Annotated in this window: 45 protein-coding genes, 2 tRNA genes and 1 pseudogene (1 of these 48 running past the window's edge); 23 read left to right on the top strand and 25 right to left on the bottom strand. The window is 61.4% G+C overall.

The features are described from left to right. Positions 1–4000: beta strand repeat-containing protein (locus PVZ78_RS30025; protein WP_273829677.1), on the top strand; the 4000-nt coding region annotated here is incomplete at its 5' end. A gap of 162 nt (positions 4001–4162) precedes the next feature. On the opposite strand, the gene PVZ78_RS30020 is transcribed toward PVZ78_RS30025, so the two are convergent. The 5 genes from PVZ78_RS30020 to dapA all read right to left on the bottom strand — a co-directional run bounded on the left by PVZ78_RS30020 (position 4163) and on the right by dapA (position 7847). After that, positions 4163–4252, bottom strand: a tRNA-Ser gene (locus PVZ78_RS30020). Positions 4253–4336: 84 nt separating this feature from the next. After that, the gene (gene purC / locus PVZ78_RS30015) at positions 4337–5047 is read right to left on the bottom strand and encodes a phosphoribosylaminoimidazolesuccinocarboxamide synthase (protein WP_007930242.1); all 711 of its coding nucleotides are present in this window, start codon (positions 5045–5047) and stop codon (positions 4337–4339) included. Between the two features lie 28 nt (positions 5048–5075). After that, on the bottom strand, positions 5076–5834 hold the full coding sequence (locus tag PVZ78_RS30010; protein WP_009042592.1) for an MBL fold metallo-hydrolase: 759 nt from the start codon (positions 5832–5834) through the stop codon (positions 5076–5078). Positions 5835–5838: 4 nt separating this feature from the next. Beyond that, a complete protein-coding gene (gene bamC, locus PVZ78_RS30005; protein WP_009047492.1) occupies positions 5839–6951 on the bottom strand; it encodes an outer membrane protein assembly factor BamC in 1113 nt (370 codons plus the stop codon). A 17-nt stretch (positions 6952–6968) separates the two neighbouring features. Continuing rightward, entirely contained in the window at positions 6969–7847 is an 879-nt protein-coding gene (gene dapA, locus PVZ78_RS30000) for a 4-hydroxy-tetrahydrodipicolinate synthase (protein WP_009047491.1), read from the bottom strand. A 326-nt stretch (positions 7848–8173) separates the two neighbouring features. Here dapA and PVZ78_RS29995 point away from each other — a divergent pair, with 326 nt between their 5' ends. Together PVZ78_RS29995 and PVZ78_RS29990 are read left to right on the top strand one after the other, a co-directional pair. Next, positions 8174–8734 carry a glycine cleavage system protein R gene (locus PVZ78_RS29995; protein ID WP_007930238.1) on the top strand — a complete coding sequence of 187 codons (561 nt, stop codon included), beginning with the start codon at positions 8174–8176 and terminating at the stop codon, positions 8732–8734. A 10-nt stretch (positions 8735–8744) separates the two neighbouring features. Further along, positions 8745–9218, top strand: a complete 474-nt coding sequence (locus tag PVZ78_RS29990; RefSeq protein ID WP_063428852.1) for a peroxiredoxin — start codon at positions 8745–8747, stop codon at positions 9216–9218. A gap of 71 nt (positions 9219–9289) precedes the next feature. On the opposite strand, the gene PVZ78_RS29985 is transcribed toward PVZ78_RS29990, so the two are convergent. After that, on the bottom strand, positions 9290–10360 hold the full coding sequence (locus tag PVZ78_RS29985; RefSeq protein ID WP_273829676.1) for an AI-2E family transporter: 1071 nt from the start codon (positions 10358–10360) through the stop codon (positions 9290–9292). A 41-nt stretch (positions 10361–10401) separates the two neighbouring features. Then, the gene (locus PVZ78_RS29980) at positions 10402–10641 is read right to left on the bottom strand and encodes a sulfurtransferase TusA family protein (protein WP_007930235.1); all 240 of its coding nucleotides are present in this window, start codon (positions 10639–10641) and stop codon (positions 10402–10404) included. 97 nt (positions 10642–10738) lie between these two features. Here PVZ78_RS29980 and PVZ78_RS29975 point away from each other — a divergent pair, with 97 nt between their 5' ends. Next, positions 10739–12172: a M48 family metalloprotease gene (locus PVZ78_RS29975; RefSeq protein ID WP_007930234.1), complete on the top strand. Its 1434-nt coding sequence runs from the start codon at positions 10739–10741 to the stop codon at positions 12170–12172. 76 nt (positions 12173–12248) lie between these two features. Here the strand turns inward: PVZ78_RS29975 and PVZ78_RS29970 are convergent, their stop codons facing one another. From PVZ78_RS29970 to rpoE, 4 genes are all read right to left on the bottom strand, one after another. Then, complete coding sequence (locus PVZ78_RS29970; RefSeq protein WP_009047488.1) at positions 12249–13676, bottom strand: DegQ family serine endoprotease; 1428 nt, start codon at positions 13674–13676, stop codon at positions 12249–12251. Between the two features lie 245 nt (positions 13677–13921). Then, positions 13922–14884 (bottom strand): MucB/RseB C-terminal domain-containing protein, encoded by a 963-nt coding sequence (locus tag PVZ78_RS29965; RefSeq protein ID WP_038630833.1) that lies wholly within the window; start codon positions 14882–14884, stop codon positions 13922–13924. An 8-nt stretch (positions 14885–14892) separates the two neighbouring features. Then, entirely contained in the window at positions 14893–15480 is a 588-nt protein-coding gene (locus tag PVZ78_RS29960; protein ID WP_009042586.1) for a sigma-E factor negative regulatory protein, read from the bottom strand. Between the two features lie 31 nt (positions 15481–15511). Next, the gene (gene rpoE / locus PVZ78_RS29955) at positions 15512–16093 is read right to left on the bottom strand and encodes an RNA polymerase sigma factor RpoE (RefSeq protein WP_007930230.1); all 582 of its coding nucleotides are present in this window, start codon (positions 16091–16093) and stop codon (positions 15512–15514) included. Positions 16094–16663: 570 nt separating this feature from the next. Here rpoE and nadB point away from each other — a divergent pair. Then, entirely contained in the window at positions 16664–18280 is a 1617-nt protein-coding gene (gene nadB, locus PVZ78_RS29950; RefSeq protein ID WP_110176181.1) for an L-aspartate oxidase, read from the top strand. Here nadB and PVZ78_RS29945 read toward each other — a convergent pair. Both PVZ78_RS29945 and PVZ78_RS29940 read right to left on the bottom strand, forming a co-directional pair. Next, positions 18249–18701, bottom strand: a complete 453-nt coding sequence (locus PVZ78_RS29945; RefSeq protein ID WP_110176180.1) for a protein YgfX — start codon at positions 18699–18701, stop codon at positions 18249–18251. The genes nadB and PVZ78_RS29945 overlap by 32 nt on opposite strands. Next, positions 18685–18939, bottom strand: a complete 255-nt coding sequence (locus PVZ78_RS29940) for an FAD assembly factor SdhE (protein WP_007930227.1) — start codon at positions 18937–18939, stop codon at positions 18685–18687. Before PVZ78_RS29940 ends, PVZ78_RS29945 begins: the two co-directional genes overlap by 17 nt. Positions 18940–19088: 149 nt before the next feature. On the opposite strand from PVZ78_RS29940, the gene ygfZ reads away from it, so the two are divergent. Together ygfZ and PVZ78_RS29930 are read left to right on the top strand one after the other, a co-directional pair. After that, positions 19089–20030, top strand: a complete 942-nt coding sequence (gene ygfZ / locus PVZ78_RS29935; protein WP_053268418.1) for a CAF17-like 4Fe-4S cluster assembly/insertion protein YgfZ — start codon at positions 19089–19091, stop codon at positions 20028–20030. A 37-nt stretch (positions 20031–20067) separates the two neighbouring features. Next, on the top strand, positions 20068–20889 hold the full coding sequence (locus tag PVZ78_RS29930; RefSeq protein ID WP_101281943.1) for an HDOD domain-containing protein: 822 nt from the start codon (positions 20068–20070) through the stop codon (positions 20887–20889). Between the two features lie 18 nt (positions 20890–20907). On the opposite strand, the gene PVZ78_RS29925 is transcribed toward PVZ78_RS29930, so the two are convergent. Both PVZ78_RS29925 and PVZ78_RS29920 read right to left on the bottom strand, forming a co-directional pair. Next, a complete protein-coding gene (locus tag PVZ78_RS29925) occupies positions 20908–22293 on the bottom strand; it encodes a sensor histidine kinase (protein WP_009047482.1) in 1386 nt (461 codons plus the stop codon). Continuing rightward, positions 22286–22957 carry a response regulator gene (locus tag PVZ78_RS29920; protein ID WP_009042580.1) on the bottom strand — a complete coding sequence of 224 codons (672 nt, stop codon included), beginning with the start codon at positions 22955–22957 and terminating at the stop codon, positions 22286–22288. The genes PVZ78_RS29925 and PVZ78_RS29920 overlap by 8 nt, the downstream gene beginning before the upstream one ends. 235 nt (positions 22958–23192) lie before the next feature. Here PVZ78_RS29920 and PVZ78_RS29915 point away from each other — a divergent pair, with 235 nt between their 5' ends. The 5 genes from PVZ78_RS29915 (at position 23193) to PVZ78_RS29895 (ending at position 28608) form a co-directional block, all read left to right on the top strand. Beyond that, a complete protein-coding gene (locus PVZ78_RS29915) occupies positions 23193–24485 on the top strand; it encodes an OprD family porin (RefSeq protein ID WP_273829675.1) in 1293 nt (430 codons plus the stop codon). Positions 24486–24566: 81 nt separating this feature from the next. Beyond that, positions 24567–25553, top strand: a complete 987-nt coding sequence (locus tag PVZ78_RS29910) for a Bug family tripartite tricarboxylate transporter substrate binding protein (RefSeq protein WP_028681770.1) — start codon at positions 24567–24569, stop codon at positions 25551–25553. 56 nt (positions 25554–25609) lie between these two features. Further along, positions 25610–26068 (top strand): tripartite tricarboxylate transporter TctB family protein, encoded by a 459-nt coding sequence (locus PVZ78_RS29905; RefSeq protein WP_016702126.1) that lies wholly within the window; start codon positions 25610–25612, stop codon positions 26066–26068. Between the two features lies 1 nt (position 26069). Beyond that, entirely contained in the window at positions 26070–27584 is a 1515-nt protein-coding gene (locus PVZ78_RS29900; protein ID WP_007930213.1) for a tripartite tricarboxylate transporter permease, read from the top strand. Continuing rightward, a complete protein-coding gene (locus PVZ78_RS29895; RefSeq protein ID WP_009047479.1) occupies positions 27577–28608 on the top strand; it encodes an AbrB family transcriptional regulator in 1032 nt (343 codons plus the stop codon). The genes PVZ78_RS29900 and PVZ78_RS29895 overlap by 8 nt, the downstream gene beginning before the upstream one ends. Positions 28609–28780: 172 nt before the next feature. Here PVZ78_RS29895 and ung read toward each other — a convergent pair whose 3' ends face one another. Beyond that, positions 28781–29473 (bottom strand): uracil-DNA glycosylase, encoded by a 693-nt coding sequence (gene ung / locus PVZ78_RS29890; RefSeq protein ID WP_009047478.1) that lies wholly within the window; start codon positions 29471–29473, stop codon positions 28781–28783. Positions 29474–29604: 131 nt separating this feature from the next. On the opposite strand from ung, the gene PVZ78_RS29885 reads away from it, so the two are divergent. Continuing rightward, positions 29605–30717, top strand: coding sequence for an enoyl-CoA hydratase/isomerase family protein (locus PVZ78_RS29885; RefSeq protein WP_038630829.1), 1113 nt, complete (start codon positions 29605–29607; stop codon positions 30715–30717). 57 nt (positions 30718–30774) lie between these two features. Here PVZ78_RS29885 and PVZ78_RS29880 read toward each other — a convergent pair whose 3' ends face one another. Continuing rightward, positions 30775–31221, bottom strand: coding sequence for a hypothetical protein (locus PVZ78_RS29880; protein WP_009047476.1), 447 nt, complete (start codon positions 31219–31221; stop codon positions 30775–30777). A gap of 272 nt (positions 31222–31493) precedes the next feature. Here PVZ78_RS29880 and PVZ78_RS29875 point away from each other — a divergent pair, with 272 nt between their 5' ends. The 6 genes from PVZ78_RS29875 to PVZ78_RS29850 all read left to right on the top strand — a co-directional run bounded on the left by PVZ78_RS29875 (position 31494) and on the right by PVZ78_RS29850 (position 37443). Further along, a complete protein-coding gene (locus PVZ78_RS29875) occupies positions 31494–32981 on the top strand; it encodes a sensor domain-containing diguanylate cyclase (RefSeq protein ID WP_273829674.1) in 1488 nt (495 codons plus the stop codon). A gap of 7 nt (positions 32982–32988) precedes the next feature. Beyond that, complete coding sequence (locus tag PVZ78_RS29870) at positions 32989–33207, top strand: cysteine-rich CWC family protein (RefSeq protein ID WP_273829684.1); 219 nt, start codon at positions 32989–32991, stop codon at positions 33205–33207. 33 nt (positions 33208–33240) lie between these two features. Continuing rightward, on the top strand, positions 33241–33933 hold the full coding sequence (locus tag PVZ78_RS29865; protein WP_009047473.1) for a pseudouridine synthase: 693 nt from the start codon (positions 33241–33243) through the stop codon (positions 33931–33933). Between the two features lie 353 nt (positions 33934–34286). Further along, the gene (locus PVZ78_RS29860) at positions 34287–35171 is read left to right on the top strand and encodes an alpha/beta fold hydrolase (protein WP_009047472.1); all 885 of its coding nucleotides are present in this window, start codon (positions 34287–34289) and stop codon (positions 35169–35171) included. A gap of 202 nt (positions 35172–35373) precedes the next feature. Continuing rightward, positions 35374–35447, top strand: a tRNA-Gly gene (locus tag PVZ78_RS29855). 529 nt (positions 35448–35976) lie between these two features. Further along, positions 35977–37443 carry a hypothetical protein gene (locus tag PVZ78_RS29850; protein ID WP_124339698.1) on the top strand — a complete coding sequence of 489 codons (1467 nt, stop codon included), beginning with the start codon at positions 35977–35979 and terminating at the stop codon, positions 37441–37443. 520 nt (positions 37444–37963) lie between these two features. On the opposite strand, the gene PVZ78_RS29845 is transcribed toward PVZ78_RS29850, so the two are convergent. Together PVZ78_RS29845 and PVZ78_RS29840 are read right to left on the bottom strand one after the other, a co-directional pair. Beyond that, complete coding sequence (locus tag PVZ78_RS29845) at positions 37964–38392, bottom strand: type II toxin-antitoxin system HicB family antitoxin (protein WP_124339697.1); 429 nt, start codon at positions 38390–38392, stop codon at positions 37964–37966. Positions 38393–38585: 193 nt separating this feature from the next. After that, positions 38586–38768: a type II toxin-antitoxin system HicA family toxin gene (locus PVZ78_RS29840; RefSeq protein ID WP_124339696.1), complete on the bottom strand. Its 183-nt coding sequence runs from the start codon at positions 38766–38768 to the stop codon at positions 38586–38588. Between the two features lie 225 nt (positions 38769–38993). On the opposite strand from PVZ78_RS29840, the gene PVZ78_RS29835 reads away from it, so the two are divergent. Further along, positions 38994–39635, top strand: coding sequence for a hypothetical protein (locus PVZ78_RS29835; RefSeq protein ID WP_124339695.1), 642 nt, complete (start codon positions 38994–38996; stop codon positions 39633–39635). Here the strand turns inward: PVZ78_RS29835 and PVZ78_RS29830 are convergent. Beyond that, positions 39632–40291, bottom strand: a pseudogene (locus tag PVZ78_RS29830) (hypothetical protein); the annotation flags it as partial. The gene PVZ78_RS29835 and the pseudogene PVZ78_RS29830 sit on opposite strands and share 4 nt — an antisense overlap. A gap of 582 nt (positions 40292–40873) precedes the next feature. Between PVZ78_RS29830 and PVZ78_RS29825 the strand changes: the two are divergent. Then, positions 40874–44161 (top strand): autotransporter outer membrane beta-barrel domain-containing protein, encoded by a 3288-nt coding sequence (locus tag PVZ78_RS29825; protein WP_029526100.1) that lies wholly within the window; start codon positions 40874–40876, stop codon positions 44159–44161. Between the two features lie 249 nt (positions 44162–44410). Continuing rightward, entirely contained in the window at positions 44411–45325 is a 915-nt protein-coding gene (locus tag PVZ78_RS29820) for an SGNH/GDSL hydrolase family protein (RefSeq protein ID WP_101281938.1), read from the top strand. A gap of 33 nt (positions 45326–45358) precedes the next feature. Here the strand turns inward: PVZ78_RS29820 and PVZ78_RS29815 are convergent, their stop codons facing one another. Both PVZ78_RS29815 and PVZ78_RS29810 read right to left on the bottom strand, forming a co-directional pair. Next, a complete protein-coding gene (locus PVZ78_RS29815; RefSeq protein ID WP_273829673.1) occupies positions 45359–47137 on the bottom strand; it encodes a putative bifunctional diguanylate cyclase/phosphodiesterase in 1779 nt (592 codons plus the stop codon). A gap of 234 nt (positions 47138–47371) precedes the next feature. Further along, positions 47372–48262 carry a LysR family transcriptional regulator gene (locus PVZ78_RS29810; protein ID WP_273829683.1) on the bottom strand — a complete coding sequence of 297 codons (891 nt, stop codon included), beginning with the start codon at positions 48260–48262 and terminating at the stop codon, positions 47372–47374. A gap of 102 nt (positions 48263–48364) precedes the next feature. Between PVZ78_RS29810 and PVZ78_RS29805 the strand changes: the two genes are divergently transcribed. Next, positions 48365–49027 (top strand): NADPH-dependent F420 reductase, encoded by a 663-nt coding sequence (locus tag PVZ78_RS29805; protein WP_289942882.1) that lies wholly within the window; start codon positions 48365–48367, stop codon positions 49025–49027. Positions 49028–49204: 177 nt separating this feature from the next. On the opposite strand, the gene PVZ78_RS29800 is transcribed toward PVZ78_RS29805, so the two are convergent. The 3 genes from PVZ78_RS29800 to PVZ78_RS29790 form a co-directional block, all read right to left on the bottom strand. After that, positions 49205–49546, bottom strand: a complete 342-nt coding sequence (locus PVZ78_RS29800; RefSeq protein WP_009047466.1) for a YXWGXW repeat-containing protein — start codon at positions 49544–49546, stop codon at positions 49205–49207. A 182-nt stretch (positions 49547–49728) separates the two neighbouring features. Then, positions 49729–50259, bottom strand: coding sequence for a GNAT family N-acetyltransferase (locus PVZ78_RS29795; protein ID WP_337960408.1), 531 nt, complete (start codon positions 50257–50259; stop codon positions 49729–49731). Positions 50260–50488: 229 nt separating this feature from the next. After that, a protein-coding gene (locus tag PVZ78_RS29790; protein ID WP_273829671.1) for an Ldh family oxidoreductase crosses the window boundary here: on the bottom strand, positions 50489–50822 show its 3' portion. 680 nt of this gene lie beyond the right edge of the window; 334 of the gene's 1014 nt are visible here — the last part of the coding sequence; the start codon falls outside the window, past its right edge; its stop codon occupies positions 50489–50491.

Raw genomic sequence — 50822 nt, 5'->3', positions numbered from 1 at the left:
AGACACCACCCTCAGCGTCAGCGGTCAATTCAGCTCGGCCGACATCGATCACGATGCCTCCGCTATCTGGACCATCAATGGCTCGCCAACTGGTAGCTACGGTTCGATTGCCGTGGACGGCAGCGGCCAGTGGACCTACACCCTGGCCAACGGCACCGATGGCGTTGCCGGTGCGGTGCAATCGCTCAAGGCCGGCGAGAGTCATGATGAGGTGTTCAGCGTGCAGGTCAGCGATGGCCTGGGCGGTGTCGACACCCAGCTGGTGACGATCACTGTCACCGGTACCAACGACGCCGCCGTACTGTCCTCGGCCAGCGTCACGCTGAGCGAAACCAATGCTCCATTGACTACCGGCGGCAGCCTGACCGTCAGCGATATCGACAGCCCGGAAAGCTTCCAGGCGCAAATCGACACCGCCGGCAACTACGGCAAGTTCTCCATCGGCACCGGCGGTGCCTGGACCTACATCGCCGACTCCGCCCACAACGAGTTCGCCGCCGGCACCACCTACACCGACACCTTCGCCGTGAGCAGTGCCGACGGCACCCTCACTTCGGTCACCGTGCATATCCTCGGCACCAACGATGCCGCCGTGCTGTCCGCCGGCATCGCCAACCTGACCGAGACCAATGCCGCCGTCGACATCTCCACCGCCGGCACCCTGACCATCAGCGACGTCGACAGCGCCGCGACCTTCGTCGCGCAAACCGACACCGCTGGCAACCACGGCAAGTTCTCCATCGACACCAGCGGTGCCTGGACCTACGTCGCCGACTCCGCCCACAACGAGTTCGCCGCCGGCACCACCTACACCGACACCTTCGCGGTAAGCAGTGCCGATGGCACCCTCACTTCGGTCACGGTGCATATCCTCGGCACCAACGATGCCGCCGTGCTGTCCACTGGCATCGCCAACCTCACCGAGACCAATGCCGCCACCGACATCTCCACCGCCGGCACCCTGACCATCAGCGACGTCGACAGCGCCGCAACCTTCATTGCCCAAACCGACACCGCTGGCAACTACGGCAAATTCTCCATCGACACCGGCGGTGCCTGGACCTACGTCGCCGACTCCGCGCACAACGAGTTCGCCGCCGGCACCACCTACACCGACACCTTCGCTGTGAGCAGTGCCGACGGCACCCTCACCTCGGTTACCGTGCATATCGCCGGCAGCAATGACTTGCCGACCATCACCTCCAACGGTGGTGGTACGACGGCTTCGATCAACCTGGAGGAGAACACTGCAGCGGTCACGACCGTGGCGGCAACCGATGCCGATCTGCCGGCACAGATATTGAGCTACAGCATCGTCGGCGGAGCGGATGCCGCGAAGTTCTCAATCGTTACCAGCACAGGTGCATTGAGCTTTATCTCTGCCCCCAACTTTGAAGCACCGACCGATTCGGGAACGAACAATGTCTATGACGTGATTGTGCGGGCGTCGGACGGCACGCTGTTTGACGACCAGGCGATCGTGGTAACCGTGACGGGCGTCAACGACAACAGCCCGGTGATCACCTCCAACGGCGGGGGTGCGACGGCTTCGGTCAACGTGGCGGAGAACACTACGGCAGTCACGACGGTGGTGGCGAGCGATGCCGATCTACCCGCGCAGACACTGAGCTACTCGATCCTGAATACGGCCGGCACGGACTTCAGCAAATTCTCGATCAGTTCGAGCGGAGTGCTGACCTTCAATTCAGCCCCCGATTACGAAAATGCCCAGGATATCGGGGGTACCGACGGCGACAATGCCTACGTTGTGGGCATTCAGGTGGCCGACGACAATGGCGGAACCGACACGCAGACCCTTACGGTAAACGTGCAGAACGTTGTCGAGACGCCAGTCGATAGCGTACCGCCAACGGTGACAGTGACGGGAACGGCCTTGGGCAGCTCGATCGGCTCTACGTCGACGGTCACATTCCAGTTCAGTGAGGCAGTGAGCGGTTTCAGCCTCTCGGATGTCTCGGTGACTAAGACGAGCGGAGCGCCCCGCGGAACCTTCAGTAACTTTACCCAGGTCGATGGCGATACCTACACCGCGACGCTGACCAGAACGCTGGGCGGTAGCGTGAAAGTCGACGTTGCCGCGAACAGCTACACCGACCTGGCGGGTAATGCTGGGGCTGCCGGGAGCAGTGCAAACCTTCCGGCAGGCGTTGCCGGCGAGCCCATCAACCTGGCCCTCGACATTCCACCGGCCGAGATTGACGGCCCCGTAACGGTGGCCATCAGCGGCGTTCCTTCGGGGTGGGTGTTCAATGCAGGAACCGACAATGGCGACGGCACCTGGATCGTGCAGACCAACGATCCCGGTGCCTTGACCGTGACAACCCCAAGCGACTTCGCGGGTGCGTTGGTGCTTGAGGTCAACCTGTACTGGAGCAACAGTGACGGCAGCAGCGCAAGCGCCTACGTGTTCAACAACGTCGAAGTCTATGCCCCGGGCTCGCCGATCTTCGCCTTGTCCGCTGACGACAACCTGACCGGCTCATCCGGTGCCGACACGTTCGTCTTCGCCCAGCCGATCGGTAACAACCAGATCTACAATTTCGACGTCACGGCGGACAAGATCGACTTGATCGGCTTCACAGGCGTCACCGCCTTCGCTGATTTGAGCATCAGCAACGACGCAAACGGCAATGCCCTGGTCAGCATCGGCTCCGGCCAGACGGTCACCCTGAGAGGTGTCGATGCGACGGACCTGGGCGAAGCGAACTTCCGGTTCGATACGGACCCACTCACCCACAACAGCGGTACCCTCACCATCGCCGACAGCGCGATCATGCCGTTCGGTGGCGGCCTCCATAACAGCGGCACCATCGAACTCGGCTCCGCCGGCAACGAGACCAGCCTGGAGATTCTGTTCCGTGGCGCGACCTTGACCGGTGGCGGCCAGGTGCTGCTATCCGACAACGCGCAAAATGTGATTTTCGGCGGCAGCGCCGACACCGTGCTGACCAATGTCGACAACCGCATTTCCGGCGCCGGCCAGTTGGGTGCCGGGCAAATGATACTGGCCAATGCGGGGCTGATCCTGGCCAGCGGCATGAACAGCCTGGTGCTCGACACCGGCACCCACACCATCAGCAACAGCGGTGTACTGGAGTCCACCGGCACAGGCGGCATGACAGTGACCAGCGCGGTCGAAAACACCGGCCATCTGTGGGCCAACGGTGGCGACCTGCGCCTGCTGGCCGACGTGACCGGCAATGGCAGCGCGACCATCGACGGCGACGCCAGCCTGACCTTCGCCGGTGCCGCACACACCTCCGTCGCCTTTCACGGCGCAGGTGCCGGCTCGCTGGTGATCGCCCAGGCTGAAGCGGCGGGCTCGCTGGTCGGCATCCTCGGCCTCGAGAGCGATGACTTGCTAACGTTCGGCGATCTCGCTTTCGGTGCCAATACCCAGCTCAGCTACACCGCCAACGCCTCTGGCGCCGGCGGCCTGCTGACGGTGGACGACGGCGCACATCGAGCCGAGGTGAACCTGCTGGGACACTACTCGGCGGAAGACTTCCAGGTCACCGATGGCGGCGAAGCCGGCACCCAGGTCAGTTACCACGGCCAATCCAGCGGCACACTGGTGGGCAGCATGCTCGCGGACACGCTCAGCGGCAGCGACGGCAACGACATCATCGTGGGTCGTGGCGGCGAGGACAGCCTCAGCGGCGGCGCGGGAGCCGACATGTTCGCCTACCTCAACGCGAATGAAGGCGGCGACCATATCCTCGACTACAACTTCGCCGAAGGTGACACCCTCGACCTCTCCACGCTGCTCAACGCCAACTTCGTCAGCGGCACCAGCCAGGTGGCCGACTTTGTCCAACTGGCGCAGTCCGGCAGCGACATCACGGTGCAGGTGGATCCCGATGGCGCCAATAATGGCAAGCACTTCGTCGATGTCGCGGTGCTCGACCACATTGGCACACCCAATCCCGATCTGGTGCGCACCTGGTTCGGAGAGGCCGACCATACGCTGACCGCGTGATGCATTGGGCTGGAGCTGACTGGGAGGGTAAGTGTTCTCGATGTGGATCGAGCGCCCCCTCGAAATCCCAATAGGGGAACAAGCGGGGGAATAAAAAACAGCCAGAAACGACGAAGCCCCTGAAAACTTTAACGTTTTCAGGGGCTTCGGCTACTTCAATAATGGCGGAGAGATAGGGATTCGAACCCTAGGTACCCGCGAAGGTACAACGGATTTCGAATCCGTCCCATTCGGCCACTCTGGCATCTCTCCAACGGCGCGCATCATAACAGCACCTTTGCCCGAAGCGAAGCCCCTCGGGCAAATTTTTTCCGTGCTATCAGTCGGTTGCGTCGATTACAGCGGTACGCCCAGACGGTTTGCGACTTCTTCGTAGGCTTCGATCACATCACCGAGGCCCTGACGGAAGCGGTCCTTGTCCATCTTCTTACGGGTTTCCTTGTCCCACAGGCGGCAGCCATCCGGGCTGAATTCGTCGCCCAGGACGATCTGGCCGTGGAATACACCGAACTCCAGCTTGAAGTCCACCAGCAGCAGGCCAGCGTCGTCGAACAGCTTGCTCAGGACTTCGTTGACCTTGAGCGACAGTTCTTTCATGCGCGCCAGTTGCTCGGCGGTGCCCCAGCCGAACGCCACGACGTGGGATTCGTTGATGAACGGGTCGCCCTTGGCGTCGTCCTTCAGGAACAGTTCGAAGGTGTAAGGGTTGAGTTTCAGGCCCTCTTCCACACCCAGGCGCTTGACCAGGCTGCCGGCGGCGTAGTTACGCACGACGCATTCAACCGGGATCATGTCCAGCTTCTTCACCAGGCACTCGTTGTCGCCCAGCAGTTTGTCGAATTGGGTCGGCACGCCGGCCTCTTCGAGCTTCTGCATGATGAAGGCGTTGAACTTGTTGTTCACCATGCCTTTGCGATCGAGCTGCTCGATACGCTTGCCGTCGAACGCCGAGGTGTCGTTGCGAAACAGCAGGACCAGGCGGTCGGCGTCGTCGGTCTTGTAAACCGATTTGGCTTTGCCACGGTAGAGTTCTTCACGTTTTTCCATGATGGGCTCCGCTTGCTAAGTAGGTGGGCTAGGCGATGTGGCGCCAGTCGAGCCCTGAATCTTGATCGGCCAGTTGCAGCCAGTCCGGGTCGCACCCGAGGGTGTCGACAAAACATTGCCGGGCCAGCTGCGGCAGGTTGTTCTTGCTGCTGAGGTGGGCCAGTACCAGATGCTGCAGGTCCTGCCAGCCCAACTCGGCCACCAGGCTTGCGGCCTGATGGTTGTTCAAATGTCCCATTTCCCCACCGACCCGCTGCTTGAGGAAATACGGGTAGTAACCTCGGGCCAGCATGTCGCGGCAGTGATTGGCCTCGATCATCAAGGCATCCAGCCCGCGATAGCGGTCGATCACTGTGTCGCAGTAGGAACCCAGGTCGGTCAGCAGGCCGAAACGCCGCTGGCCGTCACTGAACACGTACTGCACAGGTTCCAGCGCATCGTGGGCGACGCGGGTCACGTCGATGCTCAAGGCACCGACCTGAAGCGTCTCGCCCCCGGCGAGAAAACCCGCGGCGTCCACCGGCTTGCGCATCCCGCGCAACGTGCCGCGACTGAGGTAGACCGGTAAATTGTAGCGCCGAGACAGCAAACCCACGCCATGCACGTGGTCGGCATGTTCGTGGGTTACCAGAATCGCGCTCAGCTGCGCGGGGGCTACCCCCAGGCGCAGCAGGCGCCGCTCGGTTTCGCGCAAGGAGAAACCACAATCCACCAGGACGTAGGTGTCGTCACTGGCTATCAGCGTGCCATTCCCTTGACTACCACTGCCGAGAACGGCGAAACGCATCGGATCAGCCCAGATTGTCCTGAATCACAGTCAACACTTTGCGCGCCACTTCAGGCGGGGCAACGGTGTTGATGTCTTTCTCGACGGTGACCTGGACGTTGTCGCCCACCTTGCTCAGGCGAACCTGATAACGCTCGGCGCGGGCTTCGATTTCTTCCTTGGCCGGTGCGCTGCCGAACAACTTGCCGAAGAAACCCGGCTCGTCGTTTTTCTTCTCGGCTTTTTCCGCCAGGTTGATGTAGTACAGACCCAGGCTGCGGTTGATGTCTTCAACGCGCCACTCACCCTGTTCCAGGGCGCGGCCGACGCTCGACCAGGCGCGGTCGAGGTCTTCGCCGAGGTTGAGCACCACGTTGCCGCTGCCGTCCTCGGTGAGGCTGACACGGCTCGGGGTATCGAAATCACGCGCGGCCAGCAGGGAGACCGAACCGCCCTTCTCGGCGCTGCGGCTCATGCTGGCAAGCATTTCGTCGACCAGCGCGGCATCCAGGCTGGTGTTGACCGAACGGTTGGTGAAATCGACGTTGGAGGTACTGCCGACAGGACGCTCGGCGCTGACCACGTAGACTTCACTGGTATTGCGCTGCACGCCGGGTTCGATACGCACCCGCACGCGGGTTTCGTTATCGGCCGAACCTACGCTGCCCAGGCGCTTGGCCATGGATGCGGAGAGCTCGTCGGAGCGCTGCCAGGCGGTGCTGAACTCGCCGGTTTGCGGACGTTGTTCGTCAATACGGAAACCGTTGTCCTGGAAGAACTGCATGGCCACCGGCCAGACTTCGGCCGGGGCGTGCTGGGCCATGACCCAACGTGCATCGCCGCTCTTCTGCAGGGTGTAGTCGCTGGCATCGGCCACCGAGCCCAGCGGCTGCGGACGCGGCACGATGTATTCGCCCTTGACGGTGTCGTCGGCCACGTTGCGCGGAATCGGCAACAGCGGATCAAGGCGTTTGGAGGTGCTGACATCCGACGGTAGTTGCATCGGTGCGGTCTGTTGCGCTTGCAGGTAATCGCTGCCGCGGTCACGGAAGTAGCCTTCCGGCCCCCAGATCCAACCGCAGCCACTGGTGCTGGAGATAATCAAGGCAAGTGCGGAAAGTCCGGCCAATCGCTTCATGCGTAGTACTTCCTCAATTAAACCAATACGCCGGACTGGCGCATGGCCTGCCGCAGCGGTTCGTGACAGGCAGCACTGAGCCAGGTGAGCGGCAGACGGATACCGTTCGCCATCAAGCCCATCTCGCACAGGGCCCATTTCACGGGAATAGGGTTGGATTCGATAAACAGCGTCTTGTTGAGCGGCATCAGCTTCTCGTGGATCGCCCGGGCGGTGGCGGCATCGCCACGCATCGCGGCGGCGCACATCTCGCTCATGGCTTTTGGCGCCACGTTGGCGGTCACCGAAATATTGCCCTTGCCGCCCAGCAGAATCAGTTCGACGGCGGTTGCGTCGTCACCGGAATACACCAGGAAGTCGCTGCTCACGCCGGCCAGGATGTCCTTGGCGCGCTGCAGGTCGCCGGTGGCTTCCTTGATGCCGATGATGTTCGGCACGGTCGACAGGCGGATCACGGTCTCGGCCTTCATGTCGCACGCGGTGCGACCCGGCACGTTATAGAGGATCTGCGGGATATCGACGGCTTCGGCGATGGCACGGAAATGCTGATACAGACCTTCTTGCGTCGGCTTGTTGTAATAAGGGGTCACCAGCAGGCACGCGTCGGCACCGGCGATCTTCGCGTTGGTGGTCAGTTCGATCGCTTCGCGCGTCGAGTTCGCGCCGGTACCAGCGATCACCGGGATGCGCCCTGCAACCTGAGCGACCACGCGACGAATCACTTCGATGTGTTCGTTCACATCGAGGGTAGCCGACTCACCTGTAGTGCCGACCGCCACAATGGCGTTGGTGCCCTCTTGCAGGTGGAAGTCCACCAGTTTGCTCAGGCTGTCCCAGTCGAGACGACCCTGTGCATCCATGGGTGTGACCAGTGCCACCATACTGCCCGCAATCATGCAACCGCTCCTGCCGGAAAAAGAGAGCGGTAATGGTACTGGCGCCAAGATGCTTGCACAAGCGAAGTACCGCGCTGCGAGCATTCCCCTGAGCGATGTATTTCGCTACCCTTCAGACTTTGATCGGTACTGCTAAGCTCGTACGCCGGGTTCCAGCCTCCCTTTTCGGCATCCGAAGCCCCAATCCCGCGTTGCCGCCCTTCGCTCTCGCCTTTATGGAGTTCGTTGCAACCGGGCGGTTCAGGGCTTCTGAAACCGCATCCGGACGTTTACCCAGTACTCGAGCCTGTAAAAGTATCGACCGCTCATCGCTTTAGGAATGCTGCATGTCCACCCCCACAGTCCGCGAACAATTCCTTGTCATCAGTGCCCTCGGCGCCAACCCCATGGAGCTGACCAACGTCCTGTGCCGCGCCAGCCATGAAAACCGCTGTGCCGTGGTGACCTCCCGCCTGACCCGCCACGGCGAGTGCAGCGCGCTGGTCCTGGAGGTTTCCGGCAGCTGGGATGCCCTGGCGCGCCTGGAGGCCGGCCTGCCGTCGCTGGCGAAGAAATACGCCTTCACCGTCAACGTGGTACGCAGCGCGGCCCTGGAAAACCGCCCGCAGGCCCTGCCTTATGTGGCTTACGTCAGCGCCGCCTACCGCCCGGACATCGTCAACGAACTGTGCCAGTTCTTCATCGACCACCATGTCGAGCTGGAAAACCTGACCTGCGACACCTATCAGGCCCCGCAGACCGGCGGCACCATGCTCAACGCCACCTTTACCGTGACCTTGCCGGCCGGCACTCAGATCAGCTGGCTGCGCGATCAGTTCCTGGACTTCGCCGACGCCATGAATCTCGATGCGTTGATCGAACCCTGGCGCCCACAGAACCCAATGTAAGGAAGCCCCAATGGCCGTTGCCATCGACCAACCTGTTGCCAACTTCGAAGCCCCGGCCACCAGCGGTCAGACCGTCAGCCTCGCCGCGCTCAAGGGCAAGCAGGTGGTGATCTACTTCTACCCCAAGGACAGCACCCCGGGCTGCACCACCGAAGGCCAGGGCTTTCGCGATCAATACGCCGCGTTCAAGGCCGCCAACACCGAGGTGTTCGGCATCTCCCGCGATGGCCTGAAGTCCCATGAGAACTTCAAGTGCAAGCAGGAATTCCCCTTCGAGCTGATCAGCGACAAGGACGAAGCCGTCTGCCAGCTGTTCGACGTGATCAAGCTGAAGAAGCTCTACGGCAAGGAATACATGGGCGTCGATCGCAGCACCTTCCTGATCGACAAGGATGGCGTGCTGCGCCAGGAATGGCGTGGCGTGAAAGTGCCAGGCCACGTGGATGCGGTACTGGCTGCCGCGCAGGCGCTGAACAAGGCCTGAGCGGGGTAAACGACTAAAAAAGGGGGCGGCTGAATCAGCCGCCCCCTTTTCATTTCCAGGACAGAGCCGTTCTAGAGCAAGGGCGCCACGACCGGCTCCTTGCGCGGCCAGGCATCCAGTACCGCCTTGAACAGGGTGGCCAGGGGAATCGCGAAAAATACGCCCCAGAAGCCCCACAACCCGCCAAACAGCAGCACCGCACAGATGATCGCCACTGGATGCAGGTTCACTGCCTCGGAGAACAGCAGCGGCACCAGCACGTTGCCGTCCAGGGTCTGAATGATCCCGTAGACCGCCATCAGATAGATAAACTGGTCGCTCCAGCCCCACTGGAACAAGGCGATCAGCGCTACCGGCACGGTCACCACCACCGCCCCGACGTAGGGCACCACTACCGAAATCCCCACCAGCAATGCCAGCAGGGCCGCGTAGTTCAGCCCCAAGGCCACGAAGGTGATGTAGGTCACTCCACCACAAATGACGATCTCGATCACCTTGCCACGAATGTAATTGGCGATCTGCCGGTTCATCTCCTGGGCCACCCGGGTGATCAGCGCCCGCTCGCGCGGCAGGTAACCGCGCACCCACTGGCTGATCATCGCCCGGTCCTTGAGGAAGAAAAACACCAGGATCGGCACCAGCACCAGATAGATCATGATGTTGACCAGCAGTGGCAGGCTGGACAGCGAGAAGGTCAGCGCCCACTGGCCGAACTTGCCGATCTCGCCACGCGCCACCTCGATCGCCTGCAACACCTGTTCGTCGGACACCAGGTGTGGGTAACGCTCCGGCAACAGCAGAAGCAGCGATTGCCACTTGGCGAGCATTCCCGGCAGCTCGTTGAACAAAGTGATCAACTGATGCCACAGCAGCGGCACGACGACCACGATGAACACCAGCAGCAGCCCCATGAACAAGGCAAACACCAGGCCCACCGCCGCCCCGCCAGGCAAACGCCAGCGTTCCAGCGTGAGCACCAGCCCCTGCATCAGGTAGGCCAGCACCATTCCCGCCAACACCGGCGCGAGCATGCCGCCCAGGGTCAGCACGGCGGTGAAGGCCAGGAACAACAGAACGGCCAGCACCACAGCCTCTTCGTCGGAGAAGTAGCGCTGAATCCAGTCGCGTAACACTTTGAACATCAATGATCCTTAGACAGAGGCGCGATGATTTCCAGGGCGGCTCAGGCCTTCTTCAGCCAATAACGATAGACCCCGGCTTCGTCTTCCTCGCGCAGCAGGGTATGACCGGCCAAACGGGCAAAGGTGCGAAAGTCGCGTTGGGAACCGGCATCCGTGGCGATCACCTTGAGCACCGCGCCGCTGGCCAGGCGATTGAGTTCCATCTTGGCCTTGAGCAGCGGCAGCGGGCAGTTCAGACCGCTGGCATCGAGCTCGGCGTCGTGGGCTACAGCATCAGTCATTGCGTCACTCCGGGAGGGTCGTCGAGGTGCCTAGAATATCTGGTCCAAGGCCTGGTGTCCGGCTACAGTAGACTCTTTGTCGACTAAGGCTTTGTGCATGACTTTTTTGCGCCCTACCCTGCTGACGCTCGCTTGCCTGCTCGCCTCACCAGGCTTCGCCGACGACCTGCCGTCACTCGGTGATGCCAGTTCTGCCATTGTCTCGCCCCAACAGGAACACCAACTGGGCCGCGCCTGGCTGGCGTTGCTGCGCAGCCAGGTTTCGCAACTCAACGACCCGCAACTCAAGGATTACGTCGAGACCAGCGTCTACAAGCTGGTCGAGACCAGCCAAGTCAACGACCGGCGTCTCGAGTTCATCCTGATCAACAGCCCGCAGCTCAACGCCTTCGCCGCTCCCGGCGGGATTGTCGGGGTCAACGGCGGGCTGTTCCTCAATGCCCAGACCGAAGGCGAATACGCCTCGGTGCTGGCGCACGAATTGGCGCACTTGTCGCAACGCCACTTCGCCCGTGGCGTCGAGGCCTCGCAACGCATGCAGGTGCCGATGATGGCCGCCCTGCTGGCCGGTATCGTGATCGCCGCGGCGGGTGGTGGCGACGCCGGGATCGCCGCCATTGCCGGCACCCAGGCCGCGGCCATCCAGGAACAACGGCGCTTCTCTCGGCAGAACGAGCAGGAAGCCGACCGTATCGGCATCCTCAACCTGGAAAAGGCCGGTTATGACCCGCGCTCCATGCCGACCATGTTCGAACGCCTGATGCGTCAGTACCGCTTCGACGCCAAGCCGCCGGAGTTCCTGCTGACTCACCCGGTCACCGAATCGCGGATCGCCGACACCCGCAACCGTGCCGAACAGGCCAAGGCTGGCGGCAAGGAAGACAGCCTGCGCTACCAGCTGATCCGCGCACGCGTGCAACTGATCTACGAAGAGTCTCCCGGCATGGGCGCCAAGCGTTTCCGTGCCCAGCTCGACGAAAACCCGAAAAACGACATCGCCCGCTACGGACTCGCCATCGCCCAGATCAAGGGCAGCCAGTTCAACGATGCCCGGGAAAACCTCAAGCAACTGCTGGCCAAGCAGCCTAACGACATCACTTACAACCTGGCCCAGATCGATCTGGATACCGCCACCAGCCGTTTTTCCGACGCTCAGGCCCGGGTGGATAAAATGCTTGCGCAGTACCCGGGCAACTATCCACTGAACCAGGTCAGGGTCGATCTGCTGCTCAAGCAGAATCGCCCGGCGGACGCCGAAAAGGCTCTGGAAAGCCTGCTCAAGACCCGCTCCGATGATCCGGACGTCTGGTACTCGGTGGCGGAAACCCGTGGCCTGTCCGGCAACATCATCGGCCTGCATCAGGCGCGGGCCGAATACTTTGCCCTGGTCGGCGACTATCGCCAGGCGATCCAGCAGCTGGATTTCGCCAAACGCCGCGCCGGCAGCAACTTTCCCCTGTCTTCGCGGATCGACGCACGTCAGCGTGAGTTGATGGACCAGGAGCAGATGGTCAAGGACATGATGCGCTGAGCCCGACCGGCGCCCACAAAAAAGCCCGCCTCTTCCGAGGCGGGCTTTTTATTGCGCGATCAACCCGCTAAGCGGATCACTCGGCCAGTTTGAAGGTAATGAAGCTGGCACGTCCCTGACGCAGGACTCGCATCGAGACCGAACGGTTCTTTGGCAGCGCCTGGGCGATTTCAGTGAAGTTCTTGGTTGAAGTGATCGCCTGATTGTTCAGGTGAGTGATCACATCGCCCGGCTGCAGGCCGATCAGCGCGGCTGGGCCATCCTGGACTTCCTTGATCACCACACCACCCTTGAGGTCGAAGGCTTTCTTCTGCTCATCGGTCAACTCGACCACCGCAACGCCCAGACGGTTGCTGCTGCGCTCGGCACCGGACTTGCTGATGACATCCAGGGTCTTGTCTTCGTCCGGAATCGCACCAACGGTCAATTCGACGTTCTTGCGCTTGCCGTCACGAATCACTTCAAGGTTGGCTTTCGCGCCTGCCTTGAGGGCACCGACCAGATGCGGCAGGTCCGCCGACATGATGATCGGTTGACCGTTCATGCTCAGGATCACATCGCCCACCTGCAGGCCGCCCTTCGCTGCCGGACCGTCGTCCTGGATCTGTGCCACCAGCGCACCGGCCGGTTTCTCCAGGCCGAAGGATTCCGCCAGGTCCTTGTTCACTTCCTGGATGACCACGCCCAGCCAGCCGCGGCTGACTTTGCCACCGGCTTTCAGCTGGTTGGAAACATCCATGGCGACATCGATCGGGATAGCGAAGGACACACCCATGAAGCCACCGGAACGGGTGTAGATCTGCGAGTTGATACCCACGACTTCACCGGCCAGGTTGAACAGCGGACCACCGGAGTTACCCGGGTTGATCGGCACGTCGGTCTGGATGAACGGCACATAGTTTTCGTTCGGCAGGCTACGACCGATGGCACTGACGATGCCCTGGGTCACGGTGTGGTCGAAACCAAATGGCGAACCGATGGCCACCACCCACTGGCCGGCCTTCAGGTCCTGGGATTTGCCCAGTTTCAGCACCGGCAGGTCCTTGCCATCGATTTTCAGCAATGCCACGTCGGAGCGTGGATCGGTGCCGATCAGCTTGGCTTTGAGTTCACTGCGGTCAGCCAGGCGGACAAGGATTTCATCCGCGTCGGCGATCACATGGTTGTTGGTCAGGATGTAACCGTCCGACGAAATGATGAAGCCAGAACCCAAGGACTGGGCTTCACGCTGGCGATCGCCCCGTGGCGAACGCGGCTGCGGCGGCATGCCACGCTCGAAAAACTCGCGCAGCATCGGCGGCAAGCCTTCGAGGTCTGGCATCTGGGCGGAAACCTTGCGGTCCGGGAGCTTCTGCGTGGTACTGATGTTGACCACTGCAGGCGATGCCTGCTCGACCAGTTGTGTGAAGTCAGGCAAGTCCGCCGCCTGCGCGGTAACGGCCTGACCGAGCACCAGCACAGTAGCGAAAATGGAGAGATAGGATTTCAAACGTGGTATCGACATACGGCTCCCATTACAACGAGCGTGGTTAAGCGATAGGGACAAGAAATACCAGGCGATTCGCGCAGTCCTTTTGTCCCGGAAACGACAAACAAGGCCAGAACCTAGTGGCTCTGACCTATAAGAAAAAACAGGGGGTTTTGCAAATGAAAATGTTCACCGAACATTTAGATATCTCGATTGCAGAGCTGGCATTGCAGACCTCTTACACAACCAACATTAACGCTCGATGAACACCTGGGCTGTACTCACTGCGTCTTGGGCGCAGCGGCGTCGGTACGCATCGACAAGGCGATCCGTTCGGCGGTGCCGATAGGGATCTCGCCCACCACCGTTACCATCATTTCGCCTTCAGGCGTGGTCAGGCGCCGGGATACCGCCACGGTCGGTCCCAGTTGAGTGCGAGTGTCGGTCACCGTCGCACCGTTGAGCGGCTCGAGGAACACCGAGAAGCGGGCCAGACCATCGTCATACATCAAGCTGTTGACCATGGCCTTGGTGTCGGGATCCTTGCGCGCACTGCTGCTGGTCAACTCGAAGCCTGGCGGTAACCAGTCGGAATGCCAGACCTGCGCAGCCTTCACCGCGGAAGCCTTGTCGCTGTCCAGGGCCACAGCCTTGCATTCGGCGCTGGCCTGCAACTCGCTGTCCTTCGGCACATCAGCCGTATCCAGGCGAGTGAACTGGAAGCGCTCGAGCAACTGCCCCTTATCGTTCAATAGCAACGATTTCAGCGGCAGGCCCGTCTCGCGGTCCAGATGCAATTCAAAACCATAACGGTGCTGGTCCCGTGGGGTCAGGGAAACAATGACCGCCGCACGCCCAGCCACACGCGACTTGCCGATGACGGCAAGGTCGTACCAATTCTTGAGCTTTTCTGGATCGAGTGAGTGGGCCGAAGCGTTGGGGGCATCCCCCAGTCCAGCCACCAGCGTACCGCTGACACATTGGGTACGCCCATCAACACGCACAACCTCTTGAGCGGAACCGTCGAGCTGAATCAACCGCTCGCGGACCTGGCCATCCTGGACGCGATGCCAGATGTTATGGGTAGAAAAACTACCGTTACGCTCGTAGACGAAAGTACCCTGGAAGCTTTGCTGCTGTTCGGCTTGCCCAAGACGTTTCAACCAATCCTGAGCTTCGTCGGCGTGGGCTGGAACGATGAACCAGCCACTGAGCAGAAGCGAGAGTAGAGGGATGGCGCGCATGATCCTCCTTAACGGTTTTCCAGGCTCGCCGCACGAGCATAAGGCAGAGCGCTTTCAGTGCCCTTCAGTGCAGCTTGTTGAGCATGCTGACGCAGGTAGCTTGGCAGACGCTGATCGTGCCAGCCTGGCTGACCTTGCAATACGCCGTTGGCCATAGGGCCAGTGGCTTCCGAACTCTCATTGTAGCCGGCCAATACAGCTGGGCCTTTTACTTGAGGAGCGGCCAGGGTTGGCTGGTTCGATTGCTGTGCCAGTTCGACACCAGCGATCTCGTCCTGGTTGTACAGGCGAACACCCGCCAGCACGGCAACGGTCACCGACGCGGCAACAGCCAGGCGACCCAGGCTGCGCCATGGACCACGAGTGGCCTTGGCCGGTACGGCTTCGTCAGCCAGCGCAGCAGAAACGGCCGCGGCGATGTCCAGACGCGGAAGCAGCAATTCCTTGTGCATGGCCGCCCGGGCGATCTGGTAACGAGCCCAGGTCTCACGGGTTTCCACTTCGTCGACGGCATTCAATACCCGACGTAATTCCAGTTCGTCCGCTTCGTTATCCATCACCGCGGACAGCGATTCCTGCAGGGCTTCACGACTCATGGCGGTTCCTCTCTTGGCTGTCGCCGCTGTCTCAGGTTTCCTGCAACAACGGCTGCAGGGCTTTATCGATGGCTTCCCGAGCGCGGAAAATCCGGGAGCGCACGGTACCCACCGGACATTGCATGACGCTGGCAATGTCCTCGTAACTCAGACCATCGAATTCACGTAAAGTTAAAGCCGTACGCAAATCTTCTGGCAGTTGCTGAATGGTTCGATGGACGGTGCCTTCGATCTCATCCCGCAGCAATGCGCGCTCTGGAGATTCGAGATCCTTGAGGCCATGATCGCCATCGTAGAACTCCGCATCCTCGGAACTGACATCGCTATCCGGCGGCCGGCGGCCGCGTGAAACCAGATAGTTTTTCGCCGTGTTGATGGCGATACGATACAGCCACGTATAAAACGCACTGTCACCGCGGAAATTACCAAGCGCACGGTAAGCCTTGATAAAGGCTTCTTGTGCAACATCCTGGGCTTCATGGGTGTCGTGCACGAAACGCACGATCAACCCGAGAATTTTGTGCTGGTATTTCAGCACTAGCAGATCGAAAGCTCGCTTGTCGCCGCGCTGAACGCGCTCGACCAGCTGCTGATCCTCTTCCTGGGTTAGCATGAACACTCCTCGATAAGCTCGGAGGAGGCTTGCATAACTAAACGATCAGGCTTGCAAACATAGACTCGGGCTTTTCGCAAAAGTTCTCCCCCTCCAAGCAAGTTTCCTGCGGGCTCTGATTTGGCACGCACGAAAAACGCAGCGCGGGCAAGGCCGGCTGCGCGAATAATCCTGTCGTCGAATTGAGTTGCATGACCACAACACAAGTCCTGCATAAAACCGACGCTGTCCCTTCTATCAGGCAACCTTCTATTGAGTTTGGGGCCGTGTCAAAAGTTCCCAATCTTTATAGCCGTGCAGGGCGAACATTGTGTAACCATGAAGAGAAAAAGGTTGCTACATCTTCGATACAGTCGCCAGCTCCCCGATTTGACGGAAAAATCGAGCCACCCATCACTGCCTCGCAAGACCGCCTTTTCCCGCGCCCATAATTTCATAATGCCACGAAGGCACCGCTATTGTGCCGATCCCCCCCTCTATATACTAGTGGGCTGCATGGCTGCTTTGACTCGCCGATCCAGGCGTCTTGCGCCAACCCCGACCCGGGTCGCTTTTGAGCGGAATCTTCCAATGAGCCAACAGTTTCAACACGATGTTCTGGTGATAGGCAGCGGCGCTGCCGGTTTGAGCCTTGCGCTGACCTTGCCCGGTCATCTGCGCATCGCCGTATTGAGCAAAGGCGATCTCGCCAATGGCTCGACCTATTGGGCTCAGGGTGGCGTCGCGGCAGTGCTGGACGACACCGATACCGTCGAATCCCACGTCGACGACACCCTCAATGCCGGTGGCGGCCTGTGCCACGAAGACGCGGTGCGGTTTACCGTCGAGCATAGCCGCGAGGCCATTCAGTGGCTGATCGATCAGGGCGTGCCCTTCACCCGTGACGAACAATCGGGCAATGAAGACGGTGGTTTCGAATTCCACCTAACCCGCGAAGGCGGCCACAGCCATCGCCGCATCATCCATGCCGCCGACGCCACCGGCGCGGCCATCTTCACCACATTGCTGGACCAGGCCCGGCAACGCCCGAATATCGAGTTGCTGGAACAGCGGGTCGCCGTCGATCTGATTACCGAAAAACGCCTGGGGCTGGAAGGCGATCGCTGCCTCGGTGCCTATGTACTCAACCGCGCCACCGGCGAAGTCGACACCTACGGTGCGCGTTTTGTCATCCTCGCTTCCGGCGGTGCCGCCAAGGTCTACCTCTATACCAGCAACCCCGATGGCGCCTGTGGCGATGGCATCGCCATGGCCTGGCGTTCGGGCTGCCGGGTGGCCAACCTGGAGTTCAACCAGTTCCACCCGACCTGCCTCTACCATCCGCTGGCCAAGAGTTTCCTGATCACCGAGGCCCTGCGCGGCGAAGGGGCACTCCTGAAGCTGCCCAACGGTGAACGCTTCATGCCGCGTTTCGACCCGCGTGCCGAACTGGCGCCGCGGGATATCGTCGCCCGGGCCATCGACCATGAAATGAAGCGCCTGGGTATCGACTGCGTGTACCTGGACATCAGCCACAAGCCGGAAGCCTTCATCAAAAGCCACTTCCCGACCGTGTACGAACGCTGCCTGGAATTCTCCATCGACATCACCAAGCAGCCGATCCCGGTGGTACCGGCCGCGCACTACACCTGCGGCGGGGTGATGGTCGACCAGCAGGGCCGCACCGACGTTCCGGGCCTGTATGCCATTGGCGAAACCAGCTTCACCGGCCTGCACGGCGCCAACCGCATGGCCAGCAACTCGCTGCTGGAATGCTTCGTCTATGCCCGTTCCGCGGCCGCCGACATTCTCGAGCAACTGCCACAGATCGCCATTCCGATCGCCCTGCCCGCCTGGGACGCCAGCCAGGTCACCGATTCCGACGAAGACGTGATCATTGCGCACAACTGGGACGAACTACGGCGATTCATGTGGGATTATGTCGGTATCGTGCGCACCAACAAGCGCCTGCAACGGGCTCAGCACCGGGTGCGCCTGCTGCTGGACGAAATCGATGAGTTCTACAGCAACTACAAGGTCAGTCGCGACCTGATCGAGCTGCGCAACCTGGCCCAGGTCGCCGAGCTGATGATTCGTTCAGCCATGGAGCGCAAGGAAAGCCGGGGCCTGCATTACACCCTCGACTACCCGAACCTGCTGCCCCAGGCACTGGACACTATTCTGGTGCCGCCCACCTACGGCGACTGAACTTGAGCCGCACGCGCAGGCGCCGATGCACATCGGCCGCCTGCGCATCCCGCGGCACACAGACCGACCTCACCCAGCGCTCGCCCGGCAAGCGAAAACGCAACACCACCAGCAACGGCAGCGCCAGGCTGTCAGGCCGCAGTTGCACCGGCCGCCAGCCCTGCCCCGCGCACCACAACTGCCAGCCATCGACATCGCGACGCAGACCGCTGAAAGCCGAGGGATGACTCAGCAGAATCCGCCGCGGCAACGTCCAGACTGCGTGGCCCAGGCACAGCAGAGCCCCGAACAGACCGGCCCAAAGCGGAATATCGAGCATCAGCAAGGCGCCCAGCGCGAACAGCTGGGCCAGGAGATAGGCCGCCAGCAATTGCCTGGAAGGCTGCCAGCGGCATTCGAAGGTGTTACTTGGGTTGGACACGATCCAAGATCATGCGGACCATGCGTTGCAGCTCGGGATCTTCGGATTCGGAGCGTTCCATGAACCAGCCGAACATGTCCTGATCTTCGCATTCGAGCAGCCTGACGTAGCAGGCACGGTCAACATCGTTCAGATGCGGATAGACTTCTTTCACGAATGGCACCAGCAACACGTCCAGTTCCAGCATGCCGCGGCGGCTGTGCCAGTAGAGGCGGTTCAGTTCAACATCTTCGACCATGGAGCGCTCCTCAAATAGAGCGCAAGTATACAGTCCGACGGACGCCAGAACAGTCGGCTTTGGTCGATCGCCACCCATCCTTTGTGAACTACCCATTTCAAGGGCACCACCTTATGATGTTCGCCAGACTTTTTACCCTGCGATGACCCATGGCTGATTCCGCTTTTTTCTGCTCCCTGTCCCACGAGGGCGTTCTCGCCGTCCGCGGCCCCGATGCCAGCAAGTTCCTTCAGGGCCAGCTGACCTGCAACCTCAATTACCTCAGCGATAGCCAATCCAGCCTGGGCGCCCGTTGCACCCAGAAAGGCCGCATGCAATCGAGCTTTCGCATCCTGCTCGAAGGCGATGGCTGCCTGCTGGCCATGGCCACCGAGTTGCTGGAGCCGCAACTGGCGGACCTGAAAAAATACGCGGTGTTTTCCAAGGCCAAGCTCAGCGATGAAAGCGCCCTGTGGGCGCGCTTCGGCCTGGGCAACGCCGATGCGCTGCTGGCCGGTCTCGGACTGCAGCTGCCGGCGGAAGACGGCGCGGTTGCCCGCAGCGACAGCCTGATCGCCATTCGTGTCTCAGCGGACCGGGCCGAGCTCTGGGCCCCGGCAGATAAAGCTGAAGGCCTGCGCGAAAAGCTGGCCGCGCAACTGCCCGAAGGCGATCTCAACCAATGGTTGCTGGGCCAGATCCGCGCCGGTATCGGCCAGGTCATGCCGGCCACCCGCGAGCTGTTCATCCCGCAAATGCTCAACCTGCAGGCCATCGGCGGCGTCAGTTTCAAGAAAGGCTGCTACACCGGCCAGGAAATCGTCGCGCGCATGCAGTACCTGGGCAAACTCAAGCGCCGCCTCTACCGCCTGGCCCTGAACGTCGAAGAGTTGCCGGAACCCGGTACCCCGCTGTTCTCCCCGACCCACGGCAGCTCCATCGGCGAAGTGGTGATCGCCGCGCGCGCCGAACAAAACATTGAACTCCTGGCCGTACTGCAAGCCGAAGCAGCAGAGGATGGCAATCTCCATCTCGGCGCGCTCGAAGGTCCCGGGCTGCAGTTGCTGGACCTGCCTTACCAGCTGGATCGCGATCGAGAAATCCAGCGCTGATCGCCGCAACTTCCTGCAATACCCCTAGAGAACAGAAATGAGTGAGCTGGCGGAAAAGGTCCAACAGGATTTGGTTGAGGCCATCGATAACGATGACCTGGTTCTGCCAACGTTACCGGAAGTGGCCCTGCAGATTCGCCGGGCCGCTGAAGATCCGGAAATCAGCGTCAGTACCCTGAGCAAAGTGATTGGCCGTGATACGGCGCTGTCGGCGCGCCTGATCAAAGTGGTCAACAGCCCCCTGCTGCGCGCCACCCAGGAAGTCACCGACCTGCACACCGCGATTACCCGGCTGGGGGTCAATTACAGCAGCAACCTGGCCATCGGCCTGGTCATGGAGCAGATTTTCCATGCTCGCTCGGAGGTGATCGCGCAGAAAATGCACGACGTCTGGCGCAAAAGCCTGGAAGTGGCCGGCGTCAGCTATGCCCTGTGCCGCAGCCATACCCAGTTGAAACCCGACCAGGCCGCCCTTGGCGGACTGGTGCATCAGATCGGCGTGCTGCCGATCCTGACCTATGCGGAAGATCACTATGAGCTGCTGTCCGACCCGGTCAGCCTCAACCACGTGATCGAACGCATCCACCCGTTACTGGGCGACAAGCTGCTACAGGTCTGGGAGTTTCCGGAACAGCTGGCCAAATTGCCGGGGCAGTACCTGGACTTCAAGCGTCAGTCCACACGTGTGGATTACGTCGACCTGGTGCAGGTCGCCAGCCTGTATTGCCACAAGGACACCAACCACCCGCTGGCGAAGATCGACCTCCTCAACGTACCGGCCTTCAAAAAGCTCGGAATCGACCCCGAGAACAAGGTGATGTGCAGCGACCTGGCCGAGTCGCAGTCAATGTTCTACTGAACCTGTACCGCAAAGCCCCTAGCCCGCGTTAAAACTCACCCGCACCTTCAGCCCCGCCTGAGCGCCATCGTGCAGGCTGATCTGCGCCAGATGGGCGCGACAGATTTCGCCGACGATCGCCAGGCCCAGGCCGGAACCGGCGACATGGGGGTTGCGCCGGTAGAAACGCTCGAATACCCGGTCGCGGTCTTCCAGCGGAATCCCCGGGCCGTCGTCCTCCACCTCCAGCACCGCCGGCGCGCTGACCCGCAGGATCACGTTTCCGCCCGGCCTGGTGTGGGCCAGGGCATTGTCCACCAGGTTGCTCAGCAGCTCGTTCAAGAGGGTCGGCTCGCCGCGTAGCCAGACCGGCTCGTCGGCTTCCAGGGCCAGGGCGATCCCCCGGGCGTGGGCCAAGGGCGCCATGGCCATGCCCAGTTCGCGGGCCAGCTGGCTGAGATCGAGCAATTGCGCGCCGCCCTCGGCAATCGCCCGGGCACCGTTTTCGATCCGCGCCAGGGACAGCAACTGATTGGCCAGGTGAGTCAGGCGATCGGTGCCCTGGGCGGCGCTTTCCAGGGTGCTGCGCCAAGTCTCGGGTTCCGACGCCCGCAGCCCCAGTTCCAGGCGTGCCTTGAGTGCCGCCAACGGGGTGCGCAATTCGTGTGCGGCATCGGCGATGAACTGCGCCTGGCGCTCGAACTGCCCACGCAGCCGCTCGGTGAAGTGATTCAGCGCCCGCACCAGTGGCCACAGCTCGCGCTGCACCTCGACCAGCGGCAAGGGGCGCAAATCATCGGGCTGGCGCTCTTCCACCGCGCTGCGCAAACGCTCCAGCGGACGCAACGCGGCGCTGACCGCGAACCACACCAGCAGCAAGGCCCCCATGGCCAGCATGCCCAGGCGCAACAGGGTATCGGCCATCAGGCTGCGCGCCATGCGGACCCGCGCCTCGTCGGTCTCCGCCACGCGAATCTCCGCCATGCCGTTCATGTTCGGCTCGCTGACCGCCTTGAGCAGGCTCACCACGCGGACGTTCTGCCCTTGATAGGTGGCATCGTAGAACCGCGCCAGCGCCGGGTAATCGTCGGTGCGCGGCGTGCCCGGCGGCGGACCGGGCAGGTTTTCGTAACCGGAAATCAGTTTTTGGTGGATGTCGTTGACCTGGTAATAGATCCGCCCGGCGCTGTCGTAGGCGAAGGTATCGAGGGCGACATAGGGCACATTGGCGCTCAGGCCGCCGTCGCGCTGGGACAGGCCGGCGGCGATGGTGCGGGCCGAGGCCAGCAGGGTCCGATCGTAGGCGGTGTCCGCCGCCTCGCGGCCGTTCCAGTAGGCACTCAGGCCGCTGGCCAGCATCAATACCACCAGCAGCAGCGCCAGGTTCCACAGCAGGCGCCAGCGCAGGCTGCTGGGCCTATGCATCGCGGCTTTCCAACAGGTAGCCGAGGCCACGGAAGGTGACGATGGCCACCGGCTGGCCGTCGAGTTTCTTGCGCAAGCGATGGACATAGATTTCGATGGCATCCGGGCTGGCCTCTTCATCCAGGCCGAAGACCTGGGAAGCCAGTTGCTCCTTGCTCATGACCCGCCCCGGCCGGGCGATCAGCGCCTCGAGCACCGCCTGCTCGCGAGAGGTCAACGTCAGCAGTTCCTCACCGAGGGTAAAGCGCCGGGTATCGAGGTCGTAGGCCAGTACTCCGCAGCGCTGCACCCGCTCGCCGCCGAGCACGCTGCGCCGCAGCAGGGCCTTGACCCGCGCTTCCAGCTCGGTCAGTTCGAAGGGTTTGGCCAGGTAGTCGTCCGCCCCCAGATTGAGGCCATGGACCCGGTCCTTCACATCGCTGCGCGCGGTCAGCATCAGCACCGGCAGGTTCTTGCCCCGTGCACGCAGGCGCGCCAGCACTTCGAAACCATCCAGGCGCGGCAGGCCCACATCGAGGATCGCCATGGCGTAATCCTCGCTGCCCAGGGCCAGGTCCGCGGCGACTCCATCGTGCAGCACATCCACGGTCAAACCCGTGCTCTTGAGCGCCTGGGCGACACTTTCAGCCAGCTGCAGGTGGTCTTCGACGAGAAGCACGCGCATGGATTTCCTACCTCGTTCAGGGGATCGACGGCACTTTTTATTGCCGCGGAGTTTACAGCCGGGACCGCTGCTGTGAAGCCCGAAAACCGTGAAAGTCTGCTGAAAGGTTAGCGAAAGGTTGGCCCTTTAGAGTCCTGTTACGGATTGTTTCGACTTCCGTGGCTACCTCCGGTGGCCTCCCGAAAAACGCCTCGAAGCGTTTTCGCCAATAAGAACAATAACGGAGTACAACACGATGCTGTCCATGCAGCCTCAGGCCTGCCAGCCTGTTCGTTTTTCCCGTCTCAGCCACACCGCCCTCGCCAGCGCCGCCGCCCTTGCCGGTTTCTCACCGATCAGCCAGGCCGCCTTCTTCGAAGACAGCAGCGCCACCCTCGAAACCCGCAACATGTACTTCAACCGCGATTTCCGCAGCGGCACCAGTGCCCAGCAATCCAAGCGCGACGAATGGGCCCAGGGCTTCATGCTCAACCTGCAATCGGGCTACACCGACGGCACCGTGGGCTTCGGCGTCGATGCGCTGGGCATGCTCGGCATCAAGCTCGACTCCAGCCCCGACCGCACCGGCACCGGCCTGCTGCCGACCCACGACGACGGGCGCGCCGCCGACGAGTACTCCAAGGTCGGCCTGACCGGCAAAGTGAAGATCTCCGCCACCGAACTGAAGATCGGCAGCCTGATTCCGGAACTGCCGACCATCAAGCCCAACGACGGACGCATCCTGCCGCAGACCTTCGAGGGCGGTCTGCTGACCTCCAGGGAAATCAAGAACCTGACCTTCACCGGCGGGCGCCTGGAGAAAGCCAAGGATCGCGACAGCACCGACTTCGAGGACATCGCCCTCAACAACAAGAACAGCCGCTTCGCCGGCACCGTCGCCGGCAAGCACTTCGACTTCGGCGGCCTGGACTACAAGTTCACCGACAAGATCACCGGCAGCTACCACTTCGCCCAGCTCGCCGAGGTCTACAACCAGCACTTCTTCGGCCTGCTCGCCTCGCAGCCGATGGGCCCGGGCACCTTCGCCACGGACCTGCGCTTCGCCGTCAGTGACGACCAGGGCCAGGCCCGCGGCGGCAAGATCGACAACAAGTCCCTCAACGGTTTGGTGAGCTATGCCCAGAACGGGCATAAACTCAGCGCCGGCTACCAGCACATGTCCGGCGACAGCGCCTTCCCCTACCTCGACGGGGCCGACCCGTACCTGGTCAACTTCGTGCAGATCAACGACTTCGCCGGCGCCGAAGAGCGCTCCTGGCAAGCCCGCTACGACTACGACTTCGGCAAGCTCGGCATCCCCGGCCTGACCTTCATGACCCGCTACCTGAGCGGTGACAACATCGCCCTGAAAAACGGCGACACCGGCAAGGAATGGGAACGCAACACCGAGATCAAGTACGTGGTGCAAAGCGGCACCTTCAAGGACGTCGCGGTGCGCCTGCGCAACGCCACCTACCGTTCCAACTATTCGGCCCGCGATGCGGATGAAGTGCGCCTGCTGGTGAGCTACAGCCTGGCGCTCTGGTAATCGACCGACCTTCGGCAAGTGCTGACACCTGCCGAAGCCCCTGGCATGCAATACACAACAACAACTCCTGTGGAGACAAGCATGAACCCATCACTGCGTAAATTGGCCCTCGCCGCCGGCTGTATGCTGTTCGCCGGTCAACTGCTCGCCGCCAGTGGCGAACCCAAGCGCCCGGAATGCATCGCCCCGGCCTCCCCCGGCGGCGGTTTCGACCTGACCTGCAAACTGGCGCAGAGCGCGCTGGTCAACGAAAAGCTGCTGACCAAACCAATGCGCGTGACCTACATGCCCGGCGGTGTCGGCGCGGTGGCCTACAACGCGGTGGTGGCCCAGCGTCCGGCCGACGCCGGCACGCTGGTAGCCTGGTCCAGCGGTTCGCTGCTGAACCTGGCCCAGGGCAAGTTCGGCCGCTTCGATGAAAGCGCAGTGCGCTGGCTGGCCGCGGTCGGCACCAGCTATGGCGCCATCGCCGTGAAGAGCGACTCGCCGTACAAGACCCTCGACGATCTGGTCAAGGCCCTGAAGAAAGACCCGAGCTCGGTGGTGATCGGCTCCGGCGGTACCGTCGGCAGCCAGGACTGGATGCAGACCGCGCTGATCGCCAAGGCCGCCGGGATCAACCCGCGCGACCTGCGCTACGTGGCCCTGGAAGGCGGCGGCGAAATCGCCACCGCGCTGCTGGGCGGGCACATCCAGGTCGGCAGTACCGACATCTCCGACTCCATGCCGCACATCCAGAGCGGTGACATGCGCCTGCTCGCGGTGTTCTCCGACAAGCGCCTGGACGAGCCGGAAATGAAGGACATCCCGACCGCCAAGGAGCAAGGCTACGACATCGTCTGGCCAGTGGTGCGCGGCTTCTACCTCGGGCCGAAGGTCAGCGACGAAGACTACGCCTGGTGGAAAGACGCCTTCGACAAGCTGCTGGCTTCCGAAGAGTTCGCCAAGCTGCGCGACCAGCGCGAACTCTTCCCGTTCGCCATGACCGGGCCGGAACTGGACGCCTACGTGAAGAAGCAGGTAGCCGACTACAAGACCCTGGCCAAAGAGTTCGGCCTGATCCAGTAATCGCCCCTGTCTAGCGGTCCTGCCCCTTTCGCGGGGGCAGGGCCCAGGAGTTTGCCATGCTCTTACAACGCATTTTCGCCTCGGTGCTGCTCCTGGTCTGCCTGGGCCTGGCACTGATGGCCTGGCCTTACCAGGCCGCTTTTTCCTACGAACCGGTCGGCCCGCGCGCCTTTCCCCTGCTGATGCTCGGGCTGATGGGCCTGGCGCTGCTGTACATGGTGTTTCGCCCGGCGCCGATCAAGCACAGCGAAGACGAACCGCCGCTGGACCGTGAAACCCTGACCAAGATCAGCATCTGCGTGGTCCTGCTGCTGATCTTCGCCGGTCTGTTCGAACCCCTGGGTTTCATTCTCAGCAGCATCCTGATCGGCATTCCGATGGCGCGCCTGTACGGCGGCCGCTGGGTGCCCAGCGCCGTGGTCACCACGCTGATGGCCATCGGTCTGTACGTGCTCTTCGACCGGGTGATGGACGTGCCACTGCCCCTGGGCCTGCTCGACGTTCTGGAGAACTGATATGGATACGCTTGGCTATTTGGGCCAGGGTTTCGGCGTCGCGCTGAGCCCCTACAACCTGGTCACCGCCCTGACCGGCACCCTGATCGGCACCGTGGTCGGCCTGCTCCCGGGCCTGGGCCCGATCAACGGCGTGGCGCTGCTGATCCCGATCGCCTTCGCCCTCGGCCTGCCACCGGAGTCGGCGCTGATCCTGCTGGCGGCGGTGTACCTGGGTTGCGAATACGGCGGCCGGATCAGTTCGATCCTGCTGAACATCCCGGGCGAAGCCTCCACCGTGATGACCACCCTCGACGGCTACCCGATGGCGCGCCAGGGCCTGGCCGGGGTGGCCTTGTCGCTGTCGGCCTGGAGCTCGTTCATCGGCGCCTTCATCGCCACCTGCGGCATGGTGATGTTCGCCCCGCTGCTGGCGAAATGGGCAATCGCCTTCGGCCCGGCGGAGTACTTCGTGCTGATGGTGTTCGCCATTGTCTGCCTCGGCGGCATGGCGGGTGACCGACCGATCAAGACCTTTATCGCGGCGCTGATCGGGCTGTTCCTGTCGTCGGTCGGCATCGACGCCAACAGCGGCGTGTACCGCTTCACCGGCGACAACATCCACCTCACCGACGGCATCCAGTTCGTGGTGCTGGTACTGGGCCTGTTCTCCATCAGCGAGATCCTGTTGCTGCTGGAAAAAACCCACCGAGGCCAGGAAGCGGTGAAAGCCACCGGGCGCATGATGTTCAACTTCAAGGAAGCGGCGTCGGTGTTCGTGGTGAACATCCGTTGCGGCCTGCTGGGCTTCATCATGGGCGTCTTGCCGGGTGCCGGCGCGACCCTGGCCAGCGCCGTGGCCTACATGACCGAAAAACGCATCGCCGGCGCCAGCGGCAAGTTCGGCCAGGGCGACAAGCGCGGCCTGGCGGCTCCGGAAACCGCGATCGGCGCCTCGGCCTGCGGCGCCCTGGTGCCGATGCTGACCCTCGGCGTCCCGGGCTCGGGCACCACCGCGGTGATGATCGGCGCCCTGTCGCTGTACAACATCACCCCGGGCCCGCTGCTGTTCCAGCAGCAACCGGACATCGTCTGGGGCCTGATCGCCTCGCTGTTCATCGCCAACATCATGCTGGTGATCCTCAACATCCCGATGATCCGCGTCTTCACCCGCATCCTCGCCGTGCCGAACTGGGCCCTGGTGCCGGTGATCGCAATCATCACCGGGATCGGCGTCTACGCGGTGCACGCCACCACCTTCGACCTGTTCCTGATGGTCGGCATCGGCATCTTCGGCTACATCCTGCGCAAGCTGGATTTTCCGCTGTCGCCAGTGTTGCTGGGCTTTATCCTCGGCGGACTGATGGAACAGAACCTGCGTCGCGCGCTGTCGATCTCCAACGGCGCGATGGAAATCCTCTGGTCCAGCCCGATCACCGTCGGCGTCTGGGTGCTGACCGTGATCATGCTGCTGATGCCGATGATCCGCATCTGGCGCAAGCGCTCGGCCCTGCAACGCGCCGTGGCCGATGTCTGAGGTCAGCTTCAAACAGTGGTGGGGGACGCCCCTGGTCGGTCTGGTCGGCGGTTACCTCGCCAGCCAGATCGGCTGGCCGCTGCCGTGGATGGTCGGCTCGTTGCTGGCGATCATCCTGGTGCGCTGCCTGACGCCCTGGCAACTGGGGGAAATTCCCGGCGGCCGCAAATGCGGGCAATGGGTGGTAGGGATCGGCATCGGCCTGCACTTCACCCCGGTGGTGATGGAGCAGGTCATGAGCCATTTCGGCCTGATCTTCTTCGGTGCCCTGGTCACCAGCCTGTCCAGCGTGGTCGGGGTCTGGCTGCTGCGGCGCACCGGTGAGGACCGGGCCACCGCGTTCTTCTCCAGCATGCCGGGCGGCTCCGGCGAGATGGTCAACCTCGGCGCGCGCAACGGCGCGGTGCTCAGCCGTGTGGCGGCCGGGCAGAGCCTGCGGGTGCTGGTGGTGGTCTTGTGTGTACCGGCGGCCTTCAAGTACCTGTTGGGTGAAGGCGTGCCCCAATTGCATCCGGCCAGCGTCGATTGGCGCTGGCTGGCGGTATTGTTTCCGGCGGGCGCCCTGCTCGCCTGGCTCTGGCAGCGTCTGCGCCAGCCCAACCCCTGGCTGTTCGGGCCGCTGCTGGTCAGCGCCGCGGTCAGTATCGGCTGGGACCTGCACATCGGCCTGCCGGACGGCGGCAGCCAGATCGGCCAGTGGCTGATCGGCAGCGGCCTGGGCTGTCACTTCAATCGCCAGTTCTTCCGTCGCGCGCCCTCGTTCATGGGCCGCACCCTGGTCGGCACCGCGCTGACCATGCTGATCGCCAGCCTCGCGGCCGTGGCCCTGAGCGCCCTGACTCATCTGGATTTGCGTTCGCTGACATTGGGCATGATGCCCGGCGGCATCGCGGAAATGAGCCTGACGGCCGAGACCCTGCAACTGTCGGTGCCGCTGGTGACGGCGATGCAGGTGATGCGCTTGCTGTTCGTGCTGTTTCTGGCCGAGCCGCTGTTCCGGCATTGGGACAAGAAACCGGACTGAAGCCGGTCCCCCGTAGCCGCTGCCGCAGGCTGCGATCGACCCCGAAAGGGGCGCAATATACAGAATCGCCGAGGTCCTTCGGACCTATCGCAGCCTGCGGCAGCGGCTACAGGGTTTGGCGTTGTTTCTGTAGGAGCGGGGCTTACCCGCGATGACGGCCTTCAACCCTCCATCAAACCGGCGGCAAGCGCCATTCGATCGGCGTCTCGCCATTCTGCTCGAGGTATTTGTTGGTCCGGCTGAAATGCCCGCAACCGATAAAGCCGCGGTACGCCGACAGGGGCGACGGGTGTACCGAGGTCAGCACCAGATGCTTGGTGGCATCGATCAGCTTCTGCTTGCTCTGGGCATGGGAACCCCACAGCAGGAACACCAGGTGGGGCTGGTGCTGGCTCACCACTTCGATGATCCGGTCGGTGAAATGCTGCCAGCCCCTGCCCGCGTGGGAAGCGGCGTTGGCCCGCTGTACGGTCATGGTGGTGTTGAGCATCAGCACACCCTGGTCGGCCCAGCTCTGCAGGTAGCCGTGGTTGGGCATGTCGATGTTCAGGTCGCGCTTGAGCTCTTTATAGATGTTCACCAGGGACGGCGGCGCCGGTACGCCGGGCTGTACCGAGAAGCACAGGCCGTGGGCCTGGCCCGGGCCGTGATAAGGGTCCTGGCCGAGGATCACCACCTTGACCTTGTCCAGCGGCGTGGAATTCAGCGCGTTGAAGATCAACGGGCCCGGCGGATAGATCTCCTTGCCGGCGGCATGTTCCTGACGCAGGAACTCGCGTAACTCCGCCATGTAAGGCTGGTCGAATTCGGCACGCAGCGCCTGCTTCCAGCTGGGTTCGAGTTTGATACGGTCGTCATCGGTCATGGTTGCACCCGGTAAAATCAATGGGCGCACCCTAGGAAAGCCCACCACGCTTGTCAATTGATCTGACGCAGAACCGCCACTTTCGCCTATAGCGATCATACTGAACGCTCAAATTCCCGATCGAGGTCACGATGAATCTGCACTTCGAAGAACTCACCGGCACCGATGGCGCACGCATCGCAATTGCCAGCCTGGATGCCGAACAATCCCTCAACGCCTTGTCCCTGCCGATGATCCATCTGTTGAGCGACCGCCTGGAAGCCTGGGCCAAGGACCCGCAGGTGGTCTGTGTGCTGTTGCGCGGCAACGGCGCCAAGGCCTTTTGCGCCGGCGGCGAAGTGCGCAGCCTGGTCCAGGCCTGCCTGGCCCACCCCGGCGAAGTACCGCCGCTGGCCGGGCAGTTCTTCGCCGCGGAATACCGCCTCGACTACCGCCTGCACACCTACCCGAAACCGCTGATCTGCTGGGGCCACGGCTATGTGCTCGGTGGCGGCCTGGGCCTGCTGCAAGGCGCCAGCATTCGTATCGTCACACCGAGCAGCCGCCTGGCGATGCCGGAAATCAGCATCGGCCTGTACCCGGATGTCGGCGCCAGCTGGTTCCTCTCGCGCCTGCCGGGCAAGCTCGGGCTGTTCCTCGGCCTGACCGGCGCGCATATGAACGGTCGCGACGCCATCGACCTGGGCCTGGCCGACCGCTTCCTGCGGGACGACCAGCAGGAAGCGTTGATCGACGGGCTGCTGCAACTCAACTGGCAGGAGCAGACGCCGATGCAGCTCAACAGCCTGCTCAAGGCCCTGCAACAGGAAGCCATGGCGCAGATGCCCGCGGCCCAGTGGCTGCCACGGCGCCAGCAGATCGACGAGTGGCTGGACGTCAGCGACGTACGCTGTGCCTGGCGCGCCATCAGCCAGTTGCACAATCACTCGGATGCCCTGCTCGCGCGGGCGGCGAAAACCCTCGGCGAGGGCTGCCCGCTGACCGCCTGCCTGGTCTGGGAACAGATCCAGCGGGCCCGGCACCTGTCCCTGGCCCAGGTGTTCCAGATGGAATACACCCTGAGCCTGAACTGCTGCCGGCATCCTGAATTCAGCGAAGGGGTGCGGGCGCGCTTGATCGACAAGGACCACAAGCCCCGCTGGCACTGGCCGGACATCAACAGCGTTCCCGCCGCCGTGGTGCAGGCGCATTTCCACAAGGCCTGGGAAGGCCGTCACCCCTTGGCGGATCTGTCGGACTTCTAAAAAAGCCCGCCATGAAAAAAGCGGCGCACCAGGCGCCGCTTGTTCGTTGTGGGCAGATCAGCGGTTGTGATGACGGTCACGACGGTGATCGTCGCGGCCGCGATCGCTCCAGTCTCGACCGCCACGCCGGCCGTCATGGTCGCGGCGGCCGTCATGACGCCGATAGTCGTTGTTCCAGCCCTGGCGGTGGCCATCCCAGCCACGGTTCGGGTAGGCGCGATAAACCGCCCGCGGCGCCGACTGATAGTAACGCGGAGCCGATTGGTAATACCGCGGCTGGTAGTACCGGGGCGCTGGCTGATAGTAGCGAGGCGCAGGTTGGTAATAACGCGGCGCGTAATAGCCGCGGCCGGAAGAATAATAGGAGCCGCCGTAGTAGACCGGCGCCGGCGTCGTATAGACCTCAGAGCGGTAGTAAGTGGAACCTCCGTCGTAGTCGTAATAGGGAACGCAGGCAGAAAGAGCCAAACCCAGGAACGCAGTGAGAAGAATTCGACGATACATGGCGGCCTCCTGGACCGCTGATGGGCCATGCCAGCGACGCTGGCCGGCGGCAGCCAAGGATGTTCTGGCTGACGGAATATCTGACCGCGAAAACCGGGTCTGGTGCGATTTTGGTTACACCTTGATACAAGTCGTCAGGCGAGGATTTTGGATCCGAGAAGGCCCGGTTTTCGCTGGCTGCGGGCCATTGCTGGCGAGCTATCAAATCACGCCGCTACTCGTCGACGCAGCCACTAGAATGCTTGCATCGGGTCACTGCCAGGGAATCGCCCATGCCGCTTAGTTCCCCGCTGTATTCGCAGCGCTGGTTGATCATCACGCTCATCGTGCTGCTGGGTGGCGGTTTTATGGCCACGTCCTTGCTCAGCTATTACGCCTCGCGAACCTCGATCCGCGACAACATCGTCAACACCGAGCTGCCGCTGACTTCCGACACCGTGTATTCGGAGATCCAGAAAGATCTGGTACGACCGATCCTGATTTCTTCGATGATGTCCCGCGATACCTTCATGCGCGACTGGGTGATGAGTGGCGAACGCGATCCCGAGCAGATGACCCGCTACCTCAACGAAGTCATGACCCACTACGGCGCCTACACCGCGTTCTTCGTCTCCAACAGCACCCTGACCTACTACCACGCCAAGGGCGTGCTGAAAAAAATCGCCCCTGATACCCCTCCCGACGCCTGGTATTTCCGCGTCCGCGACATGGCCACCCCGTATGAAATCAACGTCGATCCGGACCAGGCCAACCAGAACAACCTGACGTTTTTCATCAACTACAAGGTCTACGACTACCAGGACAATTTCATCGGCGTCGCTGGTGTCGGCCTCAAGGTGGATACGGTGGTCAAGCTGATCGACCGCTACCAACAGCGTTATCAGCGCAGTGTGTATTTCGTCGATACCCAGAGCCGGATCGTCCTCACCGGGGCCGAAGGCGGTCCGCAGGGCGCGCGGGCCGGCCAATCGCTGTCCGAACTGGAAAACCTGCGCGACCTGCAGGCCAGGCTGCCCAAGCCTCACAGCGGCAGCTACGAGTACAGCGCCCCAGACCAGCGGCACTTCCTCAATGTGCGTTTCATTCCCGAGCTGAATTGGTACCTGTTCGTCGACAAGCACGAGGGCAGCGCCCTGGGCGATATCCGCCGCTCGCTGTACCTCAACCTGCTGATCTGCCTGGTCATCACCCTGATCGTGCTGGCCCTGCTCAACGGCGTGGTCAGGCGCTTCCAGCGCAAGATCGAAACCCAGGCCACCCTCGACAGCCTCACCGGCCTGCACAACCGCCGCGGCTTCGACCTGCTGGCCGCCCAGGCCATGCTCGAAGCCCAGCGCGAGCCCAAGCCGCTGACCGCCCTGCTGCTGGATCTGGATCACTTCAAACGCCTCAACGACACCTACGGCCACCTCGCCGGCGACCAGGTGCTGAGCGGCTTCGCCCGGCACCTGGAAAGCTGCCTGCGCAAATCCGATATCGTTTGCCGTTGGGGCGGCGAAGAGTTCATCGTGCTGCTCAAGGACACCGACAGCGCCACGGCGCTGAAGATTGCCGAGAAAATCCGCCTGCTGATCGAGCAACAGCGCTACGCCTATGAGGGCAAGAACATGCAGCTGACTGTCAGTATCGGCGTGACCACGCTGCAGGCGGACGATACCCTGCACAGCCTGCTGTCGCGCGCCGACCATGCGATGTACCGTGCCAAGCAGACTGGCCGTAACCGAACCTGCGTGGAAATGCCTCACTCCCGTTATGAATGAACCGACCCTGAACAGCCCCAGCCTCTGCCCGGCCTGCGGCGCCCGCAACGACTGCAGCCAGGCCGACCCGCGTACCGCCGACCAGGCCTGCTGGTGCTACAGCGTGAGCATCGACCCGGCAGTGCTCCAGGCACTGCCGCCGGAGCTGCGCGATCGCGCCTGCCTGTGTCCGCGCTGCGCCCGGGTCGAGGCGCAACTGCAAGCGACCGCCAGGCCGATCCCGTAAGATGCGCAGCCCTTTGCCAGCCTGCCGATAGCCATGCGCGTTGACCGCTTCCTCAGTAACCTGCCCCGCTTCAATCGTCAGCAGGTGCGCCTGTTGCTGGTGGCAAAGCGCATCCGCATCGACGGCCAGGTGGTCAGCGATCCCCACGCCGAGGTGCGCGAATTCAGCCGGGTCGAGCTCGACGACGAAGTGCTGCAGGCCGGCAAGCCGCCGCGCTATTTCATGCTGCACAAACCCATGGGCTGCGTCAGCGCCACCCGCGATCCCGAACACCGCACCGTGCTCGACCTGCTGGACGAACCGGACAAGCACGAGCTGCACATCGCCGGGCGCCTGGACTACAACACCACCGGTTTATTGATCCTCACCAACGACGGCAACTGGTCGCGACGCCTGACCCAGCCGCAGACCAAACTGCCGAAGCGCTATTACGTCGAGACCGAACAGGACATAGGCCCGGAGTACGCCGAGACCTTCGCCCGGGGCCTGTACTTCGCCTTCGAGGACCTCACCACCCTGCCCGCCGAGCTGCAGATCCTGGGCCCCCGGTGCGCGCGGCTGAGCATCGTCGAAGGCCGCTACCACCAGGTCAAACGCATGTTCGGCCATTTCGACAACAAGGTCTTGCGCCTGCACCGCGAACGCATGGGACCGCTGGCCCTCGACGAAAACCTGGCGCCCGGCGAGTACCGGCCGCTGACCGATGAAGAAATCCGCCTGATCTGAGCACCTACAATTTCTGTAGCCGCTGTAAGCCATCGACGATGCGATGACCATTCAGCCGAAAGTTGTCGAACAATTTACCAACGGCACTTGCGAGACGGCGTTCTCCCTGCTTGAATCAGTCCGTCGGCCGAAATGTGACCGATTAGTCACGAACATACTTCTAAGAAATCCTTTGCCGTCCGAGCCGCCTGTGCTCATTCCTGTTGTCCGGCAAATTGCCCGCCTATAACAACACCCGTCGACCATCTGTTGCGGATCGACATGGGCTCAAAAATTCCAGGCGTATGCCTACCTGTCACAAATCTCGTGCACCCTCGGTTGCGCGCATACCCGCTTGCCAGGAGTCTTATGACATGAGGCCAGAAATCGCTGTGCTGGATATACAAGGTCAGTATCGGGTTTACACGGAGTTCTATCGCGCAGATGCCGCAGAAAAGACCATCATTCTGGTCAACGGCTCAATGGCCACCACTGCGTCTTTTGCGCAGACCGTGAAGAACCTGCATCCGCAGTTCAACGTTGTGCTCTACGACCAGCCCTACGCCGGTCGTTCGAAAGCCCACAACAGACACGAGAAAATGCTCACCAAGGAAGTCGAAGGACAGATCCTCCTGGAACTGATCGACCACTTCGCCGCCGAGCATGTGATGTCGTTTTCCTGGGGTGGCGCGCCGACGCTGCTCGCCCTGGCACAGCGCCCGCGACGCATCGAAAAGGCGGTGATCAGCTCGTTCTCGCCAGTGATCAACGAGCCGATGCGCGACTACCTCGAACGCGGTGTCGATTACCTCGGCAGCCTGGACCGCGACCGGGTCGGGCACCTGGTCAACGAGACCATCGGCAAGCACCTGCCGTCGCTGTTCAAGCGCTTCAACTATCGCCACGTCAGCACCCTGGCCGAGCATGAATACGGGCAGATGCACTTCCACATCAGCCATGTCCTCAACAGCGACCGCCAGTGCTACCTGAAAGCGGCGAAGAACATCGACGTACCGGTGCTGTTCATGAACGGCGAATGGGACGAATACACCGCCGCCAATGACGCCCGGCTGTTCGGCAACCATGTCCGGCACTCGACCTTCAGCACCATCCAGGCCGCCGGGCACTTCCTCGACATGGAACACAAGGCCGCCTGCCGGGACAGCCGCAACGCGCTGATGGGGTTTCTCAAACCGACCCAGCACACCAGTCGTCCGCGTTATCACTACCTGCAGGACCACCATGCCCTGGCTATCTGAAGTGGCGTCATCGCGAGCAACTCGTCCCCTGCCGCAGGAGCGAGCTTGCTCGCGATAGACCGCAAGACGGTCTTCGCCCCGTCACCGCGATGACGGCGTAGAAGCGTGCCCGTGCACGTCTCCCGCCGCCTCGCAGACACAGGCCCGGCAAAGAAAAACTTCAAATCCGCGCGCACTTCTGGTACAAAGTCAGCCGCTCCGAGCGGGTGTCGTATAATGGCATTACTCCAGCTTCCCAAGCTGATAACGAGGGTTCGATTCCCTTCACCCGCTCCACTATTTTCAAGGCCTCCAGCGGTATCGATGTAGCGTCAGGCGAGACTGGTGACAGTTTTGGTGACAGTTACTCAATATGCGTGGAAGCGCCGGTCAGCATCCCCTCCCTTAGCAATACCCCCGTTTTCAGTTGACCCATGGGAAAAAGGTAATTTTGGTAATGTCCTTTTTCACCACTCTGAAAGCTCAACAAAATCAAGCACTTATAGCCATTCTTCAAAGGTAATAATTGAGTAATAGATAGGTTAGAAAATTACCTATTCATTCAGTAATACCACGCCCTAACAAAACCCAATGAAATCAGGAACTTGGTGAAATATTACCTCCAGCCTTACCGAATATTACCTCTCAAGGTAATAAGTGGAAGCCGCGTCCGGTAAGGGTTCCATCCCATTCCTTGGTCTTCCTTACCAAAATTACCCTTTCGCCTAATCACTTCTAAATTTTCGAGGGCGCCCAGCGTGTGAAAGCTTGATCGTTAACCTTTTGCACCACTGACCTATCCTACGAAGAACGCAGAATGTAAATTATGCTGTTATTCGCTATGGATAACGGCAGGTACAAAAAGATTATGGAAATTTGGAACAGCGACTCGCTGGAGGGTTTCTCCAGCAAATTCGGTATCATTTTGGGTGAGGGCGAAGACCTTCCAAAACAAATAAATGAACTCGAAATAATAAGGGATGATAACTTCGGCATCCATATGATTACGCGATCACACGCGAATGATCGTCCCGAAAGAAAGCAAATCCCTCTCGGCCTCGTTTATCGCTTAGACAATAGCGTCGCTATATCCGGCTATGTGGGATCTGGAACAATACGAAGCTATTCTCAAACAAATGTTAGCATAAAATCCCTTAGCCCAAACCAAGACACAGCCACTACAGCAACATATAACATCGCAGAAATTGAGTATGCAAACTCCGACTCCGAAGCAATCTACACAATTGATCAAATTGCCAACCTACCAGATCACTATATTTGGTGCGATCGTTCTGAAAGTAAAAAATCAGGCGAGCATGAAATTACTTTCCCGGGACAGCCTGAGATAAACATAAAAACCTATCTACCAAGCAACACCAGCTTTACCACAGCATGTGCTAGATTTAATTTCGACGAACACGCCGTTATTATTTGTTCAGTTAAAGACTCATTCATACCTCTTTCAAACCGACCCGGATACATTTATTACAGTGGACATCCAGACAAAGCAACAAGAGAAAAAATCCGGACAAGTCTATCTTTCGCATTCGGATTACCTTTAGTTTATTTCGGTTCCAAATTCTTCACAGAACAAGGAGGGGTTATAGGTTTCGAGGCGGTGACCCCTTCAACCATCGGCGGTAGAGCATGGGATATAGTGTCGCAGCCATTCTCCCCCATCACGTCCAACGGTACGAATTTATTAAATAGTCCCCTCCTTCAAAAGATGGCCACGGGATTTTACAAAAACTACGAGCTTCTTGACCTGCAGAAATTCATTTTCCGACTATGGCATGCAGAGGTTTCGCCACCCTACATGAAAGCTGCTTATTACGGTGCAATGATAGAAACAATTCAAAAACGAGAAATTGAAAGAAGCAACTCAAAGATCAGTCACACCATCGTCGAAAAAGCCCAATATAGGCGCTCAATTAAAGTACTGACGAAGTACCTTCAGAAGCAAGGTATCCCTACTGAAGCGAAGGATCTTTTTCTTAAAAAAATACAAAATGGCAATATGGCACCCCAACGAACTTTAGCCGAGCGTTTCTATAGTTCACTTGGGCTTACGCTTGGAGTTCTTGAAAATGGTGCATGGGATAAGCGCAACAATGCGGCGCACGGAAATGAAGAGTTATCTGTAATCGAAAGTATTCGCTCCACAAAAATACTTAGAATCATACTCGGCAGGATTGTTATTAAACTAACTGAGGGGAGCGAAAAATACATTGACTACTATACATTTGGTCACCCTGTGAGGGATCTGCGCGAACCAATCGTAGAAAGTGACTGACAACAGAATGGGAGGAATATTCGCCAGGGATTTCGCGAGGTTCCATGGAAATGATGTGCAATCGGTGTGAAATCCAAACCCTTGTATAACGAGGGTTTCCAACCTTTAGGCTTAAGGACGAGTCTTTCAAATAGTAGGGTACCACTTAGTAAAAAATTCAGATTTTCGTGCTTTTTTTCAGTTCGCGCTTAGCAAAGCTGGGCATGTGGCTGATATGGCTATTGACTCCTGCTTTCTGCCGCTTTTGAAACGAAGCTGCAAATCCTTGCAAAAGGCTTCACAGATTGAAATTACCCCCTTGCACTCTCCCCCTTGGCGGGCGTGCTTGCCTAAACGGTTCGCATCACTGATGCGATTGCAAAAAACGACGAGATGAAGCCCGCTGGCGGGAGGGGGATAAGTGATTTCTCAGCAGATTTTTTCTCTCTGCAAGAAGTTTTGCTGGGCTGATGCTGCGCATAAAAAAAGCCCTCACCAGCCAAGGCCGTGGGGGCTTGTTTCAAGCGATCTGCCGCTGGGCTTAGGCCGCTTCCATCTTCTCTACGGAAAGCGTAATCCGACGCCCTAGCTCTTGTAGAGCACGCTCAACGTTCTCGATTTTGGAGTGATGGAGAAAGTCGACCAGGCGATCCACCTGAGGTCGATTAACCTCCAAGCGGCGGGCCAACTCGGCTTTGCTCACTCCCGATTCCAGGAGCGTATTCCACAACGCGACTTTCGACGCGGTGAGAGCTGGTAGACGCAACACGACTTCGCCCGTAGCCCCCCCACCAGTTGGGATAGCCCGACGATCATCGACATAAATTGACAAAGCTGTCTCGATTGAATCCAGTGCGCTGTCCAGCGCTTCCTCCAGAGTTTCGCCGGCGGCGTGCATCTCTGGAATCTCTACACATGACAACCAAACGCTGCCCGGCTCTTTGTGAACCTCTAACGTATACTCAAACATAAACGTGACCCCTCCGCGGCTTCCGCGACTACCTCGACTTCCTCGACTTCCTCGACTTCCTGCCTTCCTGCCTTCCTGCCTTCCTGCCTTCCTGCCTTCCTGCCTTCCTCGGCTTCCTCGGCTTCCTCGGCTTCCTGCCTTCCTTCCTGAATTGCTGATTTCCTGAATTGCTGACGAGGGGTAAAGCTTGGCCTCAATCCTTGAGGCCCAGCTGTTTGATTATCGACTTTCTCAACCCTTCGCCCATTTCCTTGGCGCCATGGTCGGGAAATACGGTTGACTTACCATCTAGAGAAACTTTGAAGTGGCTACCCTTGCCGGCCTGAAACTCTACGCCTTGGGCCTTCAACCAACGCCGAAACTCACTGTACTTCATCTGTATCCCTCGCCGTTTCGGTGAAGCCATTGTGCATCACTTATGATGCACGTGCAACACTTATGTTGCGCGTCGTTGGAATTCAATCGTAACAAGTTCCGTACAGTCCCCCCGCCATCGTTTTGACATAATTGCCGCAACAGGCGCGGCTCTAGTCCGCGCCTTTCGTCGTTTTGCAGGAGTGGGTTGGTGTCAGAAAGGATTAAAGGCTTGTGCGGGAAAATCATGTTCGACGTGGATGCTGTCTACTGCATTTCGTTGAAAGAGCGCTCAGACCGGCGAGAGCTGTTCCGGGACTCGGTACAAAGCCTTATCCGAAACCCGGTGGTGTTCCATGTCGTGGAGCGGAACGCGGACCCTGTCCGAGGCTGCTATGAGTCGCACCAGGACTTGGCACGGATTGCGCTCGAGCGCGGACTTGACCGGGTATTGATCTTCGAAGACGACGTTGCACCGTATGAGCTGAAAGCGACCCCCATCCGCTGGATCAATAAATTCATCCGTACTCGGCAATTTGAAGCGCTGCACTTGGGGTACAGCATGGGCAGGACCTGGTTAACCTGGTTCCCCTTTATCGCCCGGGGTCGCGTCGTTGCGCTGCACGCCTATATCCTGTCTCGTGAGGGTTGTCAGATCCTGGCGAACACCCCGTACAACGGCACGCCTGTTGACGTGATTTTCAAGAAGCGCATAAAGCAGCACTGCGCCTTCCCGATGCTGTTCCGCCAGCAGCCGGCCACCCTGGCCGGTAGCGACATTGAGACCGAAGTGAAAAACGAGGATGAATGGTGGCAGCGCAATTGGGACAAGCACCGGATCTCGCCAATTAAAAACCTCTGGCGGACGATGCTCAGGCTCAACTTTTAAAGGGTGATTGGCTTCATCTTTCCGCCCAGCAGGTTGGCCTTGGCTGCCGCTGCAGTGAATGCAGCGGCGTTGCCCGGCGGCGGTGTCGGCCCATGGGTGTGAGTCGCCAGATGGTTGTTCATGTCGGCCACCAGGTCGAGCAGATCGCATATCACCTGCAGCGCATTAACCCCTTCTGACCCTATCCAGGTTCTTGGCGCCTGCAGGTGCTGGTTGACGGCCGCCACACTCCGGCGCAGCCCCTGGATTCTCTCCTGCATGTCACCGCCGACGGTGGCGTTATGTTTCTGCCCCACCACCAGATTCAGGTCGCGGCCGGTGGCCTGGTGCAGGTCATCCACGGCCGCCAGGCTTGCGGACCCGCCTGAAAGCAGCTTGAGCGCGCCTAGGGCCTCGATCTTCTTCACTCCACCCACTGACTCGGTCGAATGGTCGTCGATCGTCTGGGTGTGGCTCTGGAACTGCTCGCGGTTGTCCAGGGCCTCCACCTCGCGCTCGATCGCCTTGTCCTGGATCTTGCCATCGGTTTGGCGCAACCAGTTGCCATCGGCATCGACGCGCTGCTGGCAGGCCTCGCTGTGCTGCCAGACCTGATTGCCTTTCGGAACCCGGGGCAAGCTCAGGCCATGCGGCAGAACCTGAGTGATGAAAGGTTTCCCAAGCTGATAACGAGGGTTCGATTCCCTTCACCCGCTCCACTTCCCCATTCCGGGACGTCTCGACCCAAGGCGGACGAACCTGGAAACGCTGCTACTACCGGGCGGACACGCAAAACCCCATCTCCCCCAATCGACCAAGACTTCCAGCCCACGCCAGCGTGATGGTTCTGTTGGGCCTGCCGCGTCAGATATTACTGAAACATCTCAATGAACATCCTTGTCGCAGCCATGGTTTGCCCGATTGTATTGGCAGCCACTGAAGGGTTACGCCGCGGCGGGGCAGCCATTGCCTGCGTTGGAAGCGCTGCGGGAGCCGGGAAAAACACGCTCTGGCCGCCGTGTCATACAAGGCCGTTTTTAAGAACCTTCTTATGTTCTCAGTGCAGAAACGGCGGGGAGAATTGCGCATTCGAACTCGCCGCACACTCACGAATCGTTGACGACTCGTGGAGTCGGCGCAGTCGAGGCACTCCTGCCAACCCTTCACGCCCATCGATTCTGTACGAATGAAATCCATCAATATCGCAGTCTGATGATTCGATAATTCGTGTGGAGCGGCGTCCAGCGGAGCCCTACTCCATGACACTGAAGCCGACTCGCCTCTCTCTCGCCATCCTGGCGGTGTTGTTCCCGTCACTCTCCATGACCGCGGCAGCGGCCACCTATCCCAGCATCGACCTGTCCTCGCCCAATGGCGAATCCATGCTGCTCGATCCCGGCGATACGGTGGTCAATCGGCAAGTCGCTCCAGCCATCCTTATCAGTGGGGCCGGCAACGCTCTCGCGGGCGATCGCGTCAGCATCGAATCCGGGATCGCCGATACGGGAGTCGGGGCCACGGGTATTACCCTGAGATCGGGCGGGACACTGGACCTGTCCAATAGCACGATCAACACCCAGGGCTACCGCAATGCCCAAGGCGTAGTGGTGCAGGACGCCGGCAGCAAAGCCGTCCTGAATGGCAACACGATCACCACCGAAGGACAGGAATCCCACGGCGTATACGCCCGCGAGGGCGGCCAGGCCGAAGTCACCGGGGGGACGATCAGCGCCCGGGGCTATGGCGCCCATGGCCTGAATAGTGCGGGAGCAGGTTCGACAATTACCGCTCAAGGCTTGGAAATTACCGCCTGGGGAGCGGAAGCCGCCGCGGTCAATGCCGAGGACGGTGGGAGTATCGTCCTGGACAAGGCCAGGCTGAATGCCAACGACACTGCCACGCAATGGGGCAGCAGAGGCATCATGATCAACCGTGGCTCGGTCACTGCGACCCATACCGATATCCGCACGCTCCGCGGAAGGGGTATCGAGACATCCGGGGGAACGCTTTCGCTCTCCCAAAGCACCATCGACGCCTATAGTTCCGGTGTTCACCTGGGCAGCGCTTCGGGGGCCAGCATCACCCAATCCACAGCCAAGTTGACCGATGTGAAGATTCATTCCGAGGCGGGCTATGGCCTCAACGCACAAAGTGAGAGTCGCGCCACCCTGGAACGCGTACAGATCGACAGCAACGGTTCCCAGGTTTCAGGCATCTGGCTGCCGAGCAAGGCGGTCGTATCCGTCAAGGACTCGACCATCGAGATGACCGGCGCCAATGGCGTGGGTGTCGACAACCGCGCGGGTACTTTCACCATGGACGGCGGTTCGATCACCACCCACGGGACCAGCGGCCACGGTCTCTACTCATCCGAAGCCTGGACCGGCAGTGGCGGCCGCGCGACCAGTACGCTCCGTAACGTTGCCATCGAGACCTTTGGTCAGGCGGCCATCGGTGTGGTGTCGCGTACCGCTGTGTCCGATATCGCGTTCGAAGGCGGTTCGGTGACCACCCATGGGAAGACCGCCTACGGCATGCTGGTCAATGGCGGTCGCCTGCAGGCCACGGGGACGACAGTACGCACCACGGGAGATTTCGCCACCGGCTTGAGGATGGGCAACAGCGGCGCAACGGTCACGCTAGACGGCGTTGACATGCGCACCAGCGGTACGGGCGCTGCCGGCTTAATGGCCTACTCGATGAAGGCTGGAGTCGACAATGAAGTCACCATCCGCAACAGCCATATCGAAACCGAGGATGGGCATGGCATCACCGTCGAAGGTTCCGGCCTGACAGCGAACCTGGTCGATAGTATGGTCATCGGCAAATCGCGAAATGGCGGCAATGGCACCCTCCTGCAACAGGATGAATGGACCGGCAGCGACAACGCCAAGCTGAACATCGCCGCGCGTAACGTGCAGCTCAATGCACTGCGCAGCCGCCTCGAAGGCGATGTAGCGATCGATAGCGGATCGGCGAGCCTGAGCTTGCAGGACCATTCCATGCTGACCGGCGCACTGCTCGATCGGAACGGGCGGACCGTGGACAAACTGAGCATCGACGACAGCAGTGTCTGGCGCGTGCGCGGCAACTCGGCAGTAGCGGACCTGGACACGACGGGCAGCGTTTCCTTCGACACCCCTGGAAGCGATTTCAAGACGCTGGACATCAGCGGCAATCTCAAGGGTGGCGGCCTGTTCGAAATGCGCACCGACATCGGCTCCGGCCAGGGTGATCTGCTGCGTGTCGCAGGCACCGTCGAGGGCAATCACCGCGTACTGGTGGCCAACAGCGGGACCGAACCTGCGACGGCCAATGGCGCCCTGAAGCTTATCCAGACCGAAGGCGGTCCAGGCTCCTTCTCGTTGGCCAACAGGGGCCAGGTCGTGGACGTCGGGACCTACCGTTATGAGCTCAAGCGCGATGACAGCGCAGGCGGCCGACCTACGGACTGGAGGCTGTTGAATACCGGACGAAACGCCCCGGTCGAGCCTCCTGCGATAATCCCCCCTCCAGTAACTCCGCCTCCCGTGGAGCCCCCGCCTGTGCTGCCGCCACCGGTTCCGCCTCTCCCCGTCGATCCGCCACCGGTCACTCCCCCTGGCCCTGACAAGCCGCGGCCGGAACATTTGTCGACGGCTGCCAACGCGGCGATCAACACCTCGGCCGCCAGCACCGCGCAGGCGATCTGGCATGCGGAGTCAGGCACGCTGGCCAGGCGCATGGGCGAGCTGCGTCAGGGCAAGGATCAAGACGGGCTCTGGATACGCAGCTTTGGCGAGCGTCAGAAGCTCGATAACCATGGAGCGCGAGCATTCGAGCAGACCGTCAGCGGGATGCAAATCGGCGCCGACAAATCCCTGCCGGTCGAGGATGGCCGTTGGTACATCGGCGGCATCGCCGGCTACAGCTCCGCCGACCGCCACTTCTCGGGCGATGGCTCGGGCAGTGCCAACAGCTATCACCTGGGCGCTTATACCACCTGGTTGGCGGATTCCGGTTGGTACGTCGATGGCGTGCTCAAGGCCAACCGTATACAGCAGGACTTCAAGGTGGAGGCCACCGATGGCCAAAGGGTGAAAGGCAAAACGTCCCAGAACGCCATCGGCGCCACCCTCGAAGCGGGGCGCCAGCTGCAATTGGGCGAGGGCTGGTTCGTGGAGCCGCAGGCTGGCATGGCGGTCGTCCACGTCAACGGCGATAACTATCGAGCCAGCAACGGGCTCGACGTTTCGGCGGGAGCCGGCAATTCACTGCAATTACGGGCAGGCTCCGCGCTGGGTCGCCGCATCGAACTGGCCAACGCAGATTTTATCCAACCCTATGTCAAGGTAGGCCGTGCGCAGGAGTTCAACGGCAAAAGTACGGTGCGCACCAACGGCATCGCCACCCGCACCGACCTGTCCGGTGGCCGTACCGAGCTGGGCCTGGGCATCGCTGCCGCGCTGGGTGCCAGCCACCGCGTCTATGCCGACTATGAATACGCCAACGGCTCGAAGCTGGATAAACCCTGGTCGGTCAGCGCCGGCTACCGGTATACGTGGTGACAGCTCTCTTTGAGTCGACGCACTCATTGCCCGGCAAGTACACACGTCCATTCGGTATTTGAAACCGCCCTGGCGTTCGGGCAAAAGGTCGAGGCCCTGCTCGCCCGTTCGCCGCGGTGAGACTTTAGTCGTACAGGTCGCCCACAGGCACGCGCGGACGAGTACGGCTACGCCCAGGTCGTATCCGGTGCATCGGCAGCGCTCGAAACTTCTACGATGGGCCCTCGCCTTTCACCATAGAGACCGACCATGCGCCAGATCCTGCTCGCTCCCTTGCTCGCACTTTCACTGGTCGCCGGCAGCTGTCTGGCCGGCCCTTCGTTCGATCATCTCTACGCCTTTGGCGACAGCTATTCCGACAACGGCGCCAGCGACCGCTTGACCCGGGACATGCTCGCCCAGCAGCTCAAGGACGCTCAGCAACTGCCCGGCGAGCTGTACTGGCAAGGCCGCTGGAGCAACGGTCCGACCGCCGTCGAAGTGCTTGCCAAAAGCCTGCGGCTGCCCCTCACCGACCACGCCGTTGGCGGCGCGAAAAGCGGCCAGAACAATTACTACGCCTGGATGACCGCATACCGCGACACAGGAGTGAGCGGGCAAATCGACGACTACCTGGCCAACGCCAAAGGCCAGGCCGACCCTCGCGCGCTGTACTTCATCTTCATCAGCGCCAACGACTTTTTCGAGCACGCCGACTTCGGCCACCAGGAGCCGATCGACGAATTGGCCGCCAGCAGCATCGGTCATATCCAGAACGCCGTCAGCCGCCTGGCCAAGGCCGGGGCCAGGCATTTCCTGGTAATCGGCAGCACCGACCTGAGCCATGCTCCGGCAGTGGTGGCCAGCGGGCAGCGCGAACCGGCGCTGCGCTATCAGCAGATACTTGAACGGCAACTGCCGCCGCTGCTGGTGGCCGAGAGCAAAAAGCTCGATGTACAAATCACCTACTTCGACCACATCGCCTTCAGCGACCAGCTGCGCCGCCAGCCTGGCGAACAGGGCCTGACCCAGCTCGACCAGCCGTGCCAGCCGACCTACCCCGAGGTGAAGCCGGCATGCGCCCATCCAGACGAATATTTCTATTGGGATGAATGGCACCCGACCCGCAAGGTTCATGCCCTGGTGGGGGAAGCCATGGCCAAGGCCCTCGGCCAGGCCCACTAAGCCACAGCCTCATCGATGAGCAGCAGCCCTGCCCTAGACGCAGGACTGCAACGGAAAACGATTCGCCCCGCTCCAGGCCAGGAAGCGCTCCTGCAACATCGGCCGGGCGAGGAAATAGCCCTGGGCCTCATCGCAACCGAACGCGTACAGCATCTGCAGACATTTGAAACTCTCGATACCCTCGGCCACGGTGCGATAACCCAGTTCGCGGGCCAGGCTGATGATCGAGCGGGTGATCTTCTGGTGCTGGGTGTTGCGTTCCAGGTCGGTGATCATCGACTTATCGAGTTTCACCACATTGGCCGGGATCTGATGCAGGTAGGCGAAGTTGCTGTAGCCAGTGCCGAAATCATCGATGGCCACATCCATGCCCAACTCGCGGATGCGCGTCAGCTGCGCCAGGACATTCGGGTTGGAACGTAGCCACTCGCCTTCGGTGATCTCCACTTCAAGCCGCCGCGGGTCGATGCGATGCAGCTCGCAGGCGCGACGGATCAGCTCGGCGATATCCTGGTCCTCGAAATCCTTGGGCGACAGATTGATCGACAGCTTGCTGCTCTCGGGCAGGCTCCAGCTGTGCAACTTGCTCAGCACCGTGTCGATGACCCAGCGGGTCACCTGATGAATCAGGCCATTGCGCTCCATCACCGGAATGAACTCGGCGGGCGAGATCGGCCCCAGCCACGGATGCTCCCAGCGCAGCAAGGCTTCGGCACTCACCTGGGCCCCGTCGGGCAGGGCGAAGCGTGGCTGGAACATCAGGTAGATCTGGCCACTGCGCAAGGCATCGTTGAGGTCCGAGGCCAGGTTGAAGGCGCGGCGCTGGGCATGATCGCGCCCGGCATCGTAGTGCGCCCAGAAGCTGCGCCTGGCCATGGCCAGCTCCAGGGCGAACATGGCCTTGCGCAAGGCATCGTCCACCGACTGGGTATCGATCTCGAACTCCACGGTTCCGGCGCAGACCGTGGGAATCATGGGAAACCCCAGCCCGGGCGGCTGGCGGCGCAGGCGACTGACCAGGGCATCGAGCAACTTGTCGAGTCCTTCGGCCGGCGCCGGCAGCAGGAAACCGAAGCGCTTGACCGACACGTGATAGACCCGCACATGCCGCCCCAGGTACTCCTGCAGGCGCAGCGCGAGAAAACGGATGATGGTCTCGAAAGGTGCCAGCCCCAGGGCCAGGGTCAATTCGTGGGCGACCTTCATGTCCAGGGCATCGATCAACACCAGCACGCGCTTTTCGCCGAGGTGATGCTCGGCCAGATCCCGCAGGTCGCCCTGGAACTGCTCGCGATTGGCCAGGCCGCTGACCGGGTCGCGACGCCGCAGGCGCTGGCGCTGCTCGACCTGCTCCATGACCATCGCCGCCATGTCCCGCAACTGCTGGCGTTCGACGATGCTCAACTGCTGCTCGACCTTGTCGATGATGCACAGGCTGCCGATGGCATAACCGGAGGAGGTCAACAGCGGCGCCCCGGCGTAAAAGCGGATGCCTTGGTCCCGGGTCACCAGCGGGTTGTCGCAAAAGCGCGGATCGAGCGCCGCGTTGCGCACCTCCAGCACCTCGCGGCCTTGCACCGTGAAGACACAGAATGACTGGCTGATGGGGGTCTGCGGCTGATCGAACCCCACCCGCGACTTGAACCACTGGCGATCGCGATCCACCAGGCTGATCAAGGCGGTCGGCACCTTGAAGTACTCGGCCGCCATGCGGCAGATCCGGTCGAAATTCTCGCAACTGGCGGTGTCCAGCAACTCCAGGGCATGCAGGGCGGCCAGGCGCCGCTCCTCGGCAATCGCCTTATCGGGCATACACAACCTCGGGCCGGGATAACGCGATCATCACAATAAACAACCTATTCGCAGGGAGGCTGGAGGGACGCGACGACCTTGAATGCGATAGTGGCATTAGGACATCGCCCTCCAGAATGACTGACGGGCAGGCGCTTGCCAAACCCATCCGTCGGACGAACGGTATCGGTTACAAAAAAGTGCGGTTCTCAAGACCTTCGGTCTAGAGCGCTTTGACGGTTTTCGGCGCTGATCTCAGGCGCCAAAACGTGCGATAGCCGCATCGATGAAGTGCCGCAGCTTGGCGGTCATCTGCCGGTCCGGCCGGTACAGCAGATGCATGGCGCGACTCGGCGCCTCATAGCCGGGCAGCAACTGCACCAACTCCCCCGCGGCCCGCGCCGGTTCGAGAAAATCCGCCGGCCCCAGGACGATGCCGAAGCCATCCACGGCCGCCGATAGCAGGGCCCTGCTCTCGTTGACCTGCAAGCGGCTGCGCACCTGAACCTCATGCACCTGGCCGGTGCGGCGGAACTGCCATTGGTGGTCCGCCGGCCGGGACCAGTAGACGTACCCCAGGCACTCATGCTGTTCGAGATCGGCCGGCACCCGTGGCGTGCCCCGGGCGGCGAGGTAGGCAGGCGCTGCGCAGGCGATCAGCCGATAGGGCGCCAGCGGCCTGGCGGTGAGGCTGGAGTCGGCCAGTGGCCCGATACGAAAGGCTGCCTCGTAGCCCTCCTCCACCAGGTCGATGTAGCGATCAGTGAGGTGCAGGTCGATTTCCACCTCCGGATGCTCGCGCAGAAACGCCGTCACGAACGGCATGAGGCTGTAGGAGCCGAAGGTCACCGGCGCGCTGATGCGCAGCTTGCCCCGGGGCGTGGCGTTCATGATCTGCGCCAGGGAATCGGCGGCCTGGGCCTCGCCGAGGATGTGCTTGCAGCGCTCGAGGTAGGCACTGCCCAGCTCGGTCAGGCTTTGCCGGCGCGTGGTGCGGTTGAGCAGGCGCGCGCCCAGCCGCTGCTCCAGCGCCGCGACATGCTTGGCGACCATCTGCGGCGATAGCCCCAGGCGAGTCGCCGCACGGGCATAGGAACCGCTTTCGGCGGCCACGACAAAGGCCTCCATGCTGGTCAGACGATCCATCATTCAACACTCCCAGTAACGAGACCCAGTACCAGATGCTTATTTATCGCCATTGAGTGGCGAATCATCATAGCCGCTCGACCCTTTCAACGGAGCATGGACATGCGTATCGGCATTATCGGAGCAGGTTTTATCGGGCGCGCCGTGGCGCAACTGGCCCTGGCGGCGGGACATGAGGTGCTGCTCAGCAACTCCCGCGGCCCGCAGACCATGAGCAGCGTGGCCAGCGGCATTCGCGGCAGCCGCATCGGCAGCGTCGAAGACGCCGTGCAGTTCGGCGAGCTGGTGCTGGTGGCCATTCCACTGGCCCACTACCGCAGCCTCCCCGCGGCCCTGCTGGCCGGCAAGACGGTGCTGGATGCCAACAACTATTACCCGGATCGCGACGGCCATATTGAGGCCCTGGACCGCTTCGAAACCACCACCAGCCAACTGCTCGCCGAGCACCTCGAAGGCGCCAGGGTGGTGAAGGTGTTCAATGCCATCCTCGCCCAGGACCTGCTGACCGACGCCCGCCCCGACGGCGCTGCCGATCGTCGGGCCCTGCCGATTGCCGGCGACGATCCGCAGGCCAAGGCGCAGGTTGTGCAACTGCTCGACGAGCTGGGTTTCGACGCTGTCGATGGCGGCGGCCTGGCGGACAGCTGGCGCTTCGAACGGGCCAAACCGGCCTACTGCATCCCGCTGGATAAACCGGGGCTGCGCGCGGCCCTGGCGCAGGCGCAACGCGAGGTCGAACTGCCCGAAGGCTGGTGGCGCTCCTAACGCCAGCAGCATTTGATGTCGATCAGTCAAAGAAAGGGTAGGAGCGAAGCTTGCTCGCGATGGTCGCTAACGATAACGCGCATCTACTGGGTAAACGCGGCGCTCTCAAGTCCATCGCGGGCAAGCCTCGCTCCTACAACGGATTACCTTCGCTTTTATAGCTGGGGCTATTCTCGCTCAACTGGCCCAGCCACCCGCATGCAGGTGCCAGCCATCGCCGCGACGCTCCCAGAACGGGTGCACATAATGGTACCCGGGGCGCAACGGCTCCCAGTGGCCATGGACCGCCACATATTGCCGGCCATCCCAGTGCCAGTAAGCCCGGGACCAGACATAACCCGGGCGATGCATGGGCTCGACTTCGATAACCCGCACCGGCGGTGGCTGCGACGCAACCACCTCGGTGTACTCCACCGGCGCCGCGCGTTCGACCACCCGCCGCTCATGCACCACCCGTTCCTGCACACACCCGGAGGCCACTACGACCACCGCCATCAGAGCCGTGTAACGTAACAACATGCTGCCTCCCCGGCGCTTGACGCCGACGTTTGAACTGCTGACAACGCCCCCTGCAACCACCCGGCTCCTGCCAGGCGTACGGAGTGTTTTAACAGCTCGAAACTGTCTGCTTGCTGAACCTGGTAGCGGCCGGCAGATCGCGACAGCGGGGTGGCGACAAACGGCCAGCCAGCGGCGGCAGATCAAGGTCGTCGAGCGTCGAAATCCGCCCGGGTCATCTCGAAGAACTTGCTCGGCAAGCCTTCGAACTCGCCGTCGCGCACAAAACGAAAACCCACTTTGCGCGCCACCGCCAACGACGCCTGGTTCAAGGCATGGGCATCGGCGACGATGCGTTCGACTCCAGCGCCGAGAAAGGCATGCTCGACGATGCGCCCCGCCGCCTCGGACGCAACCCCCTTGCCCCACGCCCGCCGCACCAGGCGCCAGCCCATTTCCAACTCGGGGCCGACGGCCTCGTAGGGAATGAACGACACCCAGCCGAGAAACTCCTCCGGCGCGGACTTGGCAAAGATCGCCCAGTAACCGCAGTGCTCACCAAAATCACGCTCGATGCGCGAACGCACGAAGTCACGGTGCTCCTCGCCACCGTCCCAGGGGCCGGGAAGGTAACGGGTGACGTGCGGATCGAGGTCCATGGCGATGCACGCCTCGAAGTGTTCGAAGGTGCGCGGGCGCAGCAGCAGGTTGGGGGTTTCGAGGTGGTGGTTCATCAACTGGATATCCGTATTCACCGATGGAAAGATGCCGCAGAGAAAGTAGCAGGTCGGCGTCGGCATCGCCGGATATCCGTAGCAGAACCGCCCCCTGACACGCAGACAGCTTTAGGAGCGAAGCTTGCTCGCCACCACAGGCCACCACCCTGTTCCAGGCAGCAACCCCTTTCTGAAGGCCTGCGACGCCATCGCGGGCAAGCCTCGCTCCTACAGGAAATCGTGGTTACTACGCCAACAGCGCCTGGATATCGTTGAACAGCGCGAGTGGAATCTGCACGCCGTGTTGCATGCTGCGCGCCCTGGCCTCGAAACGCCGCTGCGACGGCAGCCGCGCGCCTTGCGCGGTGATGGCCGCGAATAGCCCTTCGGCGCGCGCCAGGCCGTTCTCGTAGTCCTGCCCCAGAAACACCTTCGGATCGAACGCCAGGATCAGTTCGCCATGGCAGGGCGCGGCGCCGACGCCGGCGTCGAAGGCCATGGACTCGGCGCTGGTGAGGTCGCCGATCAGCGCGCCGGCCAGCAGTTCGATCATCGCCGCCAGGGCTGACCCCTTGTGCCCG

Source organism: Pseudomonas sp. SBT1-2 (assembly GCF_028640875.1).
GTDB classification, from domain to species: domain Bacteria; phylum Pseudomonadota; class Gammaproteobacteria; order Pseudomonadales; family Pseudomonadaceae; genus Aquipseudomonas; species Aquipseudomonas chlororaphis_I.
The sequence above is the reverse complement of the archived record's forward strand: the minus strand, read 5'-3'. Positions and strand labels throughout refer to the sequence as shown.

Coding starts and splice junctions, on each gene's coding strand:
- purC (WP_007930242.1), bottom strand. CDS start 5,047: ATGGAAAAACGTGAAGAACTCTACCGTGGCAAAGCCAAATCGGTTTAC.
- PVZ78_RS30010 (WP_009042592.1), bottom strand. CDS start 5,834: ATGCGTTTCGCCGTTCTCGGCAGTGGTAGTCAAGGGAATGGCACGCTG.
- bamC (WP_009047492.1), bottom strand. CDS start 6,951: ATGAAGCGATTGGCCGGACTTTCCGCACTTGCCTTGATTATCTCCAGC.
- dapA (WP_009047491.1), bottom strand. CDS start 7,847: ATGATTGCGGGCAGTATGGTGGCACTGGTCACACCCATGGATGCACAG.
- PVZ78_RS29995 (WP_007930238.1), top strand. CDS start 8,174: ATGTCCACCCCCACAGTCCGCGAACAATTCCTTGTCATCAGTGCCCTC.
- PVZ78_RS29990 (WP_063428852.1), top strand. CDS start 8,745: ATGGCCGTTGCCATCGACCAACCTGTTGCCAACTTCGAAGCCCCGGCC.
- PVZ78_RS29985 (WP_273829676.1), bottom strand. CDS start 10,360: ATGTTCAAAGTGTTACGCGACTGGATTCAGCGCTACTTCTCCGACGAA.
- PVZ78_RS29980 (WP_007930235.1), bottom strand. CDS start 10,641: ATGACTGATGCTGTAGCCCACGACGCCGAGCTCGATGCCAGCGGTCTG.
- PVZ78_RS29975 (WP_007930234.1), top strand. CDS start 10,739: ATGACTTTTTTGCGCCCTACCCTGCTGACGCTCGCTTGCCTGCTCGCC.
- PVZ78_RS29970 (WP_009047488.1), bottom strand. CDS start 13,676: ATGTCGATACCACGTTTGAAATCCTATCTCTCCATTTTCGCTACTGTG.
- PVZ78_RS29965 (WP_038630833.1), bottom strand. CDS start 14,884: ATGCGCGCCATCCCTCTACTCTCGCTTCTGCTCAGTGGCTGGTTCATC.
- PVZ78_RS29960 (WP_009042586.1), bottom strand. CDS start 15,480: ATGAGTCGTGAAGCCCTGCAGGAATCGCTGTCCGCGGTGATGGATAAC.
- rpoE (WP_007930230.1), bottom strand. CDS start 16,093: ATGCTAACCCAGGAAGAGGATCAGCAGCTGGTCGAGCGCGTTCAGCGC.
- nadB (WP_110176181.1), top strand. CDS start 16,664: ATGAGCCAACAGTTTCAACACGATGTTCTGGTGATAGGCAGCGGCGCT.
- PVZ78_RS29940 (WP_007930227.1), bottom strand. CDS start 18,939: ATGGTCGAAGATGTTGAACTGAACCGCCTCTACTGGCACAGCCGCCGC.
- ygfZ (WP_053268418.1), top strand. CDS start 19,089: ATGGCTGATTCCGCTTTTTTCTGCTCCCTGTCCCACGAGGGCGTTCTC.
- PVZ78_RS29930 (WP_101281943.1), top strand. CDS start 20,068: ATGAGTGAGCTGGCGGAAAAGGTCCAACAGGATTTGGTTGAGGCCATC.
- PVZ78_RS29925 (WP_009047482.1), bottom strand. CDS start 22,293: ATGCATAGGCCCAGCAGCCTGCGCTGGCGCCTGCTGTGGAACCTGGCG.
- PVZ78_RS29920 (WP_009042580.1), bottom strand. CDS start 22,957: ATGCGCGTGCTTCTCGTCGAAGACCACCTGCAGCTGGCTGAAAGTGTC.
- PVZ78_RS29915 (WP_273829675.1), top strand. CDS start 23,193: ATGCTGTCCATGCAGCCTCAGGCCTGCCAGCCTGTTCGTTTTTCCCGT.
- PVZ78_RS29910 (WP_028681770.1), top strand. CDS start 24,567: ATGAACCCATCACTGCGTAAATTGGCCCTCGCCGCCGGCTGTATGCTG.
- PVZ78_RS29905 (WP_016702126.1), top strand. CDS start 25,610: ATGCTCTTACAACGCATTTTCGCCTCGGTGCTGCTCCTGGTCTGCCTG.
- PVZ78_RS29900 (WP_007930213.1), top strand. CDS start 26,070: ATGGATACGCTTGGCTATTTGGGCCAGGGTTTCGGCGTCGCGCTGAGC.
- PVZ78_RS29895 (WP_009047479.1), top strand. CDS start 27,577: ATGTCTGAGGTCAGCTTCAAACAGTGGTGGGGGACGCCCCTGGTCGGT.
- ung (WP_009047478.1), bottom strand. CDS start 29,473: ATGACCGATGACGACCGTATCAAACTCGAACCCAGCTGGAAGCAGGCG.
- PVZ78_RS29885 (WP_038630829.1), top strand. CDS start 29,605: ATGAATCTGCACTTCGAAGAACTCACCGGCACCGATGGCGCACGCATC.
- PVZ78_RS29880 (WP_009047476.1), bottom strand. CDS start 31,221: ATGTATCGTCGAATTCTTCTCACTGCGTTCCTGGGTTTGGCTCTTTCT.
- PVZ78_RS29875 (WP_273829674.1), top strand. CDS start 31,494: ATGCCGCTTAGTTCCCCGCTGTATTCGCAGCGCTGGTTGATCATCACG.
- PVZ78_RS29865 (WP_009047473.1), top strand. CDS start 33,241: ATGCGCGTTGACCGCTTCCTCAGTAACCTGCCCCGCTTCAATCGTCAG.
- PVZ78_RS29860 (WP_009047472.1), top strand. CDS start 34,287: ATGAGGCCAGAAATCGCTGTGCTGGATATACAAGGTCAGTATCGGGTT.
- PVZ78_RS29850 (WP_124339698.1), top strand. CDS start 35,977: ATGCTGTTATTCGCTATGGATAACGGCAGGTACAAAAAGATTATGGAA.
- PVZ78_RS29845 (WP_124339697.1), bottom strand. CDS start 38,392: ATGTTTGAGTATACGTTAGAGGTTCACAAAGAGCCGGGCAGCGTTTGG.
- PVZ78_RS29840 (WP_124339696.1), bottom strand. CDS start 38,768: ATGAAGTACAGTGAGTTTCGGCGTTGGTTGAAGGCCCAAGGCGTAGAG.
- PVZ78_RS29835 (WP_124339695.1), top strand. CDS start 38,994: ATGTTCGACGTGGATGCTGTCTACTGCATTTCGTTGAAAGAGCGCTCA.
- PVZ78_RS29825 (WP_029526100.1), top strand. CDS start 40,874: ATGACACTGAAGCCGACTCGCCTCTCTCTCGCCATCCTGGCGGTGTTG.
- PVZ78_RS29820 (WP_101281938.1), top strand. CDS start 44,411: ATGCGCCAGATCCTGCTCGCTCCCTTGCTCGCACTTTCACTGGTCGCC.
- PVZ78_RS29815 (WP_273829673.1), bottom strand. CDS start 47,137: ATGCCCGATAAGGCGATTGCCGAGGAGCGGCGCCTGGCCGCCCTGCAT.
- PVZ78_RS29810 (WP_273829683.1), bottom strand. CDS start 48,262: ATGGATCGTCTGACCAGCATGGAGGCCTTTGTCGTGGCCGCCGAAAGC.
- PVZ78_RS29805 (WP_289942882.1), top strand. CDS start 48,365: ATGCGTATCGGCATTATCGGAGCAGGTTTTATCGGGCGCGCCGTGGCG.
- PVZ78_RS29800 (WP_009047466.1), bottom strand. CDS start 49,546: ATGTTGTTACGTTACACGGCTCTGATGGCGGTGGTCGTAGTGGCCTCC.
- PVZ78_RS29795 (WP_337960408.1), bottom strand. CDS start 50,259: ATGAACCACCACCTCGAAACCCCCAACCTGCTGCTGCGCCCGCGCACC.